Annotated in this window: 59 protein-coding genes, 1 pseudogene and 1 riboswitch (1 of these 61 running past the window's edge); of the genes and pseudogenes, 49 read left to right on the plus strand and 11 right to left on the minus strand. The window is 26.5% G+C overall.

Annotated features, from left to right (window positions below; translation table 11 throughout):
* The 6 genes from KGF46_RS05315 to KGF46_RS05340 form a co-directional block, all read left to right on the plus strand.
* On the plus strand, nucleotides 1-606 hold a 606-nt coding region (locus tag KGF46_RS05315), incomplete at its 5' end, for a transposase (protein WP_227861839.1).
* 359 nt (nucleotides 607-965) lie between these two features.
* Nucleotides 966-2591, plus strand: a complete 1626-nt coding sequence (locus tag KGF46_RS05320) for an ATP-binding cassette domain-containing protein (protein WP_227847590.1) — start codon at nucleotides 966-968, stop codon at nucleotides 2589-2591.
* Nucleotides 2592-2718: 127 nt separating this feature from the next.
* Complete coding sequence (locus KGF46_RS05325) at nucleotides 2719-3654, plus strand: tyrosine-type recombinase/integrase (RefSeq protein WP_227861840.1); 936 nt, start codon at nucleotides 2719-2721, stop codon at nucleotides 3652-3654.
* 2 nt (nucleotides 3655-3656) lie between these two features.
* On the plus strand, nucleotides 3657-4640 hold the full coding sequence (locus KGF46_RS05330) for a hypothetical protein (protein WP_227861841.1): 984 nt from the start codon (nucleotides 3657-3659) through the stop codon (nucleotides 4638-4640).
* Between the two features lie 118 nt (nucleotides 4641-4758).
* A complete protein-coding gene (locus KGF46_RS05335; protein ID WP_227861842.1) occupies nucleotides 4759-5793 on the plus strand; it encodes a hypothetical protein in 1035 nt (344 codons plus the stop codon).
* A 324-nt stretch (nucleotides 5794-6117) separates the two neighbouring features.
* A complete protein-coding gene (locus tag KGF46_RS05340) occupies nucleotides 6118-6684 on the plus strand; it encodes a hypothetical protein (RefSeq protein ID WP_227861843.1) in 567 nt (188 codons plus the stop codon).
* A 104-nt stretch (nucleotides 6685-6788) separates the two neighbouring features.
* On the opposite strand, the gene KGF46_RS05345 is transcribed toward KGF46_RS05340, so the two are convergent.
* Nucleotides 6789-7628 (minus strand): hypothetical protein, encoded by an 840-nt coding sequence (locus KGF46_RS05345; RefSeq protein WP_227861844.1) that lies wholly within the window; start codon nucleotides 7626-7628, stop codon nucleotides 6789-6791.
* 122 nt (nucleotides 7629-7750) lie between these two features.
* Between KGF46_RS05345 and KGF46_RS05350 the strand changes: the two genes are divergently transcribed.
* The 27 genes from KGF46_RS05350 (at nucleotide 7751) to KGF46_RS05475 (ending at nucleotide 32982) form a co-directional block, all read left to right on the plus strand.
* Entirely contained in the window at nucleotides 7751-8680 is a 930-nt protein-coding gene (locus tag KGF46_RS05350; RefSeq protein ID WP_227861845.1) for a DUF2806 domain-containing protein, read from the plus strand.
* A gap of 107 nt (nucleotides 8681-8787) precedes the next feature.
* Entirely contained in the window at nucleotides 8788-8925 is a 138-nt protein-coding gene (locus KGF46_RS05355; protein ID WP_227861846.1) for a DUF1643 domain-containing protein, read from the plus strand.
* Nucleotides 8909-9322: a DUF1643 domain-containing protein gene (locus KGF46_RS05360; protein ID WP_227861847.1), complete on the plus strand. Its 414-nt coding sequence runs from the start codon at nucleotides 8909-8911 to the stop codon at nucleotides 9320-9322. Before KGF46_RS05355 ends, KGF46_RS05360 begins: the two co-directional genes overlap by 17 nt.
* A gap of 320 nt (nucleotides 9323-9642) precedes the next feature.
* Complete coding sequence (locus KGF46_RS05365) at nucleotides 9643-10446, plus strand: dnaJ domain protein (RefSeq protein ID WP_021404618.1); 804 nt, start codon at nucleotides 9643-9645, stop codon at nucleotides 10444-10446.
* A 757-nt stretch (nucleotides 10447-11203) separates the two neighbouring features.
* Nucleotides 11204-12682, plus strand: coding sequence for a DEAD/DEAH box helicase family protein (locus tag KGF46_RS05370; RefSeq protein WP_227861848.1), 1479 nt, complete (start codon nucleotides 11204-11206; stop codon nucleotides 12680-12682).
* Between the two features lie 48 nt (nucleotides 12683-12730).
* The gene (locus KGF46_RS05375) at nucleotides 12731-13852 is read left to right on the plus strand and encodes a hypothetical protein (RefSeq protein WP_227861849.1); all 1122 of its coding nucleotides are present in this window, start codon (nucleotides 12731-12733) and stop codon (nucleotides 13850-13852) included.
* Nucleotides 13853-14045: 193 nt separating this feature from the next.
* Nucleotides 14046-14483, plus strand: coding sequence for a hypothetical protein (locus tag KGF46_RS05380; RefSeq protein WP_021425601.1), 438 nt, complete (start codon nucleotides 14046-14048; stop codon nucleotides 14481-14483).
* A 96-nt stretch (nucleotides 14484-14579) separates the two neighbouring features.
* A complete protein-coding gene (locus tag KGF46_RS05385) occupies nucleotides 14580-14999 on the plus strand; it encodes a hypothetical protein (RefSeq protein WP_227861850.1) in 420 nt (139 codons plus the stop codon).
* Between the two features lie 11 nt (nucleotides 15000-15010).
* Nucleotides 15011-15286, plus strand: a complete 276-nt coding sequence (locus tag KGF46_RS05390) for a hypothetical protein (protein WP_227861851.1) — start codon at nucleotides 15011-15013, stop codon at nucleotides 15284-15286.
* A gap of 2 nt (nucleotides 15287-15288) precedes the next feature.
* Nucleotides 15289-15723: an HNH endonuclease gene (locus tag KGF46_RS05395; RefSeq protein WP_227861852.1), complete on the plus strand. Its 435-nt coding sequence runs from the start codon at nucleotides 15289-15291 to the stop codon at nucleotides 15721-15723.
* Between the two features lie 91 nt (nucleotides 15724-15814).
* Nucleotides 15815-16276, plus strand: coding sequence for a phage terminase small subunit P27 family (locus KGF46_RS05400; RefSeq protein ID WP_021404600.1), 462 nt, complete (start codon nucleotides 15815-15817; stop codon nucleotides 16274-16276).
* Nucleotides 16269-17975: a terminase TerL endonuclease subunit gene (locus KGF46_RS05405; RefSeq protein WP_227827909.1), complete on the plus strand. Its 1707-nt coding sequence runs from the start codon at nucleotides 16269-16271 to the stop codon at nucleotides 17973-17975. The genes KGF46_RS05400 and KGF46_RS05405 overlap by 8 nt, the downstream gene beginning before the upstream one ends.
* Nucleotides 17976-17987: 12 nt before the next feature.
* The gene (locus KGF46_RS05410) at nucleotides 17988-19232 is read left to right on the plus strand and encodes a phage portal protein (protein WP_227850324.1); all 1245 of its coding nucleotides are present in this window, start codon (nucleotides 17988-17990) and stop codon (nucleotides 19230-19232) included.
* Nucleotides 19222-19926 (plus strand): head maturation protease, ClpP-related, encoded by a 705-nt coding sequence (locus tag KGF46_RS05415; protein WP_021404603.1) that lies wholly within the window; start codon nucleotides 19222-19224, stop codon nucleotides 19924-19926. Before KGF46_RS05410 ends, KGF46_RS05415 begins: the two co-directional genes overlap by 11 nt.
* 38 nt (nucleotides 19927-19964) lie before the next feature.
* On the plus strand, nucleotides 19965-21095 hold the full coding sequence (locus KGF46_RS05420; protein WP_021404604.1) for a phage major capsid protein: 1131 nt from the start codon (nucleotides 19965-19967) through the stop codon (nucleotides 21093-21095).
* Between the two features lie 51 nt (nucleotides 21096-21146).
* Nucleotides 21147-21413: a head-tail connector protein gene (locus KGF46_RS05425; protein WP_021404605.1), complete on the plus strand. Its 267-nt coding sequence runs from the start codon at nucleotides 21147-21149 to the stop codon at nucleotides 21411-21413.
* A complete protein-coding gene (locus KGF46_RS05430; protein WP_021404606.1) occupies nucleotides 21410-21751 on the plus strand; it encodes a phage head closure protein in 342 nt (113 codons plus the stop codon). Before KGF46_RS05425 ends, KGF46_RS05430 begins: the two co-directional genes overlap by 4 nt.
* A complete protein-coding gene (locus tag KGF46_RS05435) occupies nucleotides 21751-22131 on the plus strand; it encodes an HK97-gp10 family putative phage morphogenesis protein (RefSeq protein ID WP_021404607.1) in 381 nt (126 codons plus the stop codon). The genes KGF46_RS05430 and KGF46_RS05435 overlap by 1 nt, the downstream gene beginning before the upstream one ends.
* 10 nt (nucleotides 22132-22141) lie before the next feature.
* Nucleotides 22142-22471 (plus strand): hypothetical protein, encoded by a 330-nt coding sequence (locus KGF46_RS05440; protein ID WP_021404608.1) that lies wholly within the window; start codon nucleotides 22142-22144, stop codon nucleotides 22469-22471.
* 63 nt (nucleotides 22472-22534) lie between these two features.
* On the plus strand, nucleotides 22535-23143 hold the full coding sequence (locus tag KGF46_RS05445) for a major tail protein (protein WP_021404609.1): 609 nt from the start codon (nucleotides 22535-22537) through the stop codon (nucleotides 23141-23143).
* 138 nt (nucleotides 23144-23281) lie between these two features.
* Nucleotides 23282-23851 (plus strand): major tail protein, encoded by a 570-nt coding sequence (locus KGF46_RS05450; RefSeq protein WP_159442176.1) that lies wholly within the window; start codon nucleotides 23282-23284, stop codon nucleotides 23849-23851.
* The gene (locus tag KGF46_RS05455; protein ID WP_227861853.1) at nucleotides 23838-24176 is read left to right on the plus strand and encodes a hypothetical protein; all 339 of its coding nucleotides are present in this window, start codon (nucleotides 23838-23840) and stop codon (nucleotides 24174-24176) included. The genes KGF46_RS05450 and KGF46_RS05455 overlap by 14 nt, the downstream gene beginning before the upstream one ends.
* A gap of 59 nt (nucleotides 24177-24235) precedes the next feature.
* The gene (locus tag KGF46_RS19985) at nucleotides 24236-24370 is read left to right on the plus strand and encodes a hypothetical protein (RefSeq protein WP_255640450.1); all 135 of its coding nucleotides are present in this window, start codon (nucleotides 24236-24238) and stop codon (nucleotides 24368-24370) included.
* A 54-nt stretch (nucleotides 24371-24424) separates the two neighbouring features.
* The gene (locus tag KGF46_RS05460; protein ID WP_227861854.1) at nucleotides 24425-25981 is read left to right on the plus strand and encodes a phage tail tape measure protein; all 1557 of its coding nucleotides are present in this window, start codon (nucleotides 24425-24427) and stop codon (nucleotides 25979-25981) included.
* Nucleotides 25982-26095: 114 nt separating this feature from the next.
* Nucleotides 26096-26926, plus strand: coding sequence for an HNH endonuclease (locus KGF46_RS05465; RefSeq protein WP_107598456.1), 831 nt, complete (start codon nucleotides 26096-26098; stop codon nucleotides 26924-26926).
* Between the two features lie 148 nt (nucleotides 26927-27074).
* On the plus strand, nucleotides 27075-32225 hold the full coding sequence (locus tag KGF46_RS05470) for a phage tail tape measure protein (protein ID WP_227861880.1): 5151 nt from the start codon (nucleotides 27075-27077) through the stop codon (nucleotides 32223-32225).
* A 127-nt stretch (nucleotides 32226-32352) separates the two neighbouring features.
* Nucleotides 32353-32982: a hypothetical protein gene (locus tag KGF46_RS05475; RefSeq protein ID WP_227861855.1), complete on the plus strand. Its 630-nt coding sequence runs from the start codon at nucleotides 32353-32355 to the stop codon at nucleotides 32980-32982.
* A 130-nt stretch (nucleotides 32983-33112) separates the two neighbouring features.
* Here KGF46_RS05475 and KGF46_RS05480 read toward each other — a convergent pair whose 3' ends face one another.
* From KGF46_RS05480 to KGF46_RS05495, 5 genes are all read right to left on the minus strand, one after another.
* Complete coding sequence (locus KGF46_RS05480) at nucleotides 33113-34081, minus strand: hypothetical protein (RefSeq protein ID WP_227861856.1); 969 nt, start codon at nucleotides 34079-34081, stop codon at nucleotides 33113-33115.
* Nucleotides 34082-35817: 1736 nt separating this feature from the next.
* Nucleotides 35818-35943 (minus strand): hypothetical protein, encoded by a 126-nt coding sequence (locus KGF46_RS19990; protein ID WP_021404787.1) that lies wholly within the window; start codon nucleotides 35941-35943, stop codon nucleotides 35818-35820.
* A gap of 19 nt (nucleotides 35944-35962) precedes the next feature.
* Nucleotides 35963-36745: a type II toxin-antitoxin system HicA family toxin gene (locus tag KGF46_RS05485; RefSeq protein ID WP_021425572.1), complete on the minus strand. Its 783-nt coding sequence runs from the start codon at nucleotides 36743-36745 to the stop codon at nucleotides 35963-35965.
* Between the two features lie 144 nt (nucleotides 36746-36889).
* A complete protein-coding gene (locus tag KGF46_RS05490) occupies nucleotides 36890-37132 on the minus strand; it encodes a hypothetical protein (protein ID WP_021415764.1) in 243 nt (80 codons plus the stop codon).
* Nucleotides 37133-37215: 83 nt separating this feature from the next.
* Nucleotides 37216-37401, minus strand: a complete 186-nt coding sequence (locus KGF46_RS05495) for a hypothetical protein (protein WP_074081244.1) — start codon at nucleotides 37399-37401, stop codon at nucleotides 37216-37218.
* Between the two features lie 175 nt (nucleotides 37402-37576).
* Between KGF46_RS05495 and KGF46_RS05500 the strand changes: the two genes are divergently transcribed.
* The 4 genes and pseudogenes from KGF46_RS05500 to KGF46_RS05515 all read left to right on the plus strand — a co-directional run.
* Nucleotides 37577-37933, plus strand: coding sequence for a helix-turn-helix domain-containing protein (locus KGF46_RS05500; protein WP_227861857.1), 357 nt, complete (start codon nucleotides 37577-37579; stop codon nucleotides 37931-37933).
* Between the two features lie 100 nt (nucleotides 37934-38033).
* Nucleotides 38034-38963 carry an exonuclease domain-containing protein gene (locus KGF46_RS05505; protein ID WP_227861858.1) on the plus strand — a complete coding sequence of 310 codons (930 nt, stop codon included), beginning with the start codon at nucleotides 38034-38036 and terminating at the stop codon, nucleotides 38961-38963.
* A gap of 34 nt (nucleotides 38964-38997) precedes the next feature.
* Nucleotides 38998-39615 carry a hypothetical protein gene (locus tag KGF46_RS05510; protein WP_227861859.1) on the plus strand — a complete coding sequence of 206 codons (618 nt, stop codon included), beginning with the start codon at nucleotides 38998-39000 and terminating at the stop codon, nucleotides 39613-39615.
* Nucleotides 39616-39842: 227 nt separating this feature from the next.
* Nucleotides 39843-40142 (plus strand): annotated as a pseudogene (locus KGF46_RS05515) (ABC transporter ATP-binding protein); the annotation flags it as partial.
* A gap of 311 nt (nucleotides 40143-40453) precedes the next feature.
* Here the strand turns inward: KGF46_RS05515 and KGF46_RS05520 are convergent.
* Complete coding sequence (locus KGF46_RS05520) at nucleotides 40454-40594, minus strand: hypothetical protein (RefSeq protein ID WP_227827921.1); 141 nt, start codon at nucleotides 40592-40594, stop codon at nucleotides 40454-40456.
* Nucleotides 40595-40921: 327 nt separating this feature from the next.
* Entirely contained in the window at nucleotides 40922-42034 is a 1113-nt protein-coding gene (locus KGF46_RS05525) for a tyrosine-type recombinase/integrase (protein ID WP_227827922.1), read from the minus strand.
* A gap of 261 nt (nucleotides 42035-42295) precedes the next feature.
* Here KGF46_RS05525 and KGF46_RS05530 point away from each other — a divergent pair, with 261 nt between their 5' ends.
* Nucleotides 42296-42673 (plus strand): BlaI/MecI/CopY family transcriptional regulator, encoded by a 378-nt coding sequence (locus KGF46_RS05530; protein ID WP_227827923.1) that lies wholly within the window; start codon nucleotides 42296-42298, stop codon nucleotides 42671-42673.
* Nucleotides 42674-43250: 577 nt separating this feature from the next.
* Here KGF46_RS05530 and KGF46_RS05535 read toward each other — a convergent pair.
* The gene (locus tag KGF46_RS05535) at nucleotides 43251-43514 is read right to left on the minus strand and encodes a hypothetical protein (RefSeq protein ID WP_227827924.1); all 264 of its coding nucleotides are present in this window, start codon (nucleotides 43512-43514) and stop codon (nucleotides 43251-43253) included.
* A gap of 321 nt (nucleotides 43515-43835) precedes the next feature.
* On the opposite strand from KGF46_RS05535, the gene KGF46_RS05540 reads away from it, so the two are divergent.
* The 4 genes from KGF46_RS05540 to KGF46_RS05555 all read left to right on the plus strand — a co-directional run bounded on the left by KGF46_RS05540 (nucleotide 43836) and on the right by KGF46_RS05555 (nucleotide 47424).
* Nucleotides 43836-44408 carry a hypothetical protein gene (locus KGF46_RS05540; RefSeq protein WP_227840537.1) on the plus strand — a complete coding sequence of 191 codons (573 nt, stop codon included), beginning with the start codon at nucleotides 43836-43838 and terminating at the stop codon, nucleotides 44406-44408.
* A gap of 101 nt (nucleotides 44409-44509) precedes the next feature.
* A complete protein-coding gene (locus tag KGF46_RS05545) occupies nucleotides 44510-45508 on the plus strand; it encodes a DUF4003 domain-containing protein (RefSeq protein ID WP_227827926.1) in 999 nt (332 codons plus the stop codon).
* A 351-nt stretch (nucleotides 45509-45859) separates the two neighbouring features.
* Nucleotides 45860-46498, plus strand: a complete 639-nt coding sequence (locus KGF46_RS05550) for a lactate utilization protein (protein ID WP_227827927.1) — start codon at nucleotides 45860-45862, stop codon at nucleotides 46496-46498.
* Nucleotides 46499-46524: 26 nt separating this feature from the next.
* Nucleotides 46525-47424: a YegS/Rv2252/BmrU family lipid kinase gene (locus KGF46_RS05555; protein ID WP_227827928.1), complete on the plus strand. Its 900-nt coding sequence runs from the start codon at nucleotides 46525-46527 to the stop codon at nucleotides 47422-47424.
* A gap of 107 nt (nucleotides 47425-47531) precedes the next feature.
* On the opposite strand, the gene KGF46_RS05560 is transcribed toward KGF46_RS05555, so the two are convergent.
* Complete coding sequence (locus tag KGF46_RS05560) at nucleotides 47532-49196, minus strand: glutamine--tRNA ligase/YqeY domain fusion protein (RefSeq protein ID WP_227827929.1); 1665 nt, start codon at nucleotides 49194-49196, stop codon at nucleotides 47532-47534.
* A gap of 294 nt (nucleotides 49197-49490) precedes the next feature.
* On the opposite strand from KGF46_RS05560, the gene KGF46_RS05565 reads away from it, so the two are divergent.
* From KGF46_RS05565 to KGF46_RS05595, 7 genes are all read left to right on the plus strand, one after another.
* A complete protein-coding gene (locus KGF46_RS05565) occupies nucleotides 49491-50204 on the plus strand; it encodes a DUF2140 domain-containing protein (protein WP_227850325.1) in 714 nt (237 codons plus the stop codon).
* Nucleotides 50205-50372: 168 nt separating this feature from the next.
* Entirely contained in the window at nucleotides 50373-50936 is a 564-nt protein-coding gene (locus tag KGF46_RS05570) for a hypothetical protein (RefSeq protein ID WP_227827931.1), read from the plus strand.
* Between the two features lie 305 nt (nucleotides 50937-51241).
* Nucleotides 51242-52942, plus strand: a complete 1701-nt coding sequence (locus KGF46_RS05575) for a hypothetical protein (RefSeq protein ID WP_227827932.1) — start codon at nucleotides 51242-51244, stop codon at nucleotides 52940-52942.
* Nucleotides 52943-53110: 168 nt separating this feature from the next.
* Nucleotides 53111-53728: a hypothetical protein gene (locus KGF46_RS05580; protein ID WP_227827933.1), complete on the plus strand. Its 618-nt coding sequence runs from the start codon at nucleotides 53111-53113 to the stop codon at nucleotides 53726-53728.
* 110 nt (nucleotides 53729-53838) lie between these two features.
* Nucleotides 53839-54007: riboswitch (Lysine riboswitch) on the plus strand.
* Between the two features lie 81 nt (nucleotides 54008-54088).
* On the plus strand, nucleotides 54089-55282 hold the full coding sequence (locus KGF46_RS05585) for an aspartate kinase (protein WP_227850326.1): 1194 nt from the start codon (nucleotides 54089-54091) through the stop codon (nucleotides 55280-55282).
* Between the two features lie 17 nt (nucleotides 55283-55299).
* Entirely contained in the window at nucleotides 55300-56592 is a 1293-nt protein-coding gene (lysA, locus tag KGF46_RS05590; protein ID WP_227827935.1) for a diaminopimelate decarboxylase, read from the plus strand.
* A 204-nt stretch (nucleotides 56593-56796) separates the two neighbouring features.
* Nucleotides 56797-57462, plus strand: a complete 666-nt coding sequence (locus tag KGF46_RS05595) for a tetratricopeptide repeat protein (RefSeq protein WP_227827936.1) — start codon at nucleotides 56797-56799, stop codon at nucleotides 57460-57462.
* 148 nt (nucleotides 57463-57610) lie between these two features.
* Here the strand turns inward: KGF46_RS05595 and KGF46_RS05600 are convergent, their stop codons facing one another.
* Nucleotides 57611-57671, minus strand: the 3' end of a protein-coding gene (locus KGF46_RS05600; protein WP_227850327.1) for an AI-2E family transporter. The gene runs 1025 nt beyond the window's last position; the window shows 61 of its 1086 coding nt (coding positions 1026-1086); its start codon lies off the right edge, out of view; its stop codon occupies nucleotides 57611-57613.

Consider the following 57671-nt stretch of genomic DNA (forward strand, 5'->3'; position numbering starts at 1 on the left):
ATTTCTATATTAGCAGAAACTGAAATAGAGAAACTAAAAACTATTGATAAGAAAATAGGTGTAGATGTTGGATTGAAAGAATTTGCAATATGTAGCGATGGATTTAGAGTAGATAATCCTAAACACTTTAGAAAATCAGAGAAAAGATTAACTAAACTACAAAAGGACTTATCAAGAAAACAAAAAGGAAGCAATAATAGATATAAAGCAAGATTGAAGGTAGCAAGGTTGCATCAAAAGATATCAGACCAAAGAGCAGATTTCCTAAATAAGTTATCAACTAAACTAATACACGAAAACCAAGTTATAGTTATTGAGGACTTGAAGGTAAAGAATATGGTGAAAAATCATAAGTTAGCGAAAGCTATAAGCGAAGCAAGTTGGTCGGAGTTCAGAAGAATGTTAGAATATAAAGCTAATTGGTATGGTAGAGAAATAATAGTAGCAGATAAGAATTTCGCATCTAGTCAATTATGTTCTAAATGTGGATATAAAAATCCATTAGTGAAGAACTTAGGACTAAGAGAATGGGAATGTCCAGAGTGTGGAGCATTCCACGATAGAGATATCAATGCAAGTATCAATCTACTAAACTTAGCCATATAAATGGTAATCATAAGGGTTAGGAACTAGCCTAATAGCTTGGAGATACTGATAACAATAGTTATCTTGACCAAGAAGCCACCACTTCAAACATTACCGTAGGTAGTTAAGTGGATGGTAGTTCACAGATTCAAATAAAGTATTTAGAGTGTGTAAAAGAATTAATAAAGTTGCAATTTGATTTTTTTATAAGTATAATATAATAGATTGTTAATTTTTATGAAACTTACAATCTTTAATACAATTTTAATAAATATTTCACGAATTTGGTATAAAAAATATGCTGTTTACGTGATAATAAAAATGTTATCAAAATTTTATGATAAAATAAATTATGAACAAAAAGAAAGGAAAATACATTAATGTTACAAGTTACAGGTGTTGGACTTAGATTTGGTGATAAGGAACTATTTAAAGATGTTAACTTAAAATTCACTAAAGGAAATTGCTATGGAATAATAGGAGCTAACGGTGCGGGAAAATCTACTTTTTTAAAAATATTATCAGGAGAAATAGAACCAAATACAGGGAATGTATCTATAACTGATAAAGAAAGAATGTCAGTTTTAAAACAGGACCACTTCGAATATGAGGAAGAAACTGTTTTAAATGTTGTTATAAGAGGGCATGAAAGACTTTGGAGTATAATGCATGAAAAAGATGCTTTATATATGAAAGAAGATTTTAGCGAAGAAGATGGAATAAAAGCTGCTGAGCTTGAAGGTGAGTTTGCAGAACTTGATGGATGGGATGCAGAAACTAATGCTGAAAAAATACTTATGGGTCTTGGTATAACTAAGGATATGCATTACAAACAAATGAAAGAATTAGTTGGTGGAGAGAAGGTTAAAGTGTTGTTAGCACAATCACTTTTTGGTAAACCTGAAATACTATTAATGGATGAGCCTACAAACCACTTGGATTTCAAATCAATAAATTGGTTAAATAACTTTATAATGGATTTAGAAGAGTCTATAGTTATAATAGTATCACATGATAGACATTTCTTAAATCAAATATGTACTAATATAGTTGATGTTGACTTTGGTAAAATACAGATGTATGTTGGAAACTACGACTTCTGGTATGAATCAAGTCAATTAGCATTACAACTTGCTAAAGACCAAAACAAAAAGACTGAGGAAAAGATAGCTCAATTAAAGGAATTCATAGCTAGGTTTAGTTCTAATGCTTCAAAAGCTAAACAAGCTACATCTAGAAAGAAACAATTAGATAAATTAGAAGTTGAAGATATACAACCATCAAGAAGAAGATATCCATATGTAGGATTTACACCTGCTAGGGAAATTGGTAATGAAGTTTTAGAAGTACACAATTTAACTAAAACTATAGATGGAGTTAAAGTACTTGATAATGTTTCATTTAGATTGGATAGAGATGATAAAGTAGTATTTATGGGTGATGAAATAGCTACTACTGCACTTTTAAATATAGTTATGGGAGAACTTGAACCAGATAGTGGAGAATATAAATGGGGAGTAACTACTTCTCAAGATTATCTTCCAAAAAACCATAATAAGTTTTTCGATGGAGTAGAGTATTCTCTAGTTGACTGGCTTAGACAGTTTTCTGAAGAAAAAAGTGAGAGTTTTATAAGAGGATTTTTGGGTAGAATGTTATTCTCTGGAGAAGAAGCTTTAAAAGAAGCTCAAGTTATATCTGGGGGAGAAAAAGTTAGATGTATGCTTAGTAAGCTAATGCTTTCAAATGCAAATGTACTTGTGTTAGATGACCCTACTAACCACTTAGACCTAGAGAGTATAACTTCTGTCAATAAAGGACTTGAAAAATTCCCAGGAGTGCTTTTATTTACTTCTCATGACCATGAGTTTATATCTACTATAGCAAATAGAATTATAGAGATAACTCCAAATGGAATAATGGATAGAAAGATGGATTTTGATGAGTATTTAGAAAGTAAAGATATACAAGAACAATTAGCTAAAATGTATGGGAAAAATAAATAATATACTTTAGCTATCAATCTTGAATTTAATATAGAATCCGTTTAAAAGTATCTTACATGTTATATAAGCTAGAAAGTTATATATTAATTTTCTAGCTTATAAAAAATAACAAGGGGGTACTTTTTTTATGAAATTAAAAGATGCAATAGAGGAGTTTTTATTAGAATTAGATATAAGAGGAGCAAGTGATGGAACTAAAACTACATTTAGAAATGCTTTGAATATATTTAATGATTTTGTTGGTGAAATAGAATTAAAGGAAATAAAAGCTATTCATATTAAGGGATTTGCTAAATTCAATAAGGATAGAGGATTAAAACAAAAGACACAAAATATTTATATATCAGCAATTAGAGCGTTATATACTTATTTAATAGAAGAAGAAATGGTAACAAAGAATTTAGGTTTCTCTGTAAAATTATTAAATGCTACAGATAAAAAAGAAATAGAAGTTTTTACAAATGAAGAAATAAAGAAACTAACAAAATATAAAAGAAAATTTAATATAAAAGAGAGTCCTTATATAGCTGTGAGAGATAATTTAATAATAAATTTTTTATTAGATACAGGTTGTAGAAATCATGAATTAACAAATCTAAAAAGAAATGATATTGAAGATGGATATATATTTTTTAAGGTTACAAAAAATAGTAAACCTAGAATAGTTCCTATCTCCAAAAAACTTAAAAAAAATATGCTGAAATTTGAAAGAGCAAAGAAAGAACATTTTGAAAAGAATGGTATAACAAATAAAATGCAAGACTATTATTTTTTAAGTAAGAGTGGAGGTAAATTATTTACTTCTAATATAGGTCAAGTTGTACATAAGGCATGCTTTGGTTTAGATATACCAGAACATAAGGCATATCCACACAATTTTAGACATACATTTGCTGTTAATATGCTAAAGAATACAAGAGATGTATATTTGGTATCTAAGTTATTAGGTCATTGTAATATCAATATAACTGAAGATTATTTAAAAGGAATAACTAAACTTGATATTATAGAGTTAGCAAAAGGATATTCAATATTGGACAATTTAGAAAAAGGAGGGAAGTAATCATGATAAGTTACTATAAACTAGATTCTAAGTCATTAGCATTTGATGTAAATAAAGACATTGATTTAATAAGATTTAATCACTATTTAATGCAAAAAGAGAATATCCAAAGGCTGAAAGGTAATCTTAAAAGAGGTTACCTAGAATTATCATCTAAAGTTATTAGTGATGATATGAGAATTGATTTAAATAAGGCTAAGAGATTAGTTAAGAAGTTTTTGCAATTAGGAATTATAAAGCCAATAAATATAAGTAAAAGAAAAGGGATAGCATCTGTATACTCTTATAGTACAATTATGGCTGAATATGAACCTAATTGTGAACCTAATATTAAACCAGTAAATGAACCACATAATGAACCTAAACAAATAAGTAATAGCAATGGTTTTAAGGTTATAAATGAACCACATAATGAACCTAATGTTAAACCAGTAAATGAACCTAATTGTGAACCATCTAAAATAGAGTCTTTAAATATAAGTCCTTGTTGTTGTTTAGAAGAGCCACATAAAGATTTAGAAAATAGAATTGTAGAAGGAGCATATCAGCAAAAAATGAATCTCGAAGATGAGAGAACTTTACTTGTAAAAGAATATGGTATATCTATAACTATGTCACAAAAGAAATTAGTAGAGACTATGGATAAAGATGTGTTAAAGGAGTCAATCGAGATTACAGTAGCTCAAGAAGGAAAGTCATTCAGCTATCTGTATAAAGTGTACAAGGGATTATTGAGCAATAAAAAAGCCCCTGTTAGTAACGATAACAAGGACTCCAAGACTTATAAAAAGTCACCTAATAATAAAAATATTATACCACAAAATGGAGTAAATTATAAGACTAAAAATAAAAATAGTTTTAAAAATTTTACTGAGACGTTTACACAGTATGATACAAACGAACTTGATGATATAATTTCTAAAAGTCAAAAGGCAAAGTTTAAAATACCTGATGTTTCTTCAATTACATTTGTTTCCAGAATTTAATTTTGTGATATATTTTATGGTATAATTTAAGTAAATATATAAGTTTTAGGTGGTGATAAATATTAATATATATAATAAATTATCTTTAGATATGATTTCACATGATGCTAATACTATCATGAATATATATAATAATATTAATGGAAAAGAATACGCTGGTGTATTTTTTATGGGTATAATACCATATACTGCAATATGCATAGACAGTGCATTAGAATTTTTCAATGAATTTTTTAAATTTGAATTTGAACATGATATTGAAGAAGAATGGAAATTAGCTAAAGAGATAAGAGTTAAAATTAAATTGTATAATGATAAAATAAAAAATAATGCTGATGTATTAAATTCTATTCATGAATTTCAAAATGAATATTTTAAAAATATGTGTAGATTTAAATTTATTAAAAATTTGAATTTATATTATGATTTAGGCACATATTTACTAGAAAATAAGTATATAGGTAATACTTTTTTATATCATTGGTATTATGGATGTGATAAAAAGAAAAAAATATATAATTTTAATGGTATGAAAGATAGAAGTTTTACAGTAGCTGTATTATTAGGAAAAGTCATTAGTATATGTAATGAAATAGGAGGTAAGGAAAATAACATTAATATTTTGAATAGTAATTTGGAGTTGAAACATAAAGACTATAATTTATCAAGAAGTAAATATAAAATATTCAGTGAAAACTATGATGAAAATTTAACTACTATTGTATTTAATATTTTATGTTCAATTAATTTTGTGTTATACTTTTTGTCTAGTATTTTACCAAGTGATAATCAGTTATATTTTAGAATAAAATATATCTGCTATTATTATTCAATACATAGTATAAAAAAAATAGAAAATTATACAAAAAGTAATCATAAAAAAGGCAACAAGATAGATGTATTATACAAAAGAATCAATGAGTTAAAAACAAATCAAGAAATCATAAATACAGATTTTAGGAGTTGTATGGCACATTACATAATTAAACAGGAGTATATAAAAGAAAATGAATTGCTTTTAGATGTACCACTATATGGTCTTGTAGAAAAGTATTTTGGAAAAGATTATGTTTCACTTAACAATGAGATTCATGATAATCTTGTAAAGTTGGCAAATGTCATAGAAGATTTTATTTTGGCTAAACCAGATTAAATTGTACTTATGGTATCATATCTAAATCTGAGATATTAGGAAGTGTGTATTATAAAAATTAAAAAAAGAAGAAGTTTTTATTATAGTTTATTTAAGCAATATAGGATAGATTATATTCATATGTAATCTAAATATCTTACAATGGCATATACGAGGTAATAATTTTTAAACAAAATATGAGAACTTTGGAATACTACAATATATGGTTCGGGTGTGTTCGGCATTGGTTCGGCATTAAATAGGTACGAACTGAATATATTGAAAATTGCATAAGTATAATACATAATTAACTTATTAAAATAAAAATAAATGTGGAGATATGGGATGATAGATTTAAAAAAAAAGAGTGAAAAAACTAATACGATTAATAAAACTATAATAGTATGTAGTATTATAGCAGTAATAATATCCTTTTCTTTAGGATTTAAACTAGGGGAAGGAAGTATGGCTAAAAGATATATTGAACTTCAATCAAAAAATAAAGTAAATTACAATGTTGTGGATAAAAATGAAACCAAAGAAGAAAACATATCTAAAGGAGAATATATAGGCAAAAGTATATCAAATCCATATAACATAAAAGTTCCTTTTGAAGCTAAAGATTTAGAAGTAGAAATAGCTAAAGGGAAGAAGGATGCAGATGGACATTGGCTTAAAGGTAAAATAAGCAACCATAGTGAGATTGATTTCTCTGATGTAAGTGTAACAATAGATATAAATGGTGGAGAGGCAGTATCAAATATAGATTGTTTTCAAACTTTAAAATCTGATAAATCAAGAGCAGCAGATAATATATCTGATGTAGAAATAGATAAATTAGAAGCTTCAAGTGCTATAGTAAATTGGATTGATGAAAATGGAAAAGAACAATATATAGAAGTAGTATTTTAAATATTTTTCCTTAGCAATAAATATCTTTACATAAAAAAGGCAAAAGTTTATAATTACCAATGCCTTTTAAATATGTGTATTAATTATGTTGATTTATATAAGAGCTATACATATATATCTATATCTATAACACTTTGTATGAAATCATATAAAAATATTAAGTTCATAGCAGATAGTGCATCCATTTTATAAAGGTCAATACCATGTACACTATGTCTTGAAAGACCTTCAGCTTTTTTTGTACTCGCATAAAGAGAGTCTTTTATAAATTTGTGGTAAAATTTATCTATATCAATTTTCTCAAAAACCTCAAATTTCAATTTATCGCGGATAGTTTTAGTAGGAATGTTGTCTTGATTAGGACAACATTCAAATCGTATTAGATATTCAAGTAAAATAAACATTGAGGGACATATTGCTATGTAATTTTCATGGTACAATGATAGGTGAATACTGTCAATAAAAGAATCCATGTAAGTAGTATGAAATTTATTTTTCCATTTTAAAATCTGTAATAAATAAAATTCTTTTATATCTTTACAAAAAATAAAATTCTCTAAATCTTCAGTTTTAAAATCATGTTCTTTATTTTCTAAAAAGAATTTAACAGGAGGAAAAATATTTGAATTATAAAAACAATTTGCTAAATCATTTTCATTTTTAAAAAAGGCATGATATAAGTTTATTTTATAGGTATTAAATGTGCCTTTTAAGTTGATTAGAGAAGATTTGAATGCAGAAGTAATATTGGAAGCTATTTCTTTGCATTGCATTTGAAAAATTTCATTAATTATCTGGAATGAATTTAATATTTGTGTAGTGAAGTTTTTTTTAATATCATTATCAAATCTTTTAAGTAGTTCTCTTAAATTAATAAATTCTAATTCTATGTATTTAAAGTGTAAATTTGATTTTCTATTACCTTTTCTTCTATTATTTAACATGTTAATAATTCTCCTTGTTTTTCTAGTAAATAATACATATTATACCATATTTTACATGAGTAGTTTAAATTTACAAAAATATTTGGTACAATGTAATTAACTATAGTATTGGAGGTATAATTATGTCTGAAGAAAAGAATAAATACTCATTGATAGATATATCAAATCTATCTGAACCAATTATCAAGCTTATAGATACTTTAAGCATAGGTATAGGGACTTTATATGAACCAACAAAGATAAAAAGAACTGCAGATGCAATGGCATATGAGATGAAGACATTGAAAGAATCAACAGATTTTGATTCAAATATAACAATAAAAAGAGGTGGTGTAGAAATTACTATAGATAAAAATGGATTACAAGAAAATGCAATCATTTCATTAGTAAAAAAAGAAGTGAAAAGACAAATAAATAAAGAAAGGATTATCAGTAGAGCAGTAGAATTCATTGATAAAAAAGAAACAGTATCAAATGAATCAGTAGATAATGACTGGATAACTAGATTTTTTAACATATCACAAGATGTATCTGATGAGAAAATGCAAGTCTTATGGGCTAAAATATTAGCAGATGAAGTTGATAGACCTAAGTCATACTCTTTGAGAACTCTAGAAACTTTAAAAAATATATCTAAAGAAGAGGCTGAATTATTTACTAGGGTGGTAAAATTAACTTTTAATAACCCAATTACTAAATTCATACCAAATTACAGTGGCATTTTATCAAAAAAGGGAATAACATTATCAGATTTAATGTTGTTAAATGAATTAAATTTGATAACTTCAGATTTTAGTATAACAAAGGGATTGACGGTTTCAATAGAAAAAGACTTAGAAAGAGCTTTAATAATTGGAAATAAAAAATTGGTGTGTAGGACTAAAGCGATTATTAGGATACCTGCGATAAAATTAACAAATATAGGTACAGAATTAAGTAAATTAATTGATTTTGATGTTGATATATCATACCTTAAAGAAATAAGTGAAAAGATAGAAGAAGAAAATAAAGGGAAAGTAAGATGTTTAATTAAAGATATAGATAATGAATAAAAGTATTACAAAACAATAAAATTATAACTTTAATATATTTACTTGTATTTTGTTATACAATGATTACTTATAATTAAAGTGATATATATAATATAGGAGAAATACTTATGCAAGAGTGGGTATATGAAAATGATGATGAAAATTTAATAAGATATGTACTTGGTACAGTTGGAGATAAGACTCTTCTATGTTTTGGAGTTAATCCAAGTACAGCATCACCTAATAAATTTGGACAATACTCTTAAAAAGGTTCATAAAATAGCTTTATTTAATGATTATGACAGTTGGATAATGTTTAATGTTTATCCAAAAAGAGATACAAAATTTGATAATCTTCCAGATGTGCATAATGACGAGATTCATATAAAGAATATTGAAAAGATTAAAAATTATTTTAATAACACATCAACTAATAACGAATCAGAAATAAGTGTATGGTTAGCTTTTGGGAATCATATTTATGAGAGAAATTATTTACCTTTATGTTTAAAGGATATTTATAATGCTATAAAAGATTATAATATTTCATGGCTTACATCTGGATTGAATAAATCTGGTTCTCTTAAACATCCATTATATCAAAAGGATAATACTATATTGGAAGAATTCAAGATGGATGAATATATTTTAACATTAAAATAATAATACTTTTTTTAGCATCTCAAGGGAGGTGTTTTTTATAGTTGGATTATCTTTTAAAAATTTAATAAAAAATACTTGATTTATACAAAAAATGGTAATATAATAACTACAAGGAGAACGAATGTTTGATAAGGAGGTGATTTTATTGAAAAGATTAAAATTGTCATGAGTATAGGTATCATTAAAAAACATAGTAATATTCTGATTACAAATCAAATATGCAGTTCAGAAATTCCAATCTAGTAATAAACCAATATAAATATCTTAATAAAATATAATGTAGTTACTATGTATAAATTATAAGTAACTACAAAACAGAGGTGATAAATATATTCTGTGTAATTCAAGAATTAAAATTAAAAAAAGAGAATGAAGGAAAAAATAAGCGTTTAGAAGTATATACATGGAATTCAGGAAGTGGGGCTAATTATAAAACTCATTATTCATATCAATGGAGCAAAGAGAGATTTAAAAGACCAATCAAAAAGGCATATAAAATAGCAATACACAAGAGTTATAGAGAAAATGGTAAGGTAAAAAAGAAACAGTGGGTAATTGGAACTTGGGAACATTATAGTCTAATAGAATATGGATTCGATTTATGGAGAATTGATGACAAGCTTAAAGAGATGGAAATTACTGAAGATGAATTATATGATTTAATTTATGTTAAATTAGAGCCTTTAATGGATAAGATTGTACAAGAGTATCATAGTACAGAGGAATATAAAATTTATCAAGAGAATCTTAATATAATAGAGATATACAATAAGGCCAAGAATGAATTTGATAAAATATATGGTGCAGGTACATATGAATGTTGTTATGATGTATTTGGAGAATTAAGAAATGAAGAAGAATTAATTAAAATAAAGTTAGAATATAAAGAGAATAAGAGACAAGAAGAAGAATATAAAAAACAGTATTATGAAAATTATTATAATAGTAAAAGTAGTTATCAAAATATTAGCTATAGTAACTACAATGAAGAAGATAAGAAATTTTTGAAGAAGTTTTATAAAAAATTAGCATTTGAGTTTCATCCAGATAGAAATGATAATAATTCTGAGAGTACAAAAGCAATGAAGGTAATCAATAAATTAAAAGATGAATGGAATATCTAAATGGAGAGGAGATAAAACTAATTCAAAGGTTTGATAGGAATGGTAAAAAGGACTATCATTCAAACTGTAAAAACTGCAACTAATGGGTGGGGAAAATAGGGTATAAAATCGGCTGGAAAAGATATTAATATATGTAGGGGTAATTAATATTTCTACAAATAAAATGTATAATAAAAAAATTGAGAATGAAAAAGAATTATTATATATAAAATATGCAACAACGAGGATTATAATATTAAATCACAAGGCTTTAGCCGTAGTGATAGCAAGGAACGTAAGTGACGCGGTAGCTATAACTAACGCCTTCACTTCGTTCAGTTGTTATCCTCAGCTAAAGCTTCGGATTTACTATTTGAATTTAATAATACATATAGATTAAAAACCCCTTCATATGGTGACATATGGTAGCAAACCTAGAATATGTTAAAAGTTAATACAATTAGCAGAGATAATGATTCCACTAAAATGTTAAACAATATTATGAAACCTGTAGATAAGATGTGTCCAAAATAGGGTATAAAATCGGTTGGAAAATACATTAATATATGTAGGGATAAATAATATTCAAAAATAGAATTGTGTTAATTTTTGTATTAATTGAAACAATTTAAGCCCTGAAACTACATAAAAAATGGCATTTTAGTCTGAAAAAACAGGCAAATATGTCAATTCATGCTGTCCCAAAAAAGTCATTTTGATATATAGTCAAATGGAATAATTTTGGACAGTGAAATGACAAAAAGGAGGCATTTTATAGGTGAAAAAGCAATTTATAGGTGATTTTTTTACATTAGAAAAGTTACAAGAATTAAAAAAAGGGGTAAATTATACCATTTATGGAAGTACAGGTACAGGGAAAAGTTTATTTATTAGAGAGATTTTAGTTCCATATGCAGTAAAAGAAAACAAAACAATTCTGATATTAATGCATAGAACAGAATTAAGAGAACAATTTGAAAAAGAATTACATATAAGTTTAATAAAAAATTATGCTGAAACTAATTGTAATTGGATAATGGAACATCTAGTAAAGGTAAAATGTTACCAATCAACAGATGTAAACGAATTATATTGTTTTGATTATATAATTTGTGATGAATTCCATTATTTGATGTCTGATAGTTGGAATAAAATTACTAACATTATGCTTGAAGAATTAAATTCTATTAAAGATTCTATTAAGATATTTCTTAGTGCAACACAAAACAATGTAATAAAATTATTAAATGCTCCTATTGAACTATGTAGTTTAAAGAAAGATATTAAAGTTAAATCTGTTGAAAAAACAAGAAGTGATGTTTATTTAGAACATATTCATCATTGTAGTACTAAGGGGAAGGTATTAAATATAAGTAGTTTAGAAGATGCTAAAAATAATTATGATATATCTGTTATAAAGGGATTAGATACAAGTTTATTGTGCAGTAGGAGTAGAAGTGAATATAAACAGTATAATAGTGAACTGGTATCAAGGTTATTGATAAATGAAGCCAAGTTTAATGGAGATATATTGTTTTCAACAACATGTATAAGCACAGGTATAGATATAAAAGATAAGAATTTCAAGTTCATAGGGATTGAACAATTACTACCTAAAGAATCAATTATACAATTAGTTGGTAGAAAAAGAATTAAATATGAGGTTAATAACAAATTGATTCATGATAATCTTCCAGTAGTAATTGTGAAAGATTTTAATAAAAAAATAATTGAGGGCAGAATAAGGATTCTTAAAGAGCAACTTGAAGAGTATGAGTTTTATAGTGTTAGCAAAGAAAGGTTTTTGAAAAGTAGGAGAGATAGAAATTATATACCAACTTGGTTAGAATTGACTCATAATGAAGAATTGGTGGTTAATTATACTATAATAGAAGAGTTAAAAAACTTCCTAATATGGCTAGAGGAAGTTAAAGAGTATGGTTATCCAGAAAGCATTGCAAAGCTATTAAAAGGTAGACTATTTGATATTCAAAGCATAAAGTGTGAAAAAGAGTTATTTAAAAGCTTTGTAAATAAAGAATTAGATAAAGATGCACAAAACTTACTAAAAGATATGCTAAAAAAGAAATATGGCTTTACAGGTAAAACAATAGGAATAAATAGTATTAATGGATTTTTTAAAGATAATAGAATTGAATATATTATAAAATCTAAAAGAGTAAGACATAAAAGTAGAAATAACAATAAAAAAGATAATAGAAGAACTATTTGGATTATATCAGAACATAAAGAATAAATATATGATTTAAATCCTAGTAGATATAAATTCAAAAGGAGGTAATTAATGCAAAGAAACAAAGATGAGTCTTTAATTTTATTTAAGTATAAAGATAATATAAGTGAATTGATAGAAGAAATCTTTAGTAGAGCATATAAAAAAAATTATATCCATGAGTATTTTCTAAAAGATAGTATAGATTATATAGCTAGTTGTACAAAAGCAAATCTAGGAAATTACACAACTCTAAAATATAAGGAATGGGATAAGCAGTGTTCCTCAACAAGTGCATTTCAAAAGCTTTTAAGATATGAAGGCGAATATCCAAAATGGAGATATCTGGTCAATGAAATGATAGATACTATAAATGCTTATTATATAAATCCCTATAACTATTTGAAACAAAAGGAAGATAGAAGTTTGGTTAAATTCTTTGTTAGAATATTGCACACTAAGAATGTAATGGAGGTGTTTAGTAAGATTAAAAGAAAAGAGTTTAAAGTTATGTTACCTAGGTATAGACATAAATATGTTAATTGTGCAAAGATAGCTAATAATAATATATTTAATCAAAAGGAGCTAATAGTAAATATATTGAATAAAGTTATAAGTAAGGTCGATTGGAGTATGGATGAACAGCAAATCATAAAATATATATGTAAGGGCATATCATGGGAGTTTGGAAATTTAACTCATCACTTACCAAATTGGTATTGGCATACACATAAGAAGTTTAATCAATTAAATGGAGAATCATATGTGAGAGATAAAAGAATTTATGTGTTAAATCATTGGTTTGGTCTTGAAAATCTAACTAATTCAGAAATAAGAAAATTAAAATTTTTTACAAGTAATCAAATAAATACTATAATAAATATCTTAGATTCCTTAGAAAATGTAGAGTATAGAAAAAATAGAAAAGGTATATGGGATTTAAATAAAACTCAACTAGCTAGAAATTTAAATATATCTTATGACTCATTAAAAAAAAGAATTATTTATATTAAAAAGAAAGTTCAAAAAAATGGTATAGATATAAAAATAAAAGAGCCTAGAGTAATATGTAATTCTAAGTTTAAACCCATGAGTAGAGCAGAAATGTTTAGAAGAGTTGGTGAGGATGAACAGGACTTATTTGAGTATTATTGTGGTAAATTCATTGAAGAGTGTGAACGAGGTTACTATTAGATTGAATAAATAGGTGATATATAAAAAGAGACCTATTGTTTTTATTATGATTTGGATTCTTATTGAGAGGATGAGTTTTTGACATATAAATTATAAGTATGTTATCAGATTATATAAGATGAGAATACAGTTACCTATGCCATTTAGGTAACTTTTTTATGTACAAAATTAAACTTAAAAGGAGAGATGGGATATGAAACAGAGTCAAAACAGTATTGAACTTGCAAAGGAAATAGCAAAATTGGATTTGGATATTGGGGCTTTAAAAAGAAGTAAGAGATTAGTTAAAACAAAGGAAATAGATAGAGTATTGGAAGAAAAGAAATTATTGAGAGAAAAGTTAAATAATGAATTATTCTTTAATGAGATACCTTTATGGGATAGATTAGAGAACTATATAGATACATATTGTTTAAATAGAAAGCTATGTAAAGAAGAACAATCAGATTTAATGAATTATATAATTGATTTATTTGGAAGAAGTAATCCAATTGTAAGTAAACCAAAACAAAAAGGATTAGCTAAATGGTTGTCAATTGGAGATAAATATATTTTGTATTATAACAAGGAAGATAATAAAACTTGGGCTACTTTAGAAATTAATATTAATGAAGAATATAAAACTAACTAGAAGTGAGTTTTAAAGATTGCTTGAGTATGATATTTCTATAAGAATGATATAGGTAAAATATATGAATTTAATAATATTAAAAAGGAGAAATATAAAATGGCATATGATTATAATATAAAAAAAGACTTGCATGCAAACATATTTTTAGGTGGTAAATTTATTGGAGAAGTTAAATTAGTAGATGGATTTTTAAAAGTAGAGGAATTAGATTTAAATGAAAGATTAGGTGGTATAGGAAATCTAAACTCAGAAGATAAAGTAACTATTGATAGTAACAAGATTCTTATTAAAGAACATGAAGAATATCTACTTTATCTTATTAACAAAGATGGATATATTGATAATGTAATACATTATGATAATGGACTTGATTTGGAATATCATAGAGATAAATTTGATTGTATATCTAAAGGTTATGATTTTGTATTTGCTGTTGAAACATTAGAGAAAGTATTTTACTTTCCAATAGATAGAATGATTGATTCAATGTTAGATTATGTTTACTTAATGGATTAGGATGTGATTTTATGAATGATATGGTAACTATTAATTATAAGAAATATGAGTATAAATGTGACATGTTAGTTGGTATTCGTATTAATTATCATAACAACTATATTGATAAAGATGATGAATTTTATATAACTAGTTTAACTGATATGAATAATGAGGAATTAATAAATATAATCGAAGATGAAGAGATGAAAAAGTTTATAAAGAATAATTTTTATATGATTAAAAATCTTGAAGAGTATAATTATTTCATTGAATACTATGAAAATAAAATTAAAGAAGGGAGTTGATTATGTCTATAAAAAAATTCTGTGCAAGGTGTGGTAAAATAATTAGTTATGGAAATAGGTATTGTGATACATGTCAAAGTATATATGATAGACATAACAGACTTAGGTATAGAGACTATAATTTAAAAAAAAGAAACAAAGAAAAACAATTGTTTTATAATTCAAAAGAATGGAAAAGTATATCTAAGGTAATAAGAAACAGGGATAAAGGATTATGTTTATTATGTTTAGATAACAAGAGATTAAATTATTATGATGTAGTTCATCATATAGTTGAATTAGAAGAAGATAGATTATTAGCATTAAGTAAAGATAATTTATTGTGTTTATGCCATAATTGTCATAATAAAGTACATAGCCAGTACAAAGTAGGAGATAAAAAAGAGGTTCAAGATGAGCTAAGGCGATTGGTAGGGGGTACTAAAAAAGTTTTTTAAGAGAGGGAAGAAGCCTAGAGTGCTTACTTAGTTCGGAAAAATTCCCTAAATGAATTTTCAAAAAATAAATATGTATGGGAGGTGATATCTGATGGCCAGAAATAGACAACCAATTGGATTAATACAAGCTAAAGGGAAGAAACATCTTACAAAAGATGAAATAAAACATAGAAAAGATACAGAAATACAAGCACCATCTGATAATATACAAGCCCCTTCATATTTGCCAGTAGAGTTACAACAAGAATTTTATGAAATAGCTAAAGAACTTATAAGAATTAATATAATGAGTAATTTAGATATAGATTCATTGGCAAGATTTATAATATCTAAGAAGTTATATATTGATATTACGGAAAAAATATTAAAAAATACATGCCTAATAACAGATAAAGATATTATCAATTCTCAAGATAAACTATTCAAACAATGTCGACAATCAGCATCAGATTTAGGTTTAACTATTTCTTCAAGATGTAAATTAGTTGTTCCAAAAGTAGAACAAGAGAATAAGGAAAATAAATTTGCTAAGTTTGGTGTTAATAATGGATAGAGTTACACAATATGCAGAAGATGTAGTTAAAGGAAATATAAAAACAGGATTATATGCTAAATTAGCATGCCAAAGACATTTAAATGATTTAGAAAAATCTAATACAGATGAATTTGAATATTACTTTAATGTTGAAAAGGCAAATAAGATATTAGATTTTGCTGAAACTTTAATAATAGCTGAAGGAGAAGAAGAAACACCAGTAGTATTAGAAGGATTTCAAATATTTATATTAGGTTCTTTAAATGGATGGGTCAATAAGATAAATAATCATAGAAGATTTAGAAATTCATATGTACAACTAGGTAGACAAAATGGTAAGTCATTTTTAAATGGAATACTAGCAACTTTTTATGGGAATTTTAGTGGATATAACTATGGGCAGATATATTGTACAGCTACAAAGATGGATCAAGCTAAAATCGTGTTTAGAGAAATAATGAAATTTATAAATGCTGATAAGGATTTGCAAGAACTATTTAAAATTAAAGAGTATGAGAGTACTATCGAATGTAAATTGACTAAATCTACAATAAAAGCACTTGGAAAAGATACTAAATCAATTGATGGATTTAGACCATTATTAGGAATTGTAGATGAATATCATGCTCATAAAGACAATCAAATGTATAAGTTACTTGAGGGTGGTACTAGAAGAATGAAAGAGTGTCTAATTAGTGTTATAACAACAGCAGGATTCGAGATAAATTGTCCATGTTATGAACTATATGAGTATTGTTGTAATTTATTGATTGGATTATATACAAATGAAAAGCAGTTTGTTTATATAACACAAATGGATAAAGATGATGACATTTGGAATTATGAAAATTGGATAAAGGCAAATCCTTTAGTATGTAAAGATAAAGAAAACTTGGAGAATCTTATATCAGTTGGGAAAACAGCAAAGGATATAGGAGGAAATGACTTAAGAGATTTTCTTGTAAAAGGATTAAATAATTGGATGCAACTTTCTGATAATCAATATATTTTAGTTGATGATTGGAAAAAGTGTGCAACCAATAAAACATTAAAAGATTTCAGAGGATATAAATGTAATATAGGTTTAGATTTATCAAGTGGTGGAGATTTAACATCTTTAGCACTTATTTTTGTGTTTATGGATGGTAAGGATAAGAAATATTTTATTCATTCACATAGCTTCATACCAAAGATGAGAGTAGAAGAACACATAAAAACTGATAGAGTTCCATATGATTTATGGATTAAAAAAGGTTTGTTAACAGTTACAGAAACTATTGGAGGTATAAAGACAGATTATAAATATATTCTAAGGTATTTGAATGACATTATATGCAAATATGATTTAAAAGTAGAACAAATAGGATATGACCCAAGAAATGCAGATACATTTTTAGTTGATTTAGAAGAAATAGGGGATTGTGTAGAAATATACCAAAGTGCTAGGTCACTCAATGATGCTACTGAAGACTTTAGATTAGAGATTAAAGCTGGAAATATTGAATACAACAAAGAAAATGAATTACTTACATGGAGCATTATAAATGCCAAAGTAGTATATAATGGCGAATTTATCAAGATAGATAAAAACAAATCACATCAAAGAATAGACCCTATTGATGCTATTATAGATGCCTATAAACTAGCATTTAAAGACACTTCATTAATTGACTATAATGAGTTAACCAATGAATATCTTAATATGATGGGATGGTAAGGAGGTGACAAATTGATAGTAGACAAGATAAAAATGTTATTTAAGAGAAATATAAGAAATGAATTAAATGAGGAAGAGAAAGAATTATTTAGAATTCTAGGTATAGACCATAAAGTTGATAATAATTTGAAAAGTGAAGCTACATATTTTGCATGTTTAAGAATCTTATCAGAGACTTTAGGAAAATTACCTCTAAAAATTTATAAGGATACGGAAAATGGAAACATAAAAATAACAGGAAATAACATATTAAATTTAATAAAACTGAGACCAAATCCATATATGACAGCTACCACTTTTTGGTCAACTATTGAAAGAAATAGAAATCATTATGGAAATGCATACGCATATTGTAGATACAAAGGAACTGAATTATTAGACTTATGGATTATGCAAAGTAATAATGTAAGGGTTGTTGTAGATAACCAAGGATATTTTGGTAAGAAAAATAAGATTTGGTATATTTATAATGATACAAAAACAGGAAAAGAATACACAATTGATGCTGATAATGTATTACATTTTAAGACTTCACATACATTTGATGGAATATTAGGAGTTTCTGTTCAAGATATACTATTTTCAAGTATCGAAGGTGGATTAGAATCTCAAAAATTCATGAACAATCTTTATAAAACAGGACTTACAGCTAAAGCAGTTTTGCAATATACAGGAGACTTAGATGATAAAGCACGCTCAAGGTTAATAAGAGGCATGGAAGAATTTGCAAGTGGTTCTAGTAACTCAGGAAAAATAATACCTATACCATTAGGTATGCAATTAACACCTCTTAATATAAGTCTTACAGATAGTCAATTCTTTGAATTAAAAAAATATAATGCACTTCAAATAGCATCAGCTTTTGGAATATCTCCTACATTCATAAATAATTATGACAAGAGTAGTTATTCAAATAGTGAGATGGAACAGCTAAGTTTTTTAGTTAATACACTTCAGTATATCTTAAAGCAATATGAAGAAGAAATAACTTACAAATTACTAAGTACAAAGGAAATCAATGATGGATACTTTTTTAAATTTAATGAAGGAGCTGTTTTAAGAGCAGATATGAAAACTCAAGCAGAATGTTTGGCAAGTTATGTTAATAATGCCATATATACACCTAATGAGTGTAGACATCTCCTTAATTTATCTATGATTGAAGGAGGTGATATTCTTATGTGCAATGGTAGTTATATACCTGTTACTCAAGTAGGGAAGCAGTATGAACAAGGAGGTGATAAAATTGAAAAATAGTAAGAATGATAATTTATCCAGCGTATTAGAAATAAAAAATGAAACAAAAGATAATGCAGAATTATATTTTTATGGAGATATAGTTTCTTCATGGTTAGGGGCTTGGGATGACACAGACCAATATCCTGAGAGTATAAAAAAGTTTCTTGATAATGTAAAAGGAAAAGACTTGGACATTTATATTAATTCAGGTGGAGGTTCTGTATTTGCTGGTATGGCAATATACAATATGTTAAAACGACATAAAGGGTTTAAAACTGTTTATATTGATGGGCTTGCAGCAAGTATAGCCAGTGTAATAGCTTTAGCAGGTGATAAAGTCATAATACCAAGTAATGCATATTTTATGATACATAAGCCTTGGTGTAATGTGTATGGAAATTCTAATGAATTAAGAGAACAAGCAGAAATATTAGATAAAATAGAGGAAGGAATAATAAATGTTTATTCTGAAAATTTATCTCTAGATGTTAACATTGAAGATATTAAGAATATGTTAAACAATGAAACTTGGTTAACTGGAGAGGAAGCAATCAAATATTTTAACATGGAAATATCTGATAATGTTAATGCAGTTGCATGTTTAAGTGATATGTATGACAAATATTTAAAAGTACCAACAAATATAAATAAAAATACAAAAAATTATGATATTGAAAAAGAAAAACTATTATTAGAACTAGATTTAATTTAGTTCTTTTTTATTGTAAAAAATGAAAGGAAGGTAAAGTAATGAACAAAGAGTTAAGAGAACTATTAGAGAAAATAAATAATAAGAAGGTAGAAGCAAGAAAATTAATAGAGGATGATAAGTTAGATGAAGGAAAAGTAATAAAAAATGAAATAGCTATATTACGAGATAAGTTTAATGTATTAAAAGACTTATATGAAGAGGAAATGGGAGAGATAGAAAATATGACTGATATATCAAGAACAAAAGTAGATGAAAAAGAAAGTATTGTTGCGTTTAATAAAGCAGTTCTAGGGAAATCACTTACTGAAACTCAATCAGCATTAGTTGAGAAGGTTGAGGAAGATGGTGGATATTTAGTACCAAAAGAACAAAGAACACAAATTGAAGAATTAAAGAGACAATTAATTCCATTAAAACAATATTGTAATGTAGTTCCAGTTGCTACTCTATCTGGAAGTATGCCTTTAGAGGTAGATGCAAATGATGAGTTAATAAATTTTGATGAGATGGAAGAGATAAATCAATCAGATATAAAATTTGGACAAGTTAAATGGCTATTAAATGATTATGGGGATATAATACCTATTTCAAATTCTTTGTTGCAAGATGAAAAAGCTAATTTAACTAATTATGTAGGTGCCAGATTCTCAAAAAAAGCTGTCAGAACTGAAAATAAAAAAATATTAGAAGTGCTATCAAAATCAAAGAAAGTAGAGGGAGAAGACTATAAAACTATACAAACAGCATTAAATAAAGAGTTAGACCCATCAATAAGTGCTAATGCAATAATAATTACTAATCAAGATGGATATGACTATTTAGATTCTTTAACTGATTCTAATAATAGACCTCTAATGAGTGATTCTTTAACAGTAGAAGGTGCAAAGACATTTAAAGGTAAAATTGTAGTTGTATTATCAAATCAACATTTTTCATCAACAGCTAGTAAACTTACTTTTTATGTAGGAGATTTATCAAGTGCAGTTGCATTTTTTGATAGACAAGTTTATGAAATGGCTGTGTCTAAGGAAGCTGGATTTACTAAAAATGCTACTTTTATGAGAGTTATTGAAAGATTTGATGTACAATCTATTGATAACAAAGCAATGGTTAATGTAGAACTAACTTTACCAACACAAAGTGCAATTGCAAAATCAATTAAGAAGTAATAATCAATGAGGGATTAGATACATTCTAGTCCCTTTAAGTAGGTGATATGGATGTTAGACGAAGTTAAGTTATATTTAAAAATTGATAACGATGAAGATGATAATTTGTTAAAAAGTTTGATAGAATCAGCTAAAGTATACCTTATTAATGCAGGTTGTAAGATATATGAAGAAAATGATTTGTCAAAATTAGCAATCAATTTATTAGTTGGTCATTGGTATGAAAATAGAGAAGTTATAGGAAAAGCAGATAAATTAGCCTTTTCACTAGAATCTATAATAATACAATTAAAGTATAGTTATGAGGTAAGTATATGAATATAGGCGACTTAAATAAAAGGATAATAATACAGAAAAATAATGAAAGTATAGACGGAGAAGGATATCCAATAGAAAATTGGATTAACTATAAAACTGTTTGGTCTAGGATAAATAACATTAGTGGAAAAGAATTTTTGCAAGCTCAAGCTTTAACTAGTAACATATCGAAAAAAGCTTTTATAAGATATCAAAAAGAATTAGATATTTCATTAAATGACAATATAACCCTAAATTACAGAATACTATACAATAAATCAATTTATAATTTAATATATATAAATAATATTAATGAAAAAAATCAGTATATGGAATTGATGTTAGTGGGTGATAACTAATGTCATTGGAATGTAATTTTTCAGATTTAATAAATAAATTAGTAAATATGGAAAAAAAGGTAAAAAAAGAAATTGCAGATAAAGCTTTAGATAAAGGTGCAGATATAATTTTACAAGGTCAGAAAAACAATGCACCAGTTGATACAGGAAGATTAAAAAATTCTTTAGTCAAAGGTGATAAAAAAGGAACTGGAGAGAAAAGAGAAATAAATATTGGCTTGATAAAAGCTGACAGAGATGTGGCTAGATATGGATATGTACAAGAGCATGGAACAAGTTCTATGAATGGTAAAAAGTGGATAAAGAATGCTTGGGCAAGTAACAAACAACAAGCTAATGAGGCAATAAAAGAGTCAATAATGGAAGATTTACTAAAGTAGGTGTATAAATTTGAATATAAAAAATTTAATAGTAGATGTAATTAAATCAGTTGATATAGATGATTGTTATTACATAGAAGCTAGTAAAAAAACTGATAAATATGTGATATATAGTATTTATAATGAAACTGATACAGATATATTTGATGATAATAATCAAAGTGTAACATATTATATTCAACTAAACTATTGGTTTAAAAATTCAATAGATGAGAAAAGATATAAAGAAATAAAAAATAAAATGAAAGAAAAAGGATTTATTTTTGATGGTTGTAAAGACTCTAAAGATGGCAACTATTATGGTAAATTATTTGATTTTAAATATGAAGAGTTTAATTAGGCCTTAGAAATAATAGGTCTTTTTTAATACAAAAAATTATAAATAAAGGAAGGTAGTAGAACTATGAATTACAAAAACAAAACATTATATGGGTTTAACAATGTATATGCTGCAAGAGTAGAAGAAGATGGAAGTTATATGACACCAGTTAGGATACCAGGTGGTAAATCAGTTGAAGTATCATTTGAGACATCTGAAGATATAGAGTATGCAGATAATATTGTAGCAGATAGTGATGTATCAATTTCAAAAGGCTCAGGAAAGCTTAATTTATTGGGTCTTACAAATGATGAAAAAGCTATGTTATTTGGTGGAGAAAATATGTCTGGTGGTTATGCATTAGCATCTAATCAAAATATGCCTAACTTAGCATTATTATTTGAACAAGAAAAAAGAGATGGAGGAAAAATATTAAATGTACTTTATAATGTGCAGTTCAATCCATCTGGCTTAAATGCAAAGACAACTGAAGATAAAAAAGAGAAAAGTTTACAAGAATTAGAATTTAATTGTTATCCAGGATTTGATGATAAAGGATATTTCTTTTATTCATTGGATACAAAAGATGAAAAGGCAGATGCAACTGTTATAAATAAGTGGTACACAGAAATTCAATTACCAAAAGTAACAGTACTACCAGAAAGCAATACACCTAAAAAATTAAGTAAATAAACTTTTTATAGAGGATTATTAATTTAATCCTCTATATTTTAGGAAACCTATAAAAAAATGACCTTATAAATGCCATTTTAAGGTGTTTCAAAAAAACTCATCTTGTATTTATACCTTATTATGAGAGATGGTGATAAAGTGAAAGATTATAAAAGTAAGATTTTGTATGGTTTGGATAATATTCATGTGTGTAAAGTTAGCAATAATTCAAAACCTATTAAAATTATAGGAGGGAAATCTGTAACTATAGAAATAAGCCAAGATTATAAATATCTTAAAACAAATGGATATGAGTCTATTCGTCTAAATGGAAATTTAAAAGGTAAAGGTAAATTAAATGTATTGGAATTATCAAATGATGAGAAAGCATTGATATTTGGATATAACAAATCAAAAGGTGGTATTTTAGTAGGTAATGGAAATTGTACTAGATTAAGATTATTATTTAGTAGAAATAGAAGTGATGGAGAAAAAGTTTATTATTGCATATATAATGTAATGTTTAATCAGATTGGTTTAGATGCAGGAACAAATACAGAAAAGAAAAATAAAAGTACATTAGAAATAGATTTTGATGTTTTATTTGACTATAAAGTTGGTGGAGTTTATTATGCTATGGATACACTAACAGGTGATAAAGAAACATTAAATAATTGGTTTAAAGAAATACAATATCCAAATAGGAGTGATATATATGATAGAAGATAAAATAAAAGTTAAATTAAATGAAGGGAAAGTAATATATGAGGCAAGGCTTGACATAGGAGCAATAGCAGAAACACAATATTATTTTAAACAAAGAAACGACTATATGAAAATAATGGAAATAATAGATGGGGTATTTAAAGATGATATTATGATAATTAAAGAGTTGTTGTTACAATCTATATTAAGGTGTCATAATCAGCTGTTAAGAGAAGACATACTAGATAATTTGAAATTAAAGGAATTAATAAATATTAGAGAATATGTAAGTGAATTGATATTAATATCATTTCCAGAGCCAGATGATAAAAAAAAAGTCAACAATTAGTAATAGAGGATAATAAGGATTGGGATTTAAATTACTTAGAATACATGTGGGTTTCTGTTTTGAAAAGGCCAAGTGAGACATTTTTTAATACTACACCAAAAAAACTATTTTCTCAAATAGAAGCACATAAAAAATATAATGGTATAAAAGATGAGAATAATATGGATATAGTTGATAGTACTGAATTTATGTAGATATAGCTTAATGCTATGTCTATTTTTTTTGTCTATTAGGAGGGAAGTGGTTAAATGTCTTCAAGTTATGAAGAATTGCAAGTTAAATTAGCATTAGAAAGTAGTAATTTTAGTAAACAAGTTAGTGCAATAAATAAAGAAATTAAGAATTTAGAAAAGGATTTTAAATCAGCATCACAAGGAAATAAACAATTTGAAAATTCTTTTGCTGGTCTCAGTGCAAAAATGCAAAAGACAGAGCGACAAATTGATTTGTACAATAAGAAGCTAGAAAGTCAAAGAAAAGAGTACAATAAGGTAAATACTCAATTGACTCAACAAAAATCTAAACTTGATTCATTAGCTAATACAGTTGGTAAAAACTCTAAAGAATGGAAAGACCAAGCTCAATTAGTACAGAAAAATAGTGAAAAATTAAGAAGATTAAGTACAGATATAAATCAAACTCAAAGTAATATTGGTAGACTTAAAAATGAACTTAGTCAATCAGCACAAAAATTTGAACAGTTAGGTAATAAAGCATTAACAATAGATGAGAAATTATCAAGAATAAATAGACAAGCAAATCTTACAGAATCAGAGTTTAATCGTTTAGGAGCAGAGCTTAATCAATCAGGAACATATTTTCAAAAACTAGGAAATGAGATGCAACAACTTGGTGCTAAGATACAGTCTAATAAGTCTAAGTTAAATGCTTATGAATCTGAGATTAGTAAATTAAATACAAATCTAACTCAGAACAAACAGACACATAGTCAGTTGAAAACTGAGATTAACCAAACTAAAAATGCACTAGAACAAGCAAAGAGTAAGTTTGGTTCAAATTCAACAGAAGCACAACAATTACATACTAAACTATTACAATTGAAAGACGCATATAATCAAAGTGAACATGAGATTGAACAGTCAAGTGCAGCACTAGACAGATATCAAGCAGATGTAAATAATACTAGAGCAGATATCACTAGATTGTCAGCTCAACTAAGACAAATGCCTTTTAATACAATAGGTCAATCTATGGTATCATCAGGGCAAAAGATAAAAGGTGTTGGCCAAAGTTTAGGTATGTATGTTACTATGCCACTTGGTATGATGGGTACAGCAGCAACAAAAGCAGGAGTCAACTTTGATACTTCTATGAGTAAGTTACAAGCTACAGCAGGTATAGCTGATAAAAGTAGTGTATCATTTCAAAAACTACAGGAGAAGGCACAAGACCTTGGAGCTAGAACTTCATTTTCAGCAAGTGAGGCGGCTGATGGACTTACATATCTAGCACTTGCAGGTTGGGATGTAGAGACATCTTTATCAAGAATAGAACCAGTATTGAGAGCTGCTGAAGCTGGTGGTATGGATTTAGCATTGTGTTCTGATTTGGTTACAGACAGTATGTCATCAGCAGGGATTGCAAGTCAAGATTTTACTAAATACTTAGATATAACAGCTCAAGCACAAAGAAAGTCTAATACAAGTATGCAACAGATGTTAGAAGCTTATGTTGTTGCAGGAGGTATGTTTAAAAATTTAAATATGCCATTAGAAAAATCAGGAGCATTATTAGGAGTATTAGCTAATAGAGGAACAAAAGGCTTAACAAAATGGGTCGCTTAGATAGAAATATCTTTGAAAAATAAGAATGTGAATTCGGTGAACCCTAAATTTATTTATACTTCAACAAGCAACAACGCCGAAAGAGTACTATAATGTGTTTTGAGGTGGCTAAATATGAAAGTATGCAAAAAATGTAATAAGGAATTATCTTGTGATAATTTTACGAAAAATAAAAATCTAAAAGATGGATATGAAAATATGTGTAAAAAGTGTAGACAAGAACAAAGAAAAAAATATGAAAATACATGTGTTGTCTGTGGGAATCCATTTAAAACAGCCTATAAAAAAAGTAAGTATTGTAGTGTTAAGTGTAAACCACAATGTACTAAAGATAGAGTAATTGTAAGTTGTTCTAATTGTGGTAAAGAAAAATCAATTACAAAGTCAAGATTAGAAATGTATAAAAATTTTTATTGTTCGGATGAATGTAAAAATAAACATTATAAAATTCTATACAGTGGAGATAAGAATTATAGATATAATCAAAAAAAACGAATATGTATCGTGTGCAATAAATTATTCAAGAAAAACGAGTATGAAATTTTTAAATATGGGGGGAAATATTGTTCCTTAGAATGTAGGAATGAAGATTATAAAAGTACTTTTAGTGGTGAAAATAATCCTAATTTTAATCCAAATAAAACAGATGAAGAGAGAGAACAAAACAGAAATGTAGAAGGCTATAATGAATGGGTTAGAACTGTATTTAGAAGAGATAATTATACTTGTAGATGTTGTGGTGACGACCAAGGTGGAAACTTAAACGCACATCATATATATAACTATTCAGAGTACAAAGATTTACGAACAGATATTAAAAATGGAATTACATTTTGTGAAACTTGTCATTTGAACTTTCACAAAACATATAGGTACAGAAATAATAATAAAATGCAAGTTGAAGAATTTTTAAATAAACATGGAAATACCGAGCCAAGCCAATAGGGAAACTTTTGGAAGGTGTAGAGACTAGACAAAATAGACTAAGTACAAAGTGTATATGTTGAAATGTCCACGAGTGCATTCTATCCTAACGTAAAAGACGAGGGTAAAGAGATAGTCCGATACTTAGAGGAAACTTTAAGAATATAGGATAAAGAGCCTATATGTAACAAATGCAGAGGCAGGAAATGCTATTATATCAGTATTCTCAAATTTAATAACTGAGGCTGGTCAAGCAGGTAAAGCATTAGAAAAATTAAAAATATCTTTATTTGATAAGAAGACAGGGAAGCAAAGAGATACAATTGAAGTATTAAAGGAAATGGCTCAAAAGCTTGGAGTAGCAGCAGATGGAACTTCTAAATTGACAGAAGCAGAGCAAGCACAATATGCTGCAATGGTTGGAGGTAAGACGCAGTATGACAGTTTAATGAAAATGCTGGCAGGAGTTAGCGATGAGTATGATGATTTAGAAAATAACCTAAGAAATTCAAAAGGTTCATTAATGGAAGTTGCCAAAACAATGAAAGATAATTTAGGTGGAGCAATTACAAATATGAAATCAGCCTTAGAAGGTGCAGGTATACAAGCATTTAAGGCAATGGAGCCTGTTCTTGCGAGTTTAATAGAAAAAATAACACAACTTTCAAATTGGTTTACTAATCTCAGTGAATCTTCTCAACAATCTATTGTGAAGATGGCAGCTATGGCAGCAGCTTTAGCACCAATTCTTATTGCATTTGGACAATTGATTATTGTTGGAGGAAATTTAACGCTTATTATAGGACATATAAAAGCAGCTATGACAGCTACAACAGGAACATCAACAAGTTTATTAACTAAATTAGGAAATCTAACTACTAAATTATTTTCTTTGCAAGGAGCATTTTCTTTACTAGCAGTTGCAGGTATTGGAGTAGCTGTAAAGGCTTTACATGATTACAGTGTCCAAGATGGAAAGTTATATGAGCAGAGGAAAAGAAATATAGAAAGTTTAGAGAGAGAAAAGAAAGCTTATCAAGAAACAAAAGAAAAGATTGGAAATATAGCAAAGGAATATGATACATTAAAAAATAAATCTGAACTTAGTAATGAAGAGGCAGAAAGATTAAAAGTATTAACAAAAGAAATAGCTGAATTAATGCCCGAGTTAGTAAATGGATATGATGATGATGGAAATCCAATTTTAAAAATGAAAGGTTCAGCAGAAGATTTATGTTCAGAGTTAGATAGAGCTATAGAGAAAAAAGAACGTTTAATTAGTTTTGATAAGATAGATAATGCTGAAATAGCAGTAGACAAACAGGGTGGTAAGCGTGATAAAGAAGGAAATAAACTTACAGGAAAAGCTGCTGACTCATACCAAACAGATGTAGATAAAGTTAAAAATATACAAAGAAAATATAATGATGATATGACTAAGCTGGAGGAAGAAGGCCGATTTATAAGAGGTCAGATTCAGGGAGCAGAAGTCAAAGATAGAGAAAAGTATATACAAAAATATAATGAACATTTAAGAAAAAAAGAAAAGTTAACACAAGATGCACAAAAAGAAAGTGAAAGAAGCTTAGAAGAAGCTAAGAAGGTAGCTCAAGAGGTTGAAGAAGGTGTATTTGCTACAGTTAAGTCAAGTAGTACTTTTAAATCCAGTAAAAATAATGATGCTAAAAAACAATTTGATGAATTAAAAGGTTTTTTAGATTTTAGTGGTATAAAGACACAAGAGCAATTATCTAATGCAGAAAGTGCTATGAATAAATTATTTAAATCAGCATCAGATGGAAAAATTAATTTATCAGATATTAAAAAAGAAATAGAAGATGCTAATGATTCACTATCTAAAGATGGAAATCTAAGTTCTTATAATAAAAAAATGCAAGAGTTAAGTAAGACTATTGCTGATAAAACTGGTACAAAATCAAGTGATTGGATATCGTTATTAACAACATTAGATAAAGAATTCTTGAGGACTAGTGATTCAACAGATGTATTTTTAAAAAAATTTAATAGAACTAGACAACAGTTAGAATCTGGTGAAGGTCTAGCAGTTGCAGTACAAAAACAATATGATGAATTAAATTCAGCTATTGAAGGCTTACAAATAACAGGGGTAAGTGATGTTGATATACAAACTGTGATTGATTTTACTAATAATCAAAATATACCAGAAGATATAAGAAATTTTGTTAATGGATTAATAAAAAAAGATTCAGATGGAAATATAACTAATTCAAAAGAGGTTATAAAATTCACAGCAGATTTATTGTTTGAACTACAACAAGAAAATCCTAATTTTGATAATCTTCAAGCTGAAGCAGATAGATTGTTTGGAGAAAATAAGGTAAAGGTAACAGAAGATTTAGAGATTACAGAGGGTGAGATTGATACATCTAATGTAAAAACAAATGATGTAAACGAACAAATAAAAAATAAATTTGCCAAAGATAAAGTGTCAGCTAAAATTAATATTGCTATTGAAAATGGTAGTATTAACTCTGATAAAGTAAAGTTAGTTGGAGAGATATTTGATAAAATACCAACTGAATATAAAACAAAATTTATATTAGAAAATACTGATGCGATTAATAAAGCCGAAACTTATAATGATATAATTAAATACTTAAAAGAAAATCCAAAAATTGCACAAAAGTATGATATTAAAATTGATGGATTAGATAAGGCAAAAGAAGCTAATAAAGAAACTGATAAAGGTAATAAGACAGTTAAAACAGATGTACAGGTTACTAATGCAGAAAAAAGCAAAGAAGAAATAGAAGCTGTTGGAAAAGAAGCTGATAAAGTTAATGAGAAAAAAGCTGAACCAGAAATAACTACAAAAGGGGTAGAAGGTACAGCAGAACAGTTAAATCAATTAGCAGAAAAAGCCCAAAAAGTTGGACAAGGAAAATATGAAATAAATATAGTTGCTAAAACTCAAATCGCAGCTAAAAATATAAGTGGCTTAATTACACGAGTAAATGATTTTATTAAGTTAAAAGTAAAGACACTTGTATTTAGAACAGAGACAGCTCAAGGCTCAAAAAATGTAACAGGTTTAATTAATAAAGTTAAAAGTTATGATAATAAATATGGTGGTAAGACTATCAAAACTAAATTTGATGCACTAACTTCCGTCGCTGCAAAGAATATATCGGGACTTATCAGGAAGATAGAGTCATTTAAAGAAAATTATGCAGGAAAAACATTCACTACTACATTTAGTACTAATAAGGTAACAAATACTACTACTGGTGGAAATAATAATTCAGATAAAGACAATAAGTCAATACAAAGAGCTACACCAGAGCCAATGGCAATAAACAAGATACAGGATGAACCAAACGTTACATCTAGAAATAATAGAGCAACTATGTCAAATAATAGTAGAAAATTGACAATAGATACACCAATCAACTTGAATATAGATGCATCTTTTAAATATGATATAGAAATATTAAAAGAATTAGAAAATCAAATTAATAAAGTAAGTAGTTCATTATCATTATTAAGTAAGAAAATGGAGAATGCATCTGATAATGATAAAATTAAATATCTTCAAGAACAAAACGAACTTTACAAAGAGCAACAAAGACTACTAAAAAGGCAAGAGGGATATTTATCTCAAGAACAAAGTAGACTTAAACAACTTCTTGGAAATAATAAAGAATATACTTTTCACTTTAATGCAGATGGTAATATTACAGACTATGAAGAAAATTTAATAAAGATACAACAAAAGCTAATCGAATTAGATGGTAAATCAGGTGATGATAAGTCAATTGAAAAGAAAAAGAAATCATTAGAAGAGACTAAAAAGATTCTTGAACAATATATTAAGGTTACATTTACAGACCTACCAAAGTGTCAAGAAGAGTGGCAATCAATAGCTAATGAAATTAATAATGCTACTGAGGAAGTAAAGAAACTTAAACAAGAACAAGATAAATTATACAAAGAATCTACATGGGTTTCCATATCCAAAGATGTTGAACAAGTTAAAAATGAATTAGAACTAATTAATGTTAAAATGCAAAATGCATCTGAGGATGAGAAGGAAGAATTATTAAAGAAAAAAATAGAACTTCTTAAAAAATATAAAAAAGAGTTGGCTGAAACTACTGATTACATGAAACAAGTTCAAGGAGAACTAAAAGGTAAATTACAAAAATTTGGATTTGAATTCAGAGATAATGGAGATATTTCAAACTATATTCAACAGTTACAAAAGCTAAAAAAGGAAAATAAAAACTTTGATGAAGCAAAAGAACTTGTTGATGCATATTTAGAATTACTTATTCATAAGATTCCAGATGCTGAAAAAGAAATCGCTAGTATAACTAATTCTATTGTGGATGTAAATAAGGAACAAGAAAAACTAATTGAAGATTCATATAGAAAACAACTGGATACTATAAAAGATATAGAAGGTAAGGTTACTGATGTATATAAGAAGCAATTAGAAGAACATAAAAAAGTAATAGAAGAAGAGTTAAAGGCTAAAACAGATGCATTAGATAAAGAGAAAAAAGCTTATAATGATGCTAGAAAAGAAGCAGATTATAAGAATGATTACCAAGAACAATCTGATAAAGTAAGTGAACTAGAGAAACAAATAGATATAGCTAAAAGAGATACATCTCTAAGTGGGCAAAAGAAACTTCAAGATTTACAAAAACAATTAAAAGAAGAACAGAAAAAACTTCAAGACTTAGTACAAGACCATATAGATGACCAAGTTAATAATATGTTTGATAATGAAAGTGAAAGGCTTGAGAATGAATCAGATAAAACTATAAAAGATTTAGAGGAAAAGTTTTCAGATATTAACATAAAGAAACTAGTCAAGGAAGCTTTAGATTCAGGTATGTTTGAAAATATAGATGGAAGCTTTAGTAAACTAAAAGATACTATGTTAGAGTTTACAGATAAGTATGGAGATGGGTTAAGCATTACAGGTGATTTAATAAAGACTGAGCTTATAAAGAATTTAGATACAGCAGTTGAAAAAATGAAAGATTTAAATAATATTATGGAGACCATAAGTAAAGCTGATTATGGTATGTCATTACAATCTTTGAATGTTGATTATTCATCACAGAGATATAATCCATCCCCTATAACAAGTGTTAGTAATATTAATAATAATAATCAAAGAAGTGAGCAAATAGAAGTTAATTATAATGCTCCATTAGTTGTTGTCCAAGGTAATGTAACTAGAGATGTAATGCCTAATTTAGAAAAGTATAGTAAGGAGATAGAAAAAAAAGTATGTAAGGAAATTGTGAGAAATATTAAGTCATAGTGTAAAATAAAAGGTGGTAGACAGTCTAAATGATTGTTTATCACCTTTTATTTTTTTGCCTAAATTTATGTTGAGATTGGTGATATAATAAAAGAAGTATAGATAAATAAAAAGAGGAGATAATTATATGAGCTTAGTAATGGCATTTGTAACTTCAGATTATATATTAATATCTGGAGATAAAAGAGCAACTTTCTATAAAGATACAGGAGAAAAAGTAATTAAAGAGGATTTTCAAAAAATAAAAAAAAAAAATAGGAATATAATTTTAGGATTTACAGGAGATGTAGAATCTTTTTTGAAGATACAAGATTTCATAGAAATATCAAGTTTTACTAATGACAAATTAATTAATACAGTATCAAAACAAATATTTGAAATATCAAAACAAATATATATAAAAAATAAAAATGACTTTAATATTATGCTAGGGGGAATAAATAATGACAATAGAATGGAAGTAAATTATTTTTCTACTTTAGAAGGTTTTAATTTAAAAACATATATAGCAAATAAAGATGATTGTGTTAAATTTATAGATTTTTGTAGTGATACTTCTAATGGTAAGCCCATGGAGATATTTTTATCGATTTTCAATAAGTCTTTACTTGATACTAAGCAAGCGAAATTAATGCTTTTATATATTACTCAGCAAATAGCTAAAATAGATGATAGCGTGAATAAAAAAGTAGATTTTTTATATTTAGATAAAAATAAATGTGAATATAGCAATAATGAAGAACTTATTAAATCATAAGTTTTTATACGAAGAAAATCAAACTATGTTTAAGAAATCAAGGGCGATATCAATATGTTTTCGCCCTTATGAAAATACTCTATGTAAGTTTGTATATAAAGCTTAAGAATTGGTTTATTCTCTAATAAATTTAAATTTTGTCTGAATTTTTTTGTAGTTTATTTCTAATTGCATCTTGGCATTCTACAAAATATTGTCCATACTCATTTTCAAATAGTAATCTCTGATTTATAGGGTAATTTATATAAAGAAAATCATCAAGCCATAAAACTTTTTCTTTACCTTTTCTTTTTACAGTTCCAGGGTATTTTTTTCCTAAAAAAACATCATTAAAGTCAGCCTCAGAAAGTTCATAAACATTGGGTCTCATATAAAGCATAAAATCCTGCATTAATTTATATATATCAAATATTTTATTTCTACCACCATGATCAGGATTACTACATATATATAGATAATTAGAATACTCATATTTGAACTTATTTATTTTTAAGATTACCCCCAATTTAGCAGAATCATTATCCTTTGATAAAGCAATTATTATACTTTTTGGATTTTTATTTTTTATATTCTTAAAGGTATTAATGTTTATATCTGTTATATTAAAACTACTATATAGTAATTGTCCATTTCCATTCTTTAGCCAAGTTTTATTTATTCCTAATTTTTCAGCTATATTATCTATAAATTTATATGTAGGTTCTTCATAATTATTATAATAGCATTTTAATTGATTAACTGACTCGAAACCAAGAAATTCACCCAATAATTCAAGGTTAACATTTTCATGTAAATTTTCTTGGTTTAATAAAGATATTACATAATCTAATCGTTTTGCAAACTCTGTCTTATAAACTATATTTTTACTTAAAAATTCACTTAATTCTTTATTGTTTGAAATAGCATTATTAAGTTTTTCTAGATTATTTTTGTCATTATATGATAATAAGTTAATTCTATTTGCAATTTCATCATAGATAGTATCATCAAGTAGTTGAACATTTAAGTTATTTTTTATTATTTGACCAGTTATAATGGCTCCCTTTTTAATTAAATCATAGATAACTCCAGAAATTATAGTATTAATAAAAAAATCCATGCTTTATCCTCCTATTATAATTATATATAATCAAATAATAATACATAATTAAACAAAAGTCATCTTATTAATAAATAAATCAAGATATAATAGCAAATAAATAGTAGTATTATTTTAATTCTATTTAATTAAAGTATTAGTATCTTATCTTGAATTTTAATCTTACATACACCTGTATAACATGTTTGAATTATATTATAATGTATAATTATTTGTGATTGTTTTAAGAATAATTGTCATAGCTTCTTGAAATACTTTTTTGATTTAGTAACAAAATTAAATAATAGCTCACCATAAATTTGTGGTCAGTAAAAGTACGATTTTCATATTTTTAAATTAATTACAATAGAATTATTTGCCATAGGTATCCGTGTGAAGGATGACTGAAAATTCAGCTTTGAGTTAGATAATATTTTAATACATACTCTATTTAGAAACTCGCATTTCACGAGTTGCAATATTTAACACTCTAAATAATAGTTATAATACTTAGATACCTGTCCTTGAAACGGACACGTTGAATATGTTTAGACCACTTGTGGGAGAAAAGTATAATTATCACGTGTGGCTAACACGCACATGTTAGATATAAGTTATTTAAACTATAATATGAGAGTATACCTATTGAAGGTAGGTTGTTGTGTAATATATGTACAACTCTAAAATGCATATTATGCAATACTACAAATAACAATATTCTCAACAAGTTGGGGAAGTAATAAACGAATTTTTACGTTGGTTAAGGTGTACCCATTTTGGATACACCATCTACAATTCAGTTATGCAAGATATGCTTATCCCAAATAGTTTGGATTTAGAAGTTGGTTATAACGATATCCAAAATATTTGGAAAACGATAGTATGTAAATGAATAGGTTTTACATTTTAAAAGGTAAAATTAAAATAGTTGTCGTTCAGAACGACAACAAATTCAGACAACGAAAAACGTCGGTCAAGTAATACTTATGCTCGGTACGCTTTTCATACAAAAATATAGATTATATTCAAAAGTGACCATTTGTCCCCATTGGAAATTATCCACTAATGGAGAATAGAGTTAACTTTTCTAATGTAAAAAAATCACCTATAAATTGCTTTTTCACCTATAAAATGCCTCCTTTTTGTCATTTCACTGTCCAAAATTATTCCATTTGACTATATATCAAAATGACTTTTTTGGGACAGCATGAATTGACATATTTGCCTGTTTTTTCAGACTTAAATGCCATTTTTTATGTAGTTTTAGGTATTAAATTGTTTCAATTAATACAAAAATTAACACAATTCTATTTCTATATTAATTATTTAATTTAAATTAAAAATAATAATGTTGCTTATCAGATAAGCACTAATTAAATTAATCTTAAAATAAAATTCATACTGACTTATTAAGATTGTTGTAAGTGATATTAAAATTAGTATAGTCAAAAGACCTGCAATTATATGATAACCTAAAAAAGAGAGTAGTTTTATTACCTTCTTTTAAAAAGAGAGACAGAGAGAAGGACAAAATGTCCGTCCCTCCCTCACTTTTGAAAGGATTCGTAATACCTTATTAAACTTTAATCAACTGTAACCAACTTGATTACATCTGGAAATTTATCGTTCATAAAATATATTATCAAGTTTTAATAAAATTTCACTCATTGGTATATGATTTAGCAAAAGAATATATTATTGCAACACCTTTTTGAGTTTTTATATTTTTTATTATTTCTATCAATTCATCTTTTAAATTATTTTTCATGGTGTTTTTCTCCTTCAATTTCATAGATAACCTCAGCAATATTTACTATTGCTTTGTAAGCTTCCATGTTAAATTTTCTTATATGTATTAACATTTCAATTAATCTATCTTCCATAATTAGCACCTACCTAATCTTATAATTTATTTTGTTGTTGAGCATCTTTCTGTATTTTTCTGCTTAGCCCTTTACCAAGAGTATGTTGTGGTACAGATAGAGAATTACCATTATTATTTTTGAATATTCTATGGTCACCAGTTTGTCTAACATATTTAAAACCTAATTTTTCAAGCTTTCTATTTAATTCTTTATAATTATATATATTTTCTATTTTATAGTTATTCTTAATTTCTTGAATTTTGTCTAATGGATTTATTTTTTGCTCATATTTAAAAATAAAAGATGATAAATTAATGACTTCATCCTCAATATAAAAAAGATATGGCTCCATAATTTCAAACATTGCTAGATTTATCAATTTAGGCAACTCATTAAATGCTTTTTTCATCTTGAAAAATGTTTGTAGTCCTACTTTATTATTAAATATTTTACATGAAGCAGATAGAAGCATCATCTCATCCATTACTGGTGTTACTAATTCTATACAGTCATTTAGAATAATGTGAAACTCTTTACTATCTATAAATCCTAGAGTAAAGTGATAAGCAATATAATCAATTAATTCAGATAATAGTGTTTCAACTTTATTCCTTTTAGTATCAATTTCATCTTTATTATATTTACACCTTAGCATTTCCTTTATTTCATTTGAATCTTTTATTACTTTATTGTATGAAGTAGTTCCCAACTCCTCAAAGTATGCAGTGATTTGTGGAATTATACTATCTATCAATATATTGTCTAGCTTGTTATTTAAATCTTTAAACTCCCTCATTACCATTTGTTGCATAGGATTCATTTTAAACCTCCTAACTAGTAAATCCTTTTAATTTACCATCACGAATAATAAAAGATAGTCCTATAGTATGCCATCTATAAGCATCATAAAGGCTTATATTGTTTATATCTTTAATAAAACATATCATTAAATTACCTCCTTAAATTACTTACTTTTTTGATTGAATAGATTTGAAAAATTAATATTAAAATAAGCTATTTCATTATCTAAGATTGTTCCTTTTCTAATTCTATTGTCTAGTAGTAGAGCAAAATTATAATATTTTTTATTTCTTAAAGTACTTAATATTTCTTGTTTAAATCCTAGTTTTCCCTTTGAAGATATTACATTAAAGCTTTTATATGTTCCATCTTTATACATCAAGTCTATACTATATATTTTTTTCATATATTCACCTCACATAATTTAATTTTGTTAGAGTGGTTTATGAGAATAGCCTCTAACTTATGTAATTTATTGAGAAAAGTTGTTTAGTTATCTTGTTGAACGTATTCATTAAAGACATCTAATAGGTGTTTTTCATCTAGTTGTATGTATTTGTTTCCTAAAATACTATTAGATAACTCACATATAAGCTTTTGTTTTGAATGGTCTATGTTTCTAAAAGAATTTATCATTTCTATTAAATCTTTATCTTGTTTACTTAAGTTTGTCATTTATAAAACCTCCTTTTTGTTACCTAAGGAAATGATAAAATACCTAAGGTATATATTTATATATTAAAATGTTTTATTTCCTATGTCAATATAAAAATGCCTAAAATAATTTTATAGAGATAAAATATTGACTAAGGCAATTGATAATTATATAATTTATATAGGAGGTGATAATTTGAAAGAAAATATAAAAATATTAAGAGAACATTTAGGTCTTTCACAAAAAGCTTTTGCAGATAGATTAATGTTAACTCCACCAACTATTTCTCGAATTGAAAAAGGAGACAGAAAAATAAATGATAGGCTCATTGTTCAAATTTGTAATGAGTTTAATGTTAATGAGGAATGGTTACGAAGTGGTAAAGGTGAAATGCTTAAAGGGTCAGATGATTTTGAATTAGCAAGTATGATGGGTAAGATGTTTTCAGGTGATGACAATTTCCTAAAAAATGTATTTTTAACTTTTGCAAGATTAAATGATAGTGAAAGAGAAGTTGTAAAGAAAATAATAAAAGAGCTTAATAAAGAGTAGTCCTCCTAGAGGGCTATTTTACGTTGATAGAATTGTGTAAACTTTAGCATGGAAAAATATGTTATAATTTATTTAAATATATTATTTTAGGGGGAATATTATGACTAACAAAGCTAATTTTGTCGCAATTGATTTTGAGACAGCTAATTCAGAGAGATCAAGTGCATGTTCTATTGGATATGCAATAGTAGAAAATGGCGAAATAGTTAAAACAGGAGAGCATTTAATTAAACCAGAGCCTTTTTATTTTGATGGATATAATACATATCTACATGGAATAGATGAAGAAATGGTTTCAAACAAACCTAATATAGTAGAAACTTGGAATGAACTTTATCCATATTTTAAAGAAAAAATAATTGTAGCTCATAATGCTTCATTTGATATGAGTGTTTTAAGATGTGGGTTTGATGCATTTAATGTTGATTATCCTAATTTAAACTATATATGTACATATAAATTGTCAGAAAAAACTTGGATAAATGAACTAAATTATAAATTAGATACATTAGCAGAAAAATTTAACATTGAGTTTAGACATCATAATGCTGAAGAAGATGCTATTGTATCAGCTAAAATTTTATTAAACATCTTAAATACCCATGATGTAACAGATATAGAAGGTTTACTTGAAAAATTAAAATTGAAAACTGGGAAATTGCTTTCAAATACATATAATCCATTTAGTACTAGAAAAAGAATATATAAAAATATTGCCAAAGAACTTGTAGCAACAACAGATGAATTTAATGAAGATAATGAATTCTTTGAGAAAAAGGTGATTTTTACAGGAACATTACAGAGTATGACTAGAAAAGAAGCTAGTCAAATGGTGTTAGATGTAGGTGGTATTTTAGGTAATGGAGTAACAAAAGATACTGATTTTCTTATATTAGGGGAACAAGATTATCGTGTATTGAAAGATGGAAAAATGAGTTCTAAAATGAAAAAAGCATATAAATACCATGAAGAAGGAACTGGAATACAAATAATTTCTGAGGATGACTTCTTAAAGATGATAGGGGAATAGTTTTTTAAGTTTTTTATAAATGAGGGAGAATAGTATGGAATTTAAAAGTGCAATAACTTTGTTTTTTATCATAATAATTACAGGTGTAGGATTTATTATACATGATGAAAGTGAAAAAAAGAAAGAGGAATTAGCAATACAAAAACAGGAACAACTTGAAAAAGAATATAATTCTTCACAGCAACAAGAAGAACATTTGAATCAAGAAGAAAATCTAAACACATATGATTCTGATAATAATGAAGAAAAATCTTCAAATAGTTTAAAGTATGTGAGTAATCCAATAAATGTTTTTATTGATTATAATGTAGAAAATAAAGATATGAAGCCTAATATTAAAATCAAAACAAATTTACCAAATGATACAGTCTTAATAGTAAGTCTTTTTAAAGATGAAGGAAGTCGAGAAAAAAATTATAATGCACAATCAGAGGTAACTATAAAAGATGGATATGCAGAAACAGGAGAATTTTCTAGGCTTGATGAGCCATTAGTAAATGGAAAGTATGAAATTTCTATAAGTATGTCATGGCCTAAATTTCAATCTGATTCAGTTAGAAAAATTATTGGAGAAAATGGAGAAAATCTAAAAGGTGATTTAGTTGAGGATGCTAAAAGCGTATATTTCTCTGACAGTTTTTATTTAGATTAATTTACATTAAAATGTTAATTTTAATTAGTATAAATATACCTTACATATATAATCTAATCATTACAAATACTTGTTTACATAGATGCTAATTTATATATATTAATAAATATAATGAGTAAAAAATTTTCTACATAATGAAATAGTTGTTATTTTTATTATTGATTTTTCTGTTAATATATAGTAAGATATGAGTAATTAGAATGCTTTTAAACGGAAATTCTAAAATATCAAAAGTTAGATGTATGCTTAGTAAGCTAATGCTTTCAAATGCAAATGTACTTGTGTTAGATGACCCTACTAACCACTTAGACCTAGAGAGTATAACTTCTGTCAATAAAGGACTTGAAAAATTCCCAGGAGTGCTTTTATTTACTTCTCATGACCATGAGTTTATATCTACTATAGCAAATAGAATTATAGAGATAACTCCAAATGGACTAATGGACAGAAAGATGGATTTCGATGAGTATTTAGAAAGTAAAGAGATACAAGAACAATTAGCTAAAATGTATGGGAGAGATAAATAATTATTAGTTTAAATATAATTTTTACTAATTATAATTATTAGAATAAAAACCTTTTAATGTTTGAGAATACGCTATATAAGTGTGTAAGTTTTTAATCAAATATTAGGAGGTTTTTTATTTAGTATATATACTTTAGTAAATAGAATTATAGAGATAACACAAATGGAATCATGGATAGAAATATATATGGATTTTTTAGATTATAAAAAAGTATATGTCTCCAAATCTAAGTTAATTGTTTACATTGGGTCAAATTACAATAATGTTTGGAGACATAATAAGCAAAAATTATATAGTATAATTTCATAAGTCTATAGAGATTCTCTTTTATGATAATATATTTTTTGTAAAGTTATAGGAGTTACTGGTTCATCATAAAAATCTTCAGCTTTACCAGTAACAATACCACCTAAACTACAAATGATTTTAACTGTTGTGTCACGTGCTTCCATAAAAATTTCATCAATATCTTAAGAAATAGGGATTATATCTTTTGGAATCTTTTGTTCTACCGAAAAAACATCTAATTCTAGCTTATTAATACCTAACATATCATCTGTTGTAGCTTTTCTGAATATAATTTTTTTCATAACAATCCTCCTAATTTACGAAGTAGAAGCTGTGTTTATAATACTAAAACTATTTTGTAATAAATATATTTTAACTATTCTATTATAAAATTAAATTTGAATATTAATTTAGCTTTAATTTTATTAGTAGTAAAAATTAATTTTATAGATGATAAAGGCTAGAGTAATTATAATTAAAAAAATGTAATATTAATTGGCATTAAATAAATTTTCAGAAATTTTGTCAGATGCTTCTTTATCCATTTCTTTTAGAACATGGGAATAAACATTTAAGGTTGTATTTATATTTGAATGACCAACTCTTTCTGAGATAACTTTTATAGGTACCTTAGAATTTATAAGTAAAGTAACATGTGAATGTCTTAAATCATGAAATCTAATGTGGGGCAAGTCATTCTTTTCTAAAAATCTTTTGAATTTTTTACTCATAACATCTTCAGCAATAGGTTCACATTTTTTATTGAAAAATAACAAGTCACGACTATTTCTAATAGAAGACTTTAATAAATTTTTATTTTGTTTTATCTTATATTCTTTTAGTAAAAAGATTAATTCCTTTGGAGCAGATATTTTTCTAATAGAGCTTTCCGTTTTGGGTTCTTTAAGAATTACAGAGCCATTAATTCGAGCTGTTATCTTATTTACAGTTATTGTATTTTCTTCAAAATCAATATTATCCCAAGTTAAACCTAAAACTTCTGAAATTCTAAGACCTAAACCAACTGCTAAATTAATAGGTAATTCCATATATGTATTTTTTGATAAGTTCAACAATTTTATCATTTGCTCTTTGTCATAAATTTCATTTTTAAATTTTTTATATCTTGGAGTTTCTATATTATCCATAATATTTTCTTTTACTAATTTGAGTCTGTATGCTCTTTTTATTGCAAGTTTCAATATATTTATATGAATCTTAATTGATTGAGGATTCAATTTATGAGATAGTTTATCAATGTAGTTCTGTATATGAATTGGATGTAAATCCTGTATTTTATATTTACCAATAGAGGGATTAATATAATTCTTACAAATACTAACATAATTATTGTATGTAGCTAATGATATATTTTCACTGTACTTTTTTAAAAAATCTAATAGAAATTCTGAGACAGTGATTTCGTTTGGAATTAAAAAGCCATCTTTATATAGACTTTCCTTTACTTCATTTAACCTTTTGCTCGCATCTCTTTTTTTATCAAAAATACCCATGTTCTTTTGTTTTCTCTTTCCAGTATCTTCATCTGTAAATTCGAGATAAACTACATAATTCTTGTTTCGTTTTCTAATAAATGCATTCATATATAACCCACCAATCAAAATTTTATACATTTATTATAACATATGGATAAACTCAAAAATAGTTTTTGAAATAAATTTATAGTTATTTCAAAGATTGATATTTATTGATTATAAAATGGGTATATTATCTTAAATATTAGAATTTTAACTTAATAATCTGTTATACTTAATATATATAAAAATAAAATTTATTTTTTACTTTGGGATTTTATATGTTTGGGTAGTACTGAAAATATAAGTTTGAGAGGAGTGTAAAATCATATGACTATTACTAAGATACCACCAGCAGAATTAAAGGTCATGAAATTTATTTGGGGGTCAGATTTTACAGTAACATCAAAAGATGTCATTGAAGCTATGGAAAAACTATATGATTGGAAGCAAACTACAACACTAACACTTTTATCAAGATTAGTAAATAAGCAATTCTTAGATGCGAAAAAGATAGATAGACATACACATTATACAGTTATTATTAGAGAAGATGAATATTTACATTTTGAAACAAAAACTTTTCTAGATAATATGCATGGAAGTTCTATTGAAAGCTTTATGAAGGCATTGTTCAAAAAGGGGGTAAATGAGGAAGAATTAAATTCTGTTGAAAAATGGGTAAAAGATATTAAAAAAGATGAATAGTTTGTTGAGATTAACAACAAGAATAACTTTAAATATATATTTTTTGTATTAATTGTACGTTTAAATGTATGAACATTTAGGCACTTAATAGTATATAAAAACTAAAACTTTTTAGTTATTTTTAAAATAAATTTAATTATCATAAAATAAATAGTTTTTACAATAATTATTCAAATGAATTAAAAGTAGAGTAAACTGTAAAATACATAGATTTCTTTATTAAGTATTCTTAGTTTTCTAACACATTTTAATACTCTAAGTCTAATATAAAATTAAATTTATTAAGATTTGATTTTATATTAGACTTAGAGTTAATCAGAATTTAACTAAATATTGGTTATTAAATAGAAAAATAAAATTTTTTTATTATTTATACAAATGAATTGTTTTTTAGGTATATTAAAAGTTGTAATTTTATTTTTATATTGATTGTTTTAGGTATATTAAATGACGATGTATTAGATTATATTCTTGTTTAAATAAGTATTTATAAATATGAAATAAATATTATTAAAATAGATATTAATAGCTATTAAACAAATAAAAAGTTCCTAATTTTTAGGAACTTTTTATTTGTTTAATATAACGTATGAGTTTTTGCTTCAGCAATAGCTCTTGCTGCACTTTTAGGTTTTTCTATATTCTCTTTTTTGTAGAAATCAATTACTTCTTCTAAGTCTTTATTTTCAATATTGTCTTTTCTATTTTCAAGAATATAATTTATGATTGATTCGTTTATCAAGTTTGATAAATCTTTATTTTCATTATTAGTCATTTTGTATACTTCTTGTAATAAAACTTCATTAACTTCAATTGTAATTTGTTTTGTATTTTTTATCATATTAATCACCTCTTAAAAAAATTATAGCATTTCAAAAAAATAAAATCAATGTGTTTTAAAATTATAGAATTTAAATTCTTAAATTCTTAAAAATAGAAAAATTAAATAGAAGTAGTTTTGAGCTATCAAAAAGATTAATAAAAAATATATTTAATCATAAAAGCTTTGTACTATATGATTCTAAGATGGAGGATTTATAAGGGTTTAGGGTGAATTAAGTATAAGACAACTTCTTAAAGCAAATGAGTGTGGCATTTAAATCTAAATGTAGACATATAATATTAAATATGCTAATATATCAAAATAATAAGGGGGGAATTTATGAAGCTTAAAGAAGCATTGATTACATGTGTTGTATGTAGTGTATGTTTAACTCCATTATTGGTAAATGGAGAAACAAAAATAGATGCGGAGCATTGTAAAGAATCTATAGTAAATATAGATACTATAGTAACTTCAGGTCAAAACTTTAATTCTAAATATAATCAAGGTATGAAAGACTATAAAAACAGTGATGAGTATAAATTAAAAGTGCAAAAAGAGAGGCTAGAAAACCAGCTAGGAATCAAAATAAAGGATTTAATTCCTATAACATTTGAAGTGAGTTATTACACCAGTCTTAACCAAGAAAATGGATATGGAGCTATAACTGCTACAGGAGATGATTTAGAAGATGGTTTTGTGGCAAATAATCACTTGAGTTTTGGAACTAAGATTATTGTAGATGGTAAAGTAAAAACCGTTATGGATAGGGGGTCTAGTAAGTATTTTAGCAATTCTAATGCGATAGATGTATTTATACCCAAATGGAGTAACGAAAGTGAATCAGAGTATTATGACAGGGTTAATAATATGGGAAGGCACTATAAAAAAGGATACATCATTATGGAATAATAGAACTTCTTCAAGTAATATGTATTGATTGCAATATTTATTACATATATAATAGATATTAAGTTAATTAATACAACAATGTATATTACTGGGAGGGCAATATGGAACAAACTTTTATAAATGGAAAAATAAACTTATTAATAGAAAATTATAAAGCATTAAATGAGATTAAAGGTTCTTGGCAAATGGGATTAATTCAACATAGTTGTGCACTTGCGTTTACGCTTAAGAACAAGAGGATAAGCCCTAGAGTAGTAGAAGAACGAATAGAGCTTATTAAAAAAAATACTGGATTATTCTCTAACTTTAGAGGATATAACATATTTTATATGGCAACACTACTTTCATTTGAATCAAATCCAGAAAGTAGTTTTAAGATGATTTTAGAGATATATAAAAATCTTAAAAATGAAAAGTTTTGGGGAGATACATATCTACCACTTACAGCATCAATAGTCTATGAAAATAGAGATAAAATGGATTATATTACATGTATATCAAAAATGAAAACAGTGTACGAATATATGAAGAAAAAACATCCATTTTTAACATCTAGTGATGACTATTGTAATATAGCACTTATTGCAATTCATTCAAAAAATTTAGAAGAAGATTTAGAATATATAGAAAAATGTTATGAATTTCTAAATAAAAATGGTTTTTATAAAGGAAATGACTTACAAGCACTATCTCAAATTCTTTTATTTAGTGAAGATAGAACTATGGGTAAATGCAAAAAAACTATTGAACTTAAAAAAGCATTTAAAGAGAATGATTGTAAGTTAAATTATTATGGGTATCCAATAATAGGAGCAATTTCGTTATTAGATTATAAAGAAAATGAAATAATAGAAAATATAAAAAATGTTTCAAATAGACTTAAAGAAGAAAAAGGTTTTGGGAATTGGTCTTTAGGAAAAAGCAATAGAGTAATGATTAGTTCTGCTATTGTGGCTTCTATTTATGCGGATTCAATACAAAAAGAGAATAATATAGATTCTATAGCTAATAATATATTTTTAAATATTGTTGTTGCTATTCAAGTTGCTTGTGTAATGGCAGCTACAAGTGCAGCTATAGCATCTTCTTCATCAAATTAGTGACATTATTTATTAAAATTGGATATAATAAACTTAATAATACAATTTATATGTTTAAAAAAGAATATGATATTACACTTAAATCAATTGTGATATTTAATAAAATAAAGCATATAATTAATATATAGATTTCAGAAAATATATAATACTACATACAATATAGGGAAAGTAGAAAAATACATCTACTTTCCTTTTTAATTATAAATTATGAGTTAGTCTTATAAAGAAATTTATGGAAAACTTATTTAAAGTTTTATATTGTATTTTTTTTTAGATGTACTAAAATAAAGTTATAAAGAAAATAAAATTTATAATAAACTAATACATATTGAAAATAAGGGGGAAGTTAAGATGGATCAAAATCTAAATTGGCTTAAAGAAAAAAGAATAGAAAAAACGATAAAATCTCTAGAAAATAATAACATGAAAGGGTATCTAGTAAATAATAAAGAAGAGCTTCTTAAAAAAATTGAAGAAATAGTAGAAGTAGGTTCTCTAGTAGGTTGTGGAGGCTCTATGACTTTATTTGAAACAGGAGTTATTGACTTTATAAGAGAAAAGTATGATTTTCTTGATAGATATGCAAAAGATATTAAACCAGAAGAAATGAAAGAAATATACAGAAAATCATTTTGTGCAGATGCTTATTTTACAAGTACTAATGCAATAACAGAAAATGGAGAACTTTACAATCTAGATGGAAATGGAAATAGAGTAGCTGCTATGATATATGGACCAGATAAAGTAATAGTTGTAGCAGGTGTAAATAAAATAGTTAAAGATGTAGATGAAGCTATAAAAAGAACTAAAACAATAGCTGCTCCAGCAAATTGCAAGAGACTGAATACAAATACTGGTTGTAAGACTACTGGTGTCTGTATAGATTGTTCAAGTCCAGGAAGAATCTGCTGTAGCTATACACTTATAAAAAGACAATTAGCACCAGAAAGAATACATGTAATTTTCTTAAACGAAGACTTTGGATATTAAAAGAATAAAATAAGTAAGGAGAAATAATGAAAAAAGTAAAACTTATATACAATCCTAATTCAGGTGAAAAAAAAATATTATCAAATTTAGATACTATTATAGAATTATATCAAGAAGAAAATTATTTATTGATACCCTACAGATTGAATATTAAAGAACCTGTAAATAATGCATTTAAAGAAGTAGATAGTTCCTATGACCATATACTAATAGCAGGTGGTGATGGGACTATAGATTTAGTTGTAAATTCAATGAAAGAGTTAGATATAAAGATTCCAATTGGAATTTTACCTACAGGAACTGCAAATGATTTTTCAAATGCTCTTCAAATTCCATTTGATATAAAAGAAGCTATAAAAGAAATCATAAATTCAAAGCCAAAGAAAATAGACATAGGGAAGGTAAATAATAAATACTTTATAAATGTCGCAAGTGCAGGTATGTTTACTGATGTATCACAAAGAATAAGCACAGACTTAAAGAATTCGTTTGGAAGAATTTCTTATTATATAAAGGGAATAGAAGAAGCATTGTATATGAGGAAGTTTAAGATAAAAGTATATTCCAAAGAGATGAATTATGATGGAGATATGTATCTTATGCTGATTTTTAATGGAAAAACAGCAGGAAATATAAATTTAGCATATAAAGCTGAAATAGATGATGGATATTTAGACGTAATTATTTTTAAAGGAATGCCAATTCCAAAATCAATACCAGTTTTGATAAGTGTGCTTAGGGGTGATTACTTAGACCAATATAATGGAAATGAAATATTATATTTTAAAACTAAAAAAGTAGATATAGAATGTAAAGATTCTCTTATAACAGATATTGATGGGGAAAAAGGTCCAGATTTTCCTCTCAATATAGAATGTATAAAAGATGGAATAGAGGTTATGGGAATCTGTAGTGGAAAAAGTTAATTATTTAAAATAAATGATGAAGACTAAAATAAAAAATTACTTCTAACTAAATTTATTTATAGTAGAAGTAATTTATATTTTAAGTCTTCATTTTTTAGTTATAAAAATTATTTAGCAGGTTTAAAAGAACTTTTTAAAGGAACTATTCTATTAAACACAAGTTTTTCCTTAGTTGTATACTTATTATCTATACTAAAGAACCCATTTCTAACAAATTGGAATTTATCAAAAGGTTTAGCATCTTTTACTTGTGTAGGCTCAACAAAACCTTGTAATATTTCTAATGAATTAGGATTTATTTGTTCTAAGAAATGCTTTCCTTCATTTTCAGGTAAATCATCAAGAATCAATGGCTCAAATAATCTAAATTCACATGGTATAGCTGATTTAGCATCAACCCAATGTATTGTAGATTTTACTTTACGACCTGTAAATCCAGAACCACTTTTAGTCTCAGGGTCATAGGTACCATGTATTTCAACTACATTTCCATTTTCATCTTTAATTACATCAGTACATTTTACGAAATAAGCTCCTTTTAAACGAACTTCATTTCCTGGGAAAAATCTGAAATATTTTTTAATAGGTTCTTCCATAAAATCATCTTGTTCTATATATAATTCTCTAGAAAAAGGAACTAATCTTTTACCTTGAGATTCATCCTTAGCATTGTTTTCTATTTCAAGCATTTCAACCTTATCTTCTGGGTAGTTAGTTATAACTAATTTTAAAGGTCTTAAAACTCCCATAGCAAGTGGAGCCTTTGGTTGTAAGTTTTCTCTTAGGAAATAATCAAGCATTTGACTGTCTACTGTAGAGTTAACTTTTGATACTCCTATTTCACTACAAAAATTACGTAAAGCTTCAGCAGTATATCCCTTACGTCTAATCCCAGATATAGTAGGAACACGAGGGTCATCCCAACCATCAACAATACCTTCATCTACAAGTTGTTTTAATTTTCTTTTACTCATAACAGTATTGTTTATGTTAAGTCTAGCAAATTCTATTTGTCTAGGTACATTTTCCATTTCACATTCTCTGACAAACCAGTCATAAAGAGGTCTTTGGTCTTCAAACTCCAAAGTACATATAGAGTGAGTTATTCCTTCAATTGCATCTTCAATTGGATGGGCAAAAGCATACATAGGATATATACACCATTTATCTCCTGTATTATGATGTGTTGAATGAGCTATTCTGTATATAATTGGGTCTCTAAGGTTTATATTTGGAGAAGACATATCTATTTTAGCTCTTAATGTTTTTTCTCCATCTTTAAATTCACCATTTTTCATTCTTTCAAATAAATCTAGGTTTTCTTCAATAGTTCTATTTCTATAAGGGCTTTCTTTACCAGGTTCAGTAAGAGTACCACGATACTCTCTCATTTCTTCTTGTGTTAATTCACATACATAAGCTTTACCTTTTTTTATTAGGATTAAAGCTCTTTTGTACATTTCATCAAAATAGTTAGATGCAAAATTTAATTCATTCCAATCAAATCCTAACCACTTAACATCTTCTTTTATGGATTCTACATATTCAACATCTTCTTTTAATGGATTTGTATCATCAAATCTTAAATTAGCCTTTCCATTAAATTCTTTAGCTAGTCCAAAGTTAAGACATATACTTTTTGCATGACCAATATGTAAATATCCGTTTGGTTCAGGTGGAAAACGAGTTATTATATTGTCATGTTTTCCTGTTTCTAGGTCATTTATAATAATATTTTTTATAAAGTTAGATGAGTTCGTTTCATTTGACATATTTTTATACCTCCTATTTAATTTGCTTATAATACAGAACACTACACTGTATTGCATAATATTAATTTTAATCCAAGATTAGAAAAAAATAAAGGTGTAATTAAGAGTATTATGCAAAATATTAACTTTTATACTAAAAACATGTTTTTTTACAGTTTATTTACAAAAAAGCAGATTAGTTGAATTAATCTTTAAAAGACTGTATTATAATATGTATATTGTTAAGAATATTATGTGAAGTTAGTTATCTAAATTTATTTTAAATCTGTTGACAGATTTGTAAAGGAGACTATGATGGGAAAGATTGCAAAGATTATATTAAGTTTAATTGTTATTATTTTAGTGTTAACAGGTATTGTTGTATACACACTAACACCAAAAGAGAGATATGATGTTAGTTCACAAAATAATAAAATCATAGACGAAGAGTATTTATCAAAAGGTTCATATATAAACTCTATGGAAATAGTAAAAAATCCACTTAGAATGGTTGGAAAAGTATCTGTTTCAGAAGAAGAGTTTAGAAACCTAATATATACATTAATGAATAAACACGGAATTAAAGAATTTGAAAATAATTTTGTTGAGATGAAGGATGGAAAAATAAAAGTGGCAGGTCCATATAAGGTCTTTGGTCTAATCAATAGCCAATATGAGCTTGAACTAAAACCCACTTTAAAAAATGAAGATTTGGTTGTAAGTCTTGAAAATGTAATGATTGGAAAATTTAAAATAAGTGATAAAATGCTAGAAAAAATACTAAGTAATTACAATAAAAAGGTTCCATTTGAGGTTAATGGAAATAAAATTACTTTAGAGAAAAGTTATCTTTATCCAGTAACACTTAAAAATATATCTATAAAAAAAGGAAATGTTGATTTGGATATGGAAGTAGAAATAGATTTAAAATCACAAATAAATGGGGCATTAGGTTATCTGAAGGATTCTGGAAAAGCTCAGGATATACTAAATCATTTGATTAATTTAAAGAAAACATCTGTTGGTTAAAAATATAGAAAATTTATATTTATATTTTTATTATATTTTATATAATATTAAAGCACTTTAAAATCAAAATTTGTAAAATAGACTTTATTATGTTAGAATATTTTATGACATTAAGTTGTAAGTGTATAATATTATTTAATTACTAGATTACTAGATTGGGGGGAAATGATGAATAAAATTTATATTGTAACAACATATACAGGAACTGTATTATCTTATTTAATAAGAAATATAAGTAAAAAACTGTATACACATGTGTCAATATCATTAAATGAAAATTTAAAGCCAATGTATTCTTTTGGGAGATTAAATCCAAGAAATCCATTTATTGGAGGTTTTGTTGAAGAAAATATAAATCAAGGCTTATATGCTATAAGAAAAAACACTGTATGTAGAGTATATTCATTAGAAGTAGATAATTTACAATATGAAAATCTATTTAAAAATATAAAATTGATTAGTGATTATAGAGAAGATTACTATTATGATATAATGGCATTGATATATTTGTCTATGAATATTCACAGAAAAGTTGAATATAAATATGTATGTTCAAACTTTGTTGCTGATATGTTAGAAAAAAGTGAAATAGATATTTTGAATAAAGAAGCCTTTGAAGTAACACCAAATGATTTTTATAATTTAAATGGTTTAACTTTAGAGTATGAAGGTCTATTGTCAGAATATAATTCTAGACAGCATTCTTATGTATCCAAAATGGCAAACATATAAAAAATTTATTTTAAAATTTATCATATAAAAATATTGCTAAATAATTAGGCTGAAGATGGTAGTTTAACTTCGAGAGGATTAAGAATTCGTAAATCTTAGTTAGAACACTTTCTTCAGTTTTTGATTTTCTGTCGTTATTTGCACGATTATAATATTTTGCTGATATATATATCGAATAGAAATAAATAAACAGTGGAATAAAAGTATAAAGATATCTTAATACATAATAAATATGATAAATATTTATTTTTTGTAAATATATGGATATAATAGTAATAATAATATTTTATAGAGAGGAGTATTAAATGAAACGATATCTTAAAACATATGGAGTTTCACTCATAATTGTAGTAATTTATGCATTTATTAAATTACCTGTACTTAGACTAGATTTCACATCTTTATTTTCAGTAGGAATAATATTTTTTGTTGTAGCAGGAATATTAGATATGATGCTAGATAGAAATGAAAGAACATCTAAACTTGCTAAATATAATTTTTCAATAGCAATAGCTTTACTTGTGTATGTCGTAGTTGTACCTTTTATAGCTTCTACACCTGTACTTCATGCAAAAGCCTATAAAGACTTATTAGGAAAGGTGACTGAGAGTAAATTTAGTGATGATATGAGTCCTGTCAGCGTAAATGACATTCGTCTTGTAGATGAAGACATGGCCATGAAATTAGGTGATAAAAAACTTGGAGAAGTTCCAGCTATAGGTAGTGTATCAAAATTAGGAAAGTTTCATATACAAAATGTGGATGGAGAGTTGTACTGGGTAGCACCTCTTGTGCATAGAGATATAATTAAATGGGTGACATCTTTAAGTGGTACAAGTGGATATGTGAAGGTGTCAGCAAGTAATCCTCAAGATGTTCAACTAGTTCAAGAAATAGATGGAAAACCAATAAAAATAATATATCAACCAGAAGCTTATTTACATCAAGATTTACAAAGACATTTATACATACATGGTATTGTAAATGTTGGCATGACAGATTTTACGCTTGAAATAAATGATGAAGGAAGACCTTATTGGGTTGTAAGTTTATATGAACATAAAATTGGTTATGGAGGAGCAAATGCCACAGGCATAGCTACTGTTGATGCAGAAACTGGAAAAATAAATGTCTATAATGTTAAAAATACACCTAAATGGGTAGATAGAATACAACCACAAAAATTTGTAACAGACCAAATTCAAGACTGGGGTGTTTATGTCAATGGATTTTTAAATTCTGTTATATCAGAAAAAGGAGTACTAGTGCCAACAGAAGGGACATCGCTAGTCTATGGAAATGATAATAGGTCATATTGGTATACAGGTATAACATCTTCTGGTGGAGATGAATCTACAATTGGATTTATGCTTGTTGACTCTAGAACTAAAGAAGCTAGACTGTATAAGCAGCCAGGAGCAACTGAGACAGCTGCGATGAAATCAGCTGAAGGTAATGTTCAAGAAAAGAATTATGAAGCTACATTCCCTGTAATGTACAATATATTAGGTCAACCAACATATGTATCATCTTTAAAAGATAAAGCTGGTCTTGTAAAGAGAGTAGCCTTTGTATCTGTTGAAGATTATAATGTACTTGGTATAGGAGAAGATAAAAATGAAGCTTTAAGAAATTATAAAGATTCATTAGAATCTAAAGGCAATGACTTAAAACTTGATAATGATATGAAAGATGAAGTTATAGAAGGGGTAGTAACTAGAATAAGTCCTGATGTGCGAGGAGGAAATACTAATTATTATGTGACTTTAGATTCTAATAAGGAGATAATATTTAAAGCTACCTCAAAAGTATCTAGCGAATTACCATTGACTCAAGTTGGAGACAAAGTCAAAATATCATATTCAAAAGAAGAATCTAGTGTAATTGAAATGTCAGAATTTGATAACTTAAACATTGCAAATTTTGATGATAAAAAAGCAAAACAAGAAACAGGAACTAATGAAGATACAAATTCACAAGATTCTGAAAGTCAAAGCAATATGTAACTTAGTAAAAAAATTGTAGATATTGTTTAGTGCATTAATAGCTAGTTTTTATAGAAATAAATTCTATAAAAACTAGCTATTTTATTTTAATTCTTTGTAAATTTAATGTCATAAATTTAATATAATATTAGTACAACTTTGCAAATAATACTTCAAGGAGAATGTACTATGACGAATATGGAAAAAGAGATATTGCTTTTAATTAGCAGGGTTAGATGTGTTACAGAAGCTCAATTTAGAAAGATTTATGGAGACCAAAAAAGATACAATAAAAAAAATTTCAAAAAAACATTGAGAAAAATGTGTAGTGAGTATACACTAAAAAAATATCCATGTGATGTAGATTATCGTAACTATAAGGACCTCTCATATGTTTACTATTTGAATGGTAGTAAGCTTTTTAAGGGAGATGATTTAATAAAGGCTCTAGTAGGGTCAGAACTAGTTGTTAGAATTAATACTGCAGGTTGTGATGTAAAAAGATTTTACCGAAATGTTAGTGTAGATGATGTGAAATATGATTTATTTATTGAATATACAGATCAATTTGGCAATATAAAGCAGGTCTTAGTAGATGTTGATCTAAATAATGAAATAGATGTTTCTAAATATGAGAATCTCTCTAGAAAGATAGATAAATCTACAATTCCATTTTTTAGAGTACCAAATATTTTGGTGGTTACACCAGATAATTTATCTGAATTAAATGACTTAGAGAGAGAAGATAATGAGTATAGTATAAATTTTATAGATTTAGGATTAAATAAACTATTTAATTGTATATAAGATATTTTTAGAAAATAAATTTTTTGATTTGCCACATTTTGTAAAAAAAATGTTGCAATATTATATAGAATATGATAAAACTATATTAATAAATTAATTAATAATAATGAGCCTAGGGTAGAGGTAGCTATATTCAAGAGTAATCAATAGTAGCTGGTAAGTGTTGATGATTGATGAAAGGGTCTATAGCCGAAGAAAAGTTGTTGACAAACAAGTTTTCTGGACTTATGCAGAATATGCATAAGGCTGTCACTTTTAAAGTGGTGAGCTACAAGGTTACTTGGTCTATGAAGTTCACACGTCCAAAGTATACCTTTGGGCGTTTTTATTTATCAAAATTTAGCTTGAGGGGGAAAAGGCATGAGTATAATTGTCCAAAAATATGGAGGAAGTTCAGTTGCAGATACTGATAAAATAAAGTCAATTGCAGAAAATATAATAGAAAGAAGAAAAGAAAATCCACGAATGGTAATAGTTGTATCTGCTATGGGAAAATCAACAGATGAATATATAAACTTGGCAAAAGAATTGAGTAATGAACCTAGTAAAAGAGAGTTAGATGCTCTAATGTCTACTGGAGAAATGATTTCAGCCTCTTTATTATCAATAGCATTAAATGCACTTGGTTGTAAAGCTATAAGCTATAATGCTTATCAATTAAATATAAAAACAAGTGGACTTCATGGAAAATCTCAAATTGATGATATAAATGTAAATAGAATAAAGAATAGTTTAGATGAAGGGAATGTTGTAATAGTAACTGGATTTCAAGGAATCAATGAAGATGGTGATGTAACTACTCTTGGAAGAGGTGGTTCAGACACATCTGCTGTAGCTCTTGCAGTTAAACTAAATGGTAAATGTGAGATATATACAGATGTTGATGGAATTTATTTTACAGACCCAAGAAAATATTCAAAGGCAAGTAAACTTGATGAGATTGAATATGAAGAGATGCTTGAATTAGCAAGTTTAGGAGCACAAGTAATGCATTCAAGAAGTATAGAGCTTGCACAAAAATATGGTGTTGAAATTTATGTTGGACGTACATGTGGTACAGTAAAAGGAACATATATAAGAGGGGGAAAAGACATGAAATTAGAGGATAAAGTAATAACAGGATTAGCTACTAGTGATGATGATAGCTCTATAACAATAAAAGACTTTAAGGTAGAAAATATATCTAGTTTATTTGAAGATATAGCAACTATGGGAATAAGTGTAGATATGATAAGTCAAACTGCACCTATTTTAGATAAAATAAGTGTGTCATTTACAGTTCCAAAAGAAGAATTAGGAGAGTGCAAAAAGATAGTATCTAAATATACAAATGAAGAACATGTAGTAATTGATAATAACATCACTAAATTCTCTTTAGTAGGTCTTGGTATGAAAAATACTTCTGGAGTTGCTGCTAAAGTATTTAAGATATTTAATGAAAATGGTATAATGGTAAAACTTATAACTACATCAGAAATTCGTATAACTTGTGCCATAAATTCTGATGATAAACAAGTAGCTATTGAGAAAATAGCAGAAGTATTTAATATATAAAACTTAGGGAGGATATTATGAAACTTCATGGAACTATGACTGTAAAAGACAATGAATTATATATTGGAGGGGTAAGCTGTCTAGAGCTTAGTAAAAAATATCAAACTCCATTATATGTATTTGACGAAGACTTAGTAAGACAAAATTGTAGAGAATATATAAAATATTTTAAAGCTAAAGATGGAAAAAATAAAGTTGCTTATGCAGGTAAGGCATTTTTACCTCTCTATATGTGTAATCTTATAAATGAAGAAGACATGTGTTTGGATGTAGTTTCAGGAGGGGAACTATATACAGCTTATAAATCAAATTTTCCTATGGAAAAAGTTTTCTTTCATGGAAACAATAAAACTGAAGAAGAAATAAATATGGGATTAGATTTGGGAGTAGGTAAGTTTGTAGTAGATAATTTCTATGAGTTAGATTTAATTGAAAAATTATGTGAAGAGAAGGGGAAAACTCAAGAAATATATTTTAGAATAACACCTGGCATAGAAGCTCATACACACGATTATATAAAAACAGGTCAAATAGATTCTAAATTTGGTTTTGCTTTAGTAAATGGAGATTTGTTTAGAGCAATAGAAAAATTGAATGATTATACAAATATTAAATTGGTAGGTCTTCATGCTCATATAGGTTCACAAATATTTGATGTAGAACCATACATAGATACAGTAGATATAATGATGAACTTGGTAAAAGAAATAAAAGAAAAATTTAATATACAGTTGACAGAAATTGACTTAGGCGGGGGTGTAGGTGTTTATTATAGTAAAGGTGATAAACCTAAAACTATAAGAGAATTCTGCGAAACTATAATCACTAAAGCAGAAAATTCCTGTAAAGAACTTGGAATAGAAGTACCTACATTGGTAATAGAACCAGGAAGATCAATAGTTGCAAATGCAGGAAGTACATTGTATACAGTAGGTTCAATAAAAGATATAAAAGATGTTAGAGTTTATGTAAGTGTAGATGGAGGTATGACAGACAATGTAAGACCTTCACTATATCAAGCTAATTATGAATGCAGTATTGTAAATAAGATTAACCATGAAACTATGAATCATGTAACAATAGCAGGCAAATGTTGTGAAAGCGGAGATATATTAATTGGAGATATAGATATAATGGATATAAAAAGTGGAGATGTACTTATAACAACATCAACAGGTGCATATGGATATTCAATGTCTTCAAATTATAATAAAATACCAAGAGCAGCAGTAGTGTCAGTATTTGATGGAGATGCCAAGATAATTTGTAAAAGACAAAGTTATGAAGACTTATTATCTTTAGAAATATAGAATAAGAATTAAATATTGAATTTTAAAATAAGTAGATTATATGATATATCTATAGATTTAAACTAATTTTTAGTTTGTTATAGTTATTCAAGTTATATCTACTTATTTTCTGTTTTATTAACAATTTTCTTGTAATAAATATAAAATATTTTAAAAACTTCCTGATTATGATAAAATTTAAAGTATATGACAAGGAGGGATTTAATGAGAGGAAGAGTAATTTTATTGATATCGATATTATCTATATTTCTTGTAGGATGTTCGTTTAATAAAAAAGATGAAATAAGTTCAACTGAACAAGGAAAAATATATTTAGAGAAACATGATTATAAAAAAGCGATGGAAGCATTATCCTCTGCATTAGAAGAAGATAGCGCTAATGAAAATGCAAGAGCTATGTATGTGCAATCTATGAGAATGTTAAATGTAGATGAATTTGAAAAAGATACAAATTATGAGGATGCAATTAAAGAACTTAAGCTTATAGAGAAAATCAAAAACGGGTCCTCTGTTATTAAAAATGAAGCATCTAAAAAGAAAGAGGAATTGACTAAATTAGAAAAAGAACAGAATGAAGCAGAGGAAGAAAGAAAGAAAAAGGCAAAAGATACAGCTGGAGAAGATAGGTATAGAGTGGAATCAGAAGCAAAGAAATCTTCCTATAGTGAAAAGAGTAAAAATAATAAATCTAATTCCAAAAACAAAAATACAACTTCAAATAATAACAAAGATGTAACTAACAATGATTCTTCTCAAAATCAAGAAAAACCAAATACAAGCAATCCAACACCGACACCAACTCCACCTTCATCAGAAAATAGCGGAGGGTCAGATAGTGGTGGAAATTCTCAGAACTCAAATAATCAGTAAATGTAAAGTATTACATATAAACAATTAAAACTTTGTATCAGTAAATGAAATTAACTCTTAGCATATATTCTTTGCCAAGAGTTAATTTCATTTTTTTATAGTAATGTAATAGATAATAATTAATTTTTAAAATTATAAAAGACAGAAATTATTGCAATCTCTTGTCAATATATTTATCAATAGAAGTTTTTACAACAGCAGCTACAGGT

This window comes from Clostridioides sp. ZZV14-6153 (assembly GCF_020657855.1).
Lineage (GTDB): Bacteria > Bacillota > Clostridia > Peptostreptococcales > Peptostreptococcaceae > Clostridioides.

Coding starts and splice junctions, on each gene's coding strand:
- KGF46_RS05320 (WP_227847590.1), top strand. CDS start 966: ATGTTACAAGTTACAGGTGTTGGACTTAGATTTGGTGATAAGGAACTA.
- KGF46_RS05325 (WP_227861840.1), top strand. CDS start 2,719: ATGAAATTAAAAGATGCAATAGAGGAGTTTTTATTAGAATTAGATATA.
- KGF46_RS05330 (WP_227861841.1), top strand. CDS start 3,657: ATGATAAGTTACTATAAACTAGATTCTAAGTCATTAGCATTTGATGTA.
- KGF46_RS05335 (WP_227861842.1), top strand. CDS start 4,759: ATGAATATATATAATAATATTAATGGAAAAGAATACGCTGGTGTATTT.
- KGF46_RS05340 (WP_227861843.1), top strand. CDS start 6,118: ATGATAGATTTAAAAAAAAAGAGTGAAAAAACTAATACGATTAATAAA.
- KGF46_RS05345 (WP_227861844.1), bottom strand. CDS start 7,628: ATGTTAAATAATAGAAGAAAAGGTAATAGAAAATCAAATTTACACTTT.
- KGF46_RS05350 (WP_227861845.1), top strand. CDS start 7,751: ATGTCTGAAGAAAAGAATAAATACTCATTGATAGATATATCAAATCTA.
- KGF46_RS05355 (WP_227861846.1), top strand. CDS start 8,788: ATGCAAGAGTGGGTATATGAAAATGATGATGAAAATTTAATAAGATAT.
- KGF46_RS05375 (WP_227861849.1), top strand. CDS start 12,731: ATGCAAAGAAACAAAGATGAGTCTTTAATTTTATTTAAGTATAAAGAT.
- KGF46_RS05380 (WP_021425601.1), top strand. CDS start 14,046: ATGAAACAGAGTCAAAACAGTATTGAACTTGCAAAGGAAATAGCAAAA.
- KGF46_RS05385 (WP_227861850.1), top strand. CDS start 14,580: ATGGCATATGATTATAATATAAAAAAAGACTTGCATGCAAACATATTT.
- KGF46_RS05390 (WP_227861851.1), top strand. CDS start 15,011: ATGAATGATATGGTAACTATTAATTATAAGAAATATGAGTATAAATGT.
- KGF46_RS05395 (WP_227861852.1), top strand. CDS start 15,289: ATGTCTATAAAAAAATTCTGTGCAAGGTGTGGTAAAATAATTAGTTAT.
- KGF46_RS05400 (WP_021404600.1), top strand. CDS start 15,815: ATGGCCAGAAATAGACAACCAATTGGATTAATACAAGCTAAAGGGAAG.
- KGF46_RS05405 (WP_227827909.1), top strand. CDS start 16,269: ATGGATAGAGTTACACAATATGCAGAAGATGTAGTTAAAGGAAATATA.
- KGF46_RS05420 (WP_021404604.1), top strand. CDS start 19,965: ATGAACAAAGAGTTAAGAGAACTATTAGAGAAAATAAATAATAAGAAG.
- KGF46_RS05425 (WP_021404605.1), top strand. CDS start 21,147: ATGTTAGACGAAGTTAAGTTATATTTAAAAATTGATAACGATGAAGAT.
- KGF46_RS05430 (WP_021404606.1), top strand. CDS start 21,410: ATGAATATAGGCGACTTAAATAAAAGGATAATAATACAGAAAAATAAT.
- KGF46_RS05435 (WP_021404607.1), top strand. CDS start 21,751: ATGTCATTGGAATGTAATTTTTCAGATTTAATAAATAAATTAGTAAAT.
- KGF46_RS05445 (WP_021404609.1), top strand. CDS start 22,535: ATGAATTACAAAAACAAAACATTATATGGGTTTAACAATGTATATGCT.
- KGF46_RS05455 (WP_227861853.1), top strand. CDS start 23,838: ATGATAGAAGATAAAATAAAAGTTAAATTAAATGAAGGGAAAGTAATA.
- KGF46_RS05460 (WP_227861854.1), top strand. CDS start 24,425: ATGTCTTCAAGTTATGAAGAATTGCAAGTTAAATTAGCATTAGAAAGT.
- KGF46_RS05465 (WP_107598456.1), top strand. CDS start 26,096: ATGAAAGTATGCAAAAAATGTAATAAGGAATTATCTTGTGATAATTTT.
- KGF46_RS05475 (WP_227861855.1), top strand. CDS start 32,353: ATGAGCTTAGTAATGGCATTTGTAACTTCAGATTATATATTAATATCT.
- KGF46_RS05480 (WP_227861856.1), bottom strand. CDS start 34,081: ATGGATTTTTTTATTAATACTATAATTTCTGGAGTTATCTATGATTTA.
- KGF46_RS19990 (WP_021404787.1), bottom strand. CDS start 35,943: ATGGAAGATAGATTAATTGAAATGTTAATACATATAAGAAAATTTAAC.
- KGF46_RS05485 (WP_021425572.1), bottom strand. CDS start 36,745: ATGAATCCTATGCAACAAATGGTAATGAGGGAGTTTAAAGATTTAAAT.
- KGF46_RS05490 (WP_021415764.1), bottom strand. CDS start 37,132: ATGAAAAAAATATATAGTATAGACTTGATGTATAAAGATGGAACATAT.
- KGF46_RS05495 (WP_074081244.1), bottom strand. CDS start 37,401: ATGACAAACTTAAGTAAACAAGATAAAGATTTAATAGAAATGATAAAT.
- KGF46_RS05505 (WP_227861858.1), top strand. CDS start 38,034: ATGACTAACAAAGCTAATTTTGTCGCAATTGATTTTGAGACAGCTAAT.
- KGF46_RS05510 (WP_227861859.1), top strand. CDS start 38,998: ATGGAATTTAAAAGTGCAATAACTTTGTTTTTTATCATAATAATTACA.
- KGF46_RS05520 (WP_227827921.1), bottom strand. CDS start 40,594: ATGGAAGCACGTGACACAACAGTTAAAATCATTTGTAGTTTAGGTGGT.
- KGF46_RS05525 (WP_227827922.1), bottom strand. CDS start 42,034: ATGAATGCATTTATTAGAAAACGAAACAAGAATTATGTAGTTTATCTC.
- KGF46_RS05530 (WP_227827923.1), top strand. CDS start 42,296: ATGACTATTACTAAGATACCACCAGCAGAATTAAAGGTCATGAAATTT.
- KGF46_RS05535 (WP_227827924.1), bottom strand. CDS start 43,514: ATGATAAAAAATACAAAACAAATTACAATTGAAGTTAATGAAGTTTTA.
- KGF46_RS05540 (WP_227840537.1), top strand. CDS start 43,836: ATGAAGCTTAAAGAAGCATTGATTACATGTGTTGTATGTAGTGTATGT.
- KGF46_RS05545 (WP_227827926.1), top strand. CDS start 44,510: ATGGAACAAACTTTTATAAATGGAAAAATAAACTTATTAATAGAAAAT.
- KGF46_RS05550 (WP_227827927.1), top strand. CDS start 45,860: ATGGATCAAAATCTAAATTGGCTTAAAGAAAAAAGAATAGAAAAAACG.
- KGF46_RS05555 (WP_227827928.1), top strand. CDS start 46,525: ATGAAAAAAGTAAAACTTATATACAATCCTAATTCAGGTGAAAAAAAA.
- KGF46_RS05560 (WP_227827929.1), bottom strand. CDS start 49,196: ATGTCAAATGAAACGAACTCATCTAACTTTATAAAAAATATTATTATA.
- KGF46_RS05565 (WP_227850325.1), top strand. CDS start 49,491: ATGGGAAAGATTGCAAAGATTATATTAAGTTTAATTGTTATTATTTTA.
- KGF46_RS05570 (WP_227827931.1), top strand. CDS start 50,373: ATGAATAAAATTTATATTGTAACAACATATACAGGAACTGTATTATCT.
- KGF46_RS05575 (WP_227827932.1), top strand. CDS start 51,242: ATGAAACGATATCTTAAAACATATGGAGTTTCACTCATAATTGTAGTA.
- KGF46_RS05580 (WP_227827933.1), top strand. CDS start 53,111: ATGACGAATATGGAAAAAGAGATATTGCTTTTAATTAGCAGGGTTAGA.
- KGF46_RS05585 (WP_227850326.1), top strand. CDS start 54,089: ATGAGTATAATTGTCCAAAAATATGGAGGAAGTTCAGTTGCAGATACT.
- lysA (WP_227827935.1), top strand. CDS start 55,300: ATGAAACTTCATGGAACTATGACTGTAAAAGACAATGAATTATATATT.
- KGF46_RS05595 (WP_227827936.1), top strand. CDS start 56,797: ATGAGAGGAAGAGTAATTTTATTGATATCGATATTATCTATATTTCTT.